This window comes from Marinovum sp. PR37, from assembly GCF_028807375.1.
Lineage (GTDB): Bacteria > Pseudomonadota > Alphaproteobacteria > Rhodobacterales > Rhodobacteraceae > Marinovum > Marinovum algicola.
Genome location: NZ_JARAML010000038.1, coordinates 1 through 41,157, shown reverse-complemented (window position 1 = coordinate 41,157; position 41,157 = coordinate 1). Strand labels below are relative to the sequence as shown.

36 protein-coding genes, 1 tRNA gene and 1 pseudogene are annotated in these 41,157 nt (G+C 66.9%); 21 read left to right on the top strand and 17 right to left on the bottom strand.

What is annotated here, in order from left to right; all coding sequences use genetic code 11:
* Nucleotides 1–151 precede the first annotated feature (151 nt).
* The 3 genes from PVW49_RS22065 to PVW49_RS22055 form a co-directional block, all read right to left on the bottom strand.
* Nucleotides 152–772, bottom strand: a complete 621-nt coding sequence (locus PVW49_RS22065) for a DUF998 domain-containing protein (protein ID WP_274591596.1) — start codon at nt 770–772, stop codon at nt 152–154.
* 124 nt (nt 773–896) lie between these two features.
* On the bottom strand, nt 897–1,781 hold the full coding sequence (locus PVW49_RS22060) for a hypothetical protein (RefSeq protein ID WP_274591595.1): 885 nt from the start codon (nt 1,779–1,781) through the stop codon (nt 897–899).
* A 133-nt stretch (nt 1,782–1,914) separates the two neighbouring features.
* Nucleotides 1,915–3,087: an acetyl-CoA C-acyltransferase gene (locus PVW49_RS22055; protein WP_274591594.1), complete on the bottom strand. Its 1,173-nt coding sequence runs from the start codon at nt 3,085–3,087 to the stop codon at nt 1,915–1,917.
* A 93-nt stretch (nt 3,088–3,180) separates the two neighbouring features.
* Between PVW49_RS22055 and PVW49_RS22050 the strand changes: the two genes are divergently transcribed.
* From PVW49_RS22050 to PVW49_RS22040, 3 genes are all read left to right on the top strand, one after another.
* Entirely contained in the window at nt 3,181–3,519 is a 339-nt protein-coding gene (locus PVW49_RS22050; RefSeq protein ID WP_048532983.1) for an STAS domain-containing protein, read from the top strand.
* A gap of 22 nt (nt 3,520–3,541) precedes the next feature.
* Nucleotides 3,542–3,994, top strand: a complete 453-nt coding sequence (locus PVW49_RS22045) for an ATP-binding protein (RefSeq protein ID WP_274591593.1) — start codon at nt 3,542–3,544, stop codon at nt 3,992–3,994.
* Nucleotides 3,995–4,240: 246 nt separating this feature from the next.
* The gene (locus PVW49_RS22040; protein ID WP_274591592.1) at nt 4,241–5,818 is read left to right on the top strand and encodes a gamma-glutamyltransferase family protein; all 1,578 of its coding nucleotides are present in this window, start codon (nt 4,241–4,243) and stop codon (nt 5,816–5,818) included.
* Between the two features lie 76 nt (nt 5,819–5,894).
* Here PVW49_RS22040 and hspQ read toward each other — a convergent pair whose 3' ends face one another.
* Entirely contained in the window at nt 5,895–6,221 is a 327-nt protein-coding gene (gene hspQ / locus PVW49_RS22035; RefSeq protein ID WP_048532986.1) for a heat shock protein HspQ, read from the bottom strand.
* A gap of 227 nt (nt 6,222–6,448) precedes the next feature.
* On the opposite strand from hspQ, the gene PVW49_RS22030 reads away from it, so the two are divergent.
* Together PVW49_RS22030 and PVW49_RS22025 are read left to right on the top strand one after the other, a co-directional pair.
* Nucleotides 6,449–7,036, top strand: coding sequence for a transglycosylase SLT domain-containing protein (locus PVW49_RS22030; RefSeq protein WP_274565396.1), 588 nt, complete (start codon nt 6,449–6,451; stop codon nt 7,034–7,036).
* A gap of 59 nt (nt 7,037–7,095) precedes the next feature.
* Complete coding sequence (locus PVW49_RS22025; protein WP_048532987.1) at nt 7,096–7,407, top strand: DUF1244 domain-containing protein; 312 nt, start codon at nt 7,096–7,098, stop codon at nt 7,405–7,407.
* A 48-nt stretch (nt 7,408–7,455) separates the two neighbouring features.
* Here the strand turns inward: PVW49_RS22025 and PVW49_RS22020 are convergent, their stop codons facing one another.
* The 6 genes from PVW49_RS22020 to dgcN all read right to left on the bottom strand — a co-directional run bounded on the left by PVW49_RS22020 (nt 7,456) and on the right by dgcN (nt 12,715).
* A complete protein-coding gene (locus PVW49_RS22020; protein ID WP_274591591.1) occupies nt 7,456–8,433 on the bottom strand; it encodes a zinc-binding dehydrogenase in 978 nt (325 codons plus the stop codon).
* 12 nt (nt 8,434–8,445) lie between these two features.
* Nucleotides 8,446–9,042: a TetR/AcrR family transcriptional regulator gene (locus PVW49_RS22015; protein WP_274591590.1), complete on the bottom strand. Its 597-nt coding sequence runs from the start codon at nt 9,040–9,042 to the stop codon at nt 8,446–8,448.
* A 136-nt stretch (nt 9,043–9,178) separates the two neighbouring features.
* Nucleotides 9,179–9,457, bottom strand: coding sequence for a hypothetical protein (locus tag PVW49_RS22010; RefSeq protein ID WP_274591589.1), 279 nt, complete (start codon nt 9,455–9,457; stop codon nt 9,179–9,181).
* Between the two features lie 338 nt (nt 9,458–9,795).
* Entirely contained in the window at nt 9,796–10,659 is an 864-nt protein-coding gene (locus PVW49_RS22005; RefSeq protein ID WP_048532994.1) for a D-amino-acid transaminase, read from the bottom strand.
* A 22-nt stretch (nt 10,660–10,681) separates the two neighbouring features.
* Nucleotides 10,682–11,644, bottom strand: a complete 963-nt coding sequence (gene dgcA, locus PVW49_RS22000) for an N-acetyl-D-Glu racemase DgcA (protein WP_274565400.1) — start codon at nt 11,642–11,644, stop codon at nt 10,682–10,684.
* A gap of 69 nt (nt 11,645–11,713) precedes the next feature.
* The gene (dgcN, locus tag PVW49_RS21995) at nt 11,714–12,715 is read right to left on the bottom strand and encodes an N-acetyltransferase DgcN (protein ID WP_274565401.1); all 1,002 of its coding nucleotides are present in this window, start codon (nt 12,713–12,715) and stop codon (nt 11,714–11,716) included.
* 331 nt (nt 12,716–13,046) lie between these two features.
* On the opposite strand from dgcN, the gene PVW49_RS21990 reads away from it, so the two are divergent.
* The 4 genes from PVW49_RS21990 to PVW49_RS21975 all read left to right on the top strand — a co-directional run bounded on the left by PVW49_RS21990 (nt 13,047) and on the right by PVW49_RS21975 (nt 16,394).
* The gene (locus tag PVW49_RS21990; protein ID WP_074839655.1) at nt 13,047–14,006 is read left to right on the top strand and encodes an L-malyl-CoA/beta-methylmalyl-CoA lyase; all 960 of its coding nucleotides are present in this window, start codon (nt 13,047–13,049) and stop codon (nt 14,004–14,006) included.
* Between the two features lie 68 nt (nt 14,007–14,074).
* Nucleotides 14,075–14,701, top strand: coding sequence for a hypothetical protein (locus PVW49_RS21985; RefSeq protein ID WP_074839652.1), 627 nt, complete (start codon nt 14,075–14,077; stop codon nt 14,699–14,701).
* 63 nt (nt 14,702–14,764) lie between these two features.
* Nucleotides 14,765–15,361 (top strand): LysE family translocator, encoded by a 597-nt coding sequence (locus PVW49_RS21980; protein ID WP_274591588.1) that lies wholly within the window; start codon nt 14,765–14,767, stop codon nt 15,359–15,361.
* Nucleotides 15,362–15,428: 67 nt separating this feature from the next.
* On the top strand, nt 15,429–16,394 hold the full coding sequence (locus tag PVW49_RS21975) for an acetyl-CoA carboxylase carboxyltransferase subunit alpha (RefSeq protein WP_274591587.1): 966 nt from the start codon (nt 15,429–15,431) through the stop codon (nt 16,392–16,394).
* Nucleotides 16,395–16,479: 85 nt separating this feature from the next.
* Here the strand turns inward: PVW49_RS21975 and PVW49_RS21970 are convergent, their stop codons facing one another.
* Together PVW49_RS21970 and PVW49_RS21965 are read right to left on the bottom strand one after the other, a co-directional pair.
* Complete coding sequence (locus PVW49_RS21970) at nt 16,480–17,127, bottom strand: GntR family transcriptional regulator (RefSeq protein WP_048533000.1); 648 nt, start codon at nt 17,125–17,127, stop codon at nt 16,480–16,482.
* Between the two features lie 41 nt (nt 17,128–17,168).
* Entirely contained in the window at nt 17,169–17,858 is a 690-nt protein-coding gene (locus tag PVW49_RS21965) for a M48 family metallopeptidase (RefSeq protein ID WP_074839649.1), read from the bottom strand.
* Nucleotides 17,859–17,974: 116 nt separating this feature from the next.
* Between PVW49_RS21965 and PVW49_RS21960 the strand changes: the two genes are divergently transcribed.
* The 6 genes from PVW49_RS21960 (at nt 17,975) to PVW49_RS21935 (ending at nt 27,546) form a co-directional block, all read left to right on the top strand.
* Nucleotides 17,975–18,298: a TIGR02300 family protein gene (locus PVW49_RS21960; protein ID WP_074839647.1), complete on the top strand. Its 324-nt coding sequence runs from the start codon at nt 17,975–17,977 to the stop codon at nt 18,296–18,298.
* Nucleotides 18,299–18,396: 98 nt separating this feature from the next.
* Nucleotides 18,397–18,472, top strand: a tRNA-Ala gene (locus PVW49_RS21955).
* A gap of 237 nt (nt 18,473–18,709) precedes the next feature.
* A complete protein-coding gene (locus PVW49_RS21950; RefSeq protein WP_274591586.1) occupies nt 18,710–20,521 on the top strand; it encodes an autotransporter assembly complex protein TamA in 1,812 nt (603 codons plus the stop codon).
* The gene (locus tag PVW49_RS21945) at nt 20,521–25,284 is read left to right on the top strand and encodes a translocation/assembly module TamB domain-containing protein (RefSeq protein WP_274591585.1); all 4,764 of its coding nucleotides are present in this window, start codon (nt 20,521–20,523) and stop codon (nt 25,282–25,284) included. Before PVW49_RS21950 ends, PVW49_RS21945 begins: the two co-directional genes overlap by 1 nt.
* Before the next feature lie 37 nt (nt 25,285–25,321).
* Nucleotides 25,322–26,464: an AMP-binding protein gene (locus PVW49_RS21940; protein ID WP_274591584.1), complete on the top strand. Its 1,143-nt coding sequence runs from the start codon at nt 25,322–25,324 to the stop codon at nt 26,462–26,464.
* Nucleotides 26,461–27,546, top strand: coding sequence for a thiolase family protein (locus PVW49_RS21935; RefSeq protein ID WP_274591583.1), 1,086 nt, complete (start codon nt 26,461–26,463; stop codon nt 27,544–27,546). The genes PVW49_RS21940 and PVW49_RS21935 overlap by 4 nt, the downstream gene beginning before the upstream one ends.
* A gap of 76 nt (nt 27,547–27,622) precedes the next feature.
* Here the strand turns inward: PVW49_RS21935 and PVW49_RS21930 are convergent, their stop codons facing one another.
* The 4 genes from PVW49_RS21930 to PVW49_RS21915 form a co-directional block, all read right to left on the bottom strand.
* Complete coding sequence (locus PVW49_RS21930; RefSeq protein WP_048533978.1) at nt 27,623–28,828, bottom strand: LL-diaminopimelate aminotransferase; 1,206 nt, start codon at nt 28,826–28,828, stop codon at nt 27,623–27,625.
* A gap of 110 nt (nt 28,829–28,938) precedes the next feature.
* Entirely contained in the window at nt 28,939–29,328 is a 390-nt protein-coding gene (locus tag PVW49_RS21925; RefSeq protein ID WP_074839594.1) for a DUF3307 domain-containing protein, read from the bottom strand.
* A complete protein-coding gene (locus PVW49_RS21920) occupies nt 29,325–30,173 on the bottom strand; it encodes a class I SAM-dependent methyltransferase (protein ID WP_274591582.1) in 849 nt (282 codons plus the stop codon). The genes PVW49_RS21925 and PVW49_RS21920 overlap by 4 nt, the downstream gene beginning before the upstream one ends.
* Nucleotides 30,170–33,457: an adenylate/guanylate cyclase domain-containing protein gene (locus PVW49_RS21915; protein ID WP_274591581.1), complete on the bottom strand. Its 3,288-nt coding sequence runs from the start codon at nt 33,455–33,457 to the stop codon at nt 30,170–30,172. The genes PVW49_RS21920 and PVW49_RS21915 overlap by 4 nt, the downstream gene beginning before the upstream one ends.
* Before the next feature lie 156 nt (nt 33,458–33,613).
* Here PVW49_RS21915 and PVW49_RS21910 point away from each other — a divergent pair, with 156 nt between their 5' ends.
* Genes PVW49_RS21910 through PVW49_RS21895 form a run of 4 tightly spaced genes read left to right on the top strand, consistent with a single transcriptional unit; the run spans nt 33,614 to nt 38,182 of the window.
* Nucleotides 33,614–35,137, top strand: a complete 1,524-nt coding sequence (locus PVW49_RS21910) for a multicopper oxidase family protein (RefSeq protein ID WP_074839587.1) — start codon at nt 33,614–33,616, stop codon at nt 35,135–35,137.
* Nucleotides 35,134–36,132 carry a phytochelatin synthase family protein gene (locus PVW49_RS21905; RefSeq protein ID WP_083416168.1) on the top strand — a complete coding sequence of 333 codons (999 nt, stop codon included), beginning with the start codon at nt 35,134–35,136 and terminating at the stop codon, nt 36,130–36,132. The genes PVW49_RS21910 and PVW49_RS21905 overlap by 4 nt, the downstream gene beginning before the upstream one ends.
* A complete protein-coding gene (locus PVW49_RS21900) occupies nt 36,132–36,578 on the top strand; it encodes a hypothetical protein (RefSeq protein ID WP_274591580.1) in 447 nt (148 codons plus the stop codon). The genes PVW49_RS21905 and PVW49_RS21900 overlap by 1 nt, the downstream gene beginning before the upstream one ends.
* Entirely contained in the window at nt 36,575–38,182 is a 1,608-nt protein-coding gene (locus tag PVW49_RS21895; RefSeq protein WP_274591579.1) for a GMC family oxidoreductase, read from the top strand. Before PVW49_RS21900 ends, PVW49_RS21895 begins: the two co-directional genes overlap by 4 nt.
* 2 nt (nt 38,183–38,184) lie before the next feature.
* Here the strand turns inward: PVW49_RS21895 and PVW49_RS21890 are convergent, their stop codons facing one another.
* Nucleotides 38,185–39,384 (bottom strand): ROK family transcriptional regulator, encoded by a 1,200-nt coding sequence (locus tag PVW49_RS21890; protein ID WP_048533018.1) that lies wholly within the window; start codon nt 39,382–39,384, stop codon nt 38,185–38,187.
* Nucleotides 39,385–39,559: 175 nt separating this feature from the next.
* Here PVW49_RS21890 and PVW49_RS21885 point away from each other — a divergent pair, with 175 nt between their 5' ends.
* Entirely contained in the window at nt 39,560–40,579 is a 1,020-nt protein-coding gene (locus PVW49_RS21885) for a sugar ABC transporter substrate-binding protein (protein ID WP_074839582.1), read from the top strand.
* A gap of 349 nt (nt 40,580–40,928) precedes the next feature.
* Nucleotides 40,929–41,157: pseudogene (locus PVW49_RS21880) on the top strand (ABC transporter permease); the annotation flags it as partial.

Genomic DNA, 41,157 nt, shown 5'->3' with positions numbered 1-41,157 from the left:
CCGCGTCAAGGACCAGCCGCTGCGGTAGAAACCGGGCGCTTACGGCGCAACGGCCGCGCGGCGCCTTATCGACGCGGCGCACCCCGTCGAGCAAGCGCGGTGCCCCCGCGCCCTGCACCACCGCCCCCTTTCGGTCAGGTGTTGGCCGGCCCTAGCGGCAGAGCCGGTGAAACAGATGCGCCAGCGTCACCACCATCGCCATGGCAATCACCCCGAGGTAGCGTTCGTACAGCCCGTCGATCCCGGTTGGCAGGAAAAAGAACACCGGCGCGGAGACCAGCCAAAGCGCCGCCAGCGCCACCAGGATGCGGCCATGCGGGCCGCCGTGCCGTCCCGCGCCCCGGGCCATGCCGAGCGGCACCAGGAATTGCAGCACGCCCAGCGCATAAACCAGATAGACATGGATGACCGCCCCGTCCTTGTCCTGATCGCCGTATTCGTTCCGCGCGCCGACCAGAAAGACGATCAAGGCCAGCACCGCCAGCCCCACCAGCCCGAAGCTCCATCCCCGGCCGCCCGGATGCAGATGCGCGGCCACAAGTGCGGCGGCGATCAGCGCGGCGGCAAAGGCATAGATGCCGATATCCACGATGTATTCGTATTTGCCGGCGCCGAGATCGCTGATCGTGTCGGCGATCCAGTCATGATCGGGCACCACGAAATCGGCGATCAGGATGCTGACGGCAAAGATCACACAGCCCAGGCAGGCAAAAAGGCTCAGCGCGGTCACAAAGCCGCGCCGGGCCTCGGGGTACAGGGTCTCGCGGGCCATCTGCATCGCCTTCTCTTTCCGGGTGCGGCACCGGAATGCGCCGCACCCGGAAAGAGGTAGACTGGGGCGGGGTGTTGTCGACCAGGGGGTCGGCGGCAATGACAAAGCCGGCTTTGCCCTGATGTCATCTCAGAATGATACGTAACTGCGGTTCTGTATAAAGTCTCGGCGCGGGCCCAGTGGACCGTAGCGTAAGTGCCTTGGCTAGTTTGCCACCGTGATGTTTGTAGGCGTAATTCGGCGACCCTTCACTTCCGATCAAAACGATATCTGTTTTCCGGGTTGGTACGGACTGAAGTATCGCTCCGTATTCCTGCAACCTGTCCGAGACCTGACCTCGAGAACCAAAAGAAAACCTGCCTGTCAGGACGACTCGACTGCCATCAAGAATGGTTTCGTCGATCTCATCGATATCGTGAATAACGGGAAGGGTCTCCGAACTTGGGATTCCGGTATCGGCGTAACTGTCGCCTACCAATGTGGTAATCAGCTGACTGATCTCGGCAGACTCCGCCTCATCTATCAAGTCGTCTTCCAAGGCATCCAGCACCACATGCCGCAACGATACGACCCTTGGATCGTCATCAAGGTCATGCGCAGCCCCCAGTCGATCATAGAGCACCCTGGCTTCTCGTCGGGTGACAATGCCATCGCAGTTGACGCCGGCACAAAAACCCAAGAGCCGGTTCGCATTGGACCGCCGACACGCGGGATCAATCTTTTCCGACCGGATCTCTGCAATTTGCGCTATCGTCTCCAATAGCACCTTTGGCGTGTCGCCATGACCCGCAGACGCTTCGGCCAAGATCTCTGCGGCATCGTCGTCGCCAACCTGCCGACAAATGGCTGCACATTCCGCCAAGAGCGGCTCAACTTCAGTCAGATCCAATCGTTCATTGGCAAGAACGCCATCAAGAAAACCAACAAAGAAGCATTCGTTTTTTGCGGTATTCGCCTTGTGATGAATTGAATCCAGAATATGCGATTCGTATGAAATACGGTCTGTCATTTAGCCAACCCAGATACAATCAAAGCATGAACAACAAGCGTGAGCCGCAGCTGTCCTAGAGTCAACAAGTTCGAACAACCCACCCGAGCGCTCGTCAGAGGGTCTCAAGCAACCGGGAACTTAGCAATTGAGCTCAGATCAGCTCCACCGCGATCGCGGTGCCTTCGCCGCCGCCGATGCAGATTGCCGCGACGCCGCGCTTCAACCCGCGTTTTTCCAGCGCATTGAGCAGCGTCACCATGATCCGTGCGCCGGAGGCGCCGATCGGGTGGCCCAGCGCGCAGGCGCCGCCGTTGACGTTGACCACGTCGCGCGGCAGGCCCAACTCCTGCATGAAGGCCATCGGGACCACGGCAAAGGCCTCGTTGACCTCCCACAGATCGACATCCGAGACCTTCCAGCCGATCCGGTCGAGCAGCTTTCTGGCCGCCGGCACCGGCGCGGTGGTGAACCAGCCCGGCGCCTGGGCGTGGCTGGCATGGCCGAGGATGCGGGCGCGCGGCGCCACGCCCTGGGCCTCGGCCACCTCCGGCGTGCCCAGCACCAGCGCCGCCGCGCCATCGGAGATCGACGAGGCATTGGCGGCGGTCACCGTGCCATCCTTGCGGAAGGCGGGTTTCAACATCGGGATCTTCTCGGGGCGGGCCTTGCCGGGCTGTTCGTCGCAGGTGATGATCTCTTCGCCATGCCGCCGGTGCAGCTTGACCGGCGCGATCTCGTCGGCAAAGGCGCCATTGCGTTCGGCGGCAAGCGCATTGTCCAGCGAGCCGATGGCATATTGATCCTGCGCCTCGCGGGTGAACTGGTAATGCGCGGCGCAATCCTCGGCGAAGGTGCCCATCAGCCGGCCCTTGTCGTAGGCGTCCTCGAGCCCGTCGAGGAACATGTGATCGACCACCTGGCCGTGGCCGATGCGGGCGCCGCCGCGCATCTTGGGCAACAGGTAAGGCGCCTCGGTCATGCTCTCCATGCCGCCGGCCAGGATGGCGCCGGCCTGGCCCAGGGCGATCCGGTCAAAGGCCATCATCGCCGCCTTCATGCCCGAGCCGCACATCTTGTTGATCGTCGTGGCGGGCACGGTTTCGCCGAGGCCGGCGGCAAACCCGGCCTGCCGTGCCGGCGCCTGGCCCTGACCGGCCGGCAGGACACAGCCCATCAGCACCTCGTCCAGCGCCGGTTTGCCGGCTTCGCGATGCGCCGCGGCGATTGCCACGCCGCCCAGCGTGCTGGCTTCGACGCCCTCGAATTCGCCCTGGAATCCGCCCATCGGCGTGCGTGCCGCGCCCAGGATCGTCACTTCGCTCATGGCCTACCTCCCCAAATCCTTACCCCTGCATACAATTTAGTAAGGATTGCCGTCTAGCGTGGGGGCGAAATCGTAACGCAAGGTGACCGAGCCATGGACATGACCAGCAGAACCGAAGGCGCATTGCAGATCGTCACGGTCAACGCCGGGCGCATCGACGCCGCGGTGGCGATCCAGTTCAAGGATGCGATGCGAGCGGAAACCGACGGCCCCTCCAGACGGGTGATCCTCGACCTCGCGCAAGTCGGTTTCATCGATTCCAGCGGGCTTGGCGCCATCGTCGCCGCGATGAAACAGCTCGGCCCCGGGCGCAGGCTCGATCTCGCAGGGCTCACCCCCGCTGTGGAAAGCGTCTTCCGGCTGACCCGGATGGACACGGTCTTTGCGCTCTTTCCGACACTGGATGCGGCGCTGATGGCTCACGCCGACTGACGGGCGAAAGGAGCACCGTCCCTTGGAACCGGTTGCCAAGCCCCGCATTGCAGCGCACCGCATCTCACTGAACACCCGCACCGGCGGATTGGCCGTGCGCAACCTTCTGGGCGAGGCGATGGTGGCACTGGCGGACTGGGGCCACCCGGCCGAGGCGCGCAGCGCGGTCGAACTGGTGCTGGCCGAAGCGCTCAACAACGTGGTCGAACATGGCTATGGGTTTCGCGAGGGCGGGCCGCTGGGTCTCGAAATGGAACTGACCGCGGAAACCCTGACCTGTACCATCACCGATCACGGCCGGCCCTTCCCGGACGAGGCCCTGCCGGAAGGCCGCCCCGCCAACCTAGAGGGCCCGACGGCGGAGCTGCCCGAGGGAGGATTCGGCTGGCATCTGATCCGCCAGATGACCTCGGATCTGCACTATCAACGCAATGACGGTCGCAGCAAGTTGACGCTTCACTTTGCGGTTGTGTGACATTGCGCACAGTTGCAATCAATTACCGCCCGTTTCGCGCCTTTGCCCCAGTTCCGCCGCAATCCCATCCCACCGACGCCTGAATGGAACGCGATACAGTACGGGTAGCTGCATATAGCTTCACCTCGGCGCCGCGTGTTAACAGCCCCCACCCAGTGCGCGGCGCCGAGGTCCCTTTCTCCGAAATCGCGATTTTCTTCTGCGCCAGGCGACGCTAGCCTCCGATCCATCACGACGGAGGTTCAGATGCGCGATTTTCATCTTCCCGGACGGTCGCCGGTGCGGGCCACCAACGGCATGGTCGCCACCTCGCATCCGCTGGCCGCGGCCGAGGCCCTGGCCTGCCTGAAAGACGGCGGCACGGCGATGGACGCGGCAATCTGCGGCGCCTTGCTGATGAGCCTCTGCGAGCCGCATATGTGCGGGCTGGCGGGCGATTGCTTTGCCCTGATCAAACCGGCAGGGGCGGAGCGCGTGCTGGGCTTCAACGGCTCGGGCCGCGCACCGGCGGCGGCCGATGCGGCACGGCTGCGCGCGGCCGGCCACGGCACGATCCCCGATGGCAGCGCGGATGCGGTCACCGTCCCTGGCGCGGTCGAGGCGTTTTGCCGAATGTCCGAGAGCCATGGCCGCCTGGGCCTCGACCGGTTGCTCCAGCCAGCGATCCGCTATGCCGAAGAGGGCGTGCCGGTGGCCGATCGCGTGGGGTTTGACTGGCCCAACAAGGCGCCTCGGCTGCAAGGCGTGGCGCGCGACTTCTACCTCCGGGACGGGCGACCGCTGAAACCGGGCGATCTGTTCCGCGCGCCGGGCCAGGCCGAGGTGATGCGCCGCATCGTCCGGCATGGTGCCCCGGCCTTCTACCAGGGCGAGGTGGCCGAGGACATGCTGGCCGCGCTGGCGGCCGCCGGCGGCCGGCACTGCGCCGAGGATTTCGCCGCCACCCGGGGCGAAGAGACCACGCCGATCACCGGACAATACCGCGCCACCGAAGTTTTCGAACATCCGCCGAACGGCCAGGGTGCGACCGCCATCCTGCTGCTCAACATCCTCGCGCGGTTCGATCTGGCCTCGATGGACCCGTTTGGCGCCGCCCGCACCCATCTCGAGACCGAGGCCGGCAAGCTGGCCTATGACAGCCGCAACCGGCTGATTGCCGATCCCGACGTTCTGGATGCCACGGCGCAGATGTGCAGCCCGGCGCTGGCCGCCGAGCTGGCCGCGCGGATCGATCCGGGCCGGGCGTTGCCGGGGCCGTCGCGGATCGCCGAATCGGTGCACCGGGACACGATCTACATCACCGCGGTCGATCGCGACGGCATGGCGGTATCGCTGATCCATTCGATTTTCCACAGCTTCGGGTCGGGCCTCGCCAGTCCGAAATTCGGCCTGCTGCTGCACAACCGCGGCTGCGGTTTTAACCTGCGCGAAGGCCATCCCAACGAGTTCGGCCCGGGCAAGCGCCCGCTGCACACCATCATTCCCGGCATGCTGGGCGCGGCCGGGCGCATCGAAATGCCGTTCGGCGTGATGGGCGGGCAGTACCAGTCCTGCGGCCATGCCCGCTTTGTCACAAACCTGCGCGACTACGGCATGGATTTGCAGACCGCCGTGGATGCCCCGCGCGCCTTTTTCGACGATGGCCGGCTTCAGCTCGAACGGGGCTACAGCCCGGAGGTGGCGGCAAAGCTGGCGGCGCTGGGGCATGATGTGGTGACCCCGACCGAGCCGATCGGCGGGGCGCAGGCAATCCGCATGCATGCCAGCGGCGTGCTCGAAGGCGCCTCGGACGCCCGCAAGGACGGCTGCGCGATCGGATATTGAGCGGGGCGTTCGGCGGCGGTGGGTTGGAAATCTACCCTACGGGGCGATTTTGGAGGGTTTGCACCCCACCGTCCCCTCAATTCAGCTGGAAGTGCAGCGGATAGGATCCATCTTCGAATTCGCCGAAGAGATCGGGGATATCCGGGTGATCCACAGGCCGTCCGGAATAATCCGCGACAAGGTTCTGCTCGGACACGTATGCCACGTAGAAGCTCTGATCGTTCTCGGCGAGCAGGTGATAGAACGGCTGTTCACGCTTGGGTCGGCTGTCCTCGGGAATGGCGTTGTACCATTCCTCGGTGTTGTTGAATTCAGGGTCGACATCGAAGACCACGCCGCGAAACGGGTGCTTCTTGTGCCGGACCACCTGTCCCAAATGATATTTTGCGCGTGCTGTGTGCATTCCGGGGCCTCTACCGCCACAGGTTAGCGTCATCAAGGGGGAAATGTCCAATTTTCCGCCGGGAAATCAAGGAAACAAACTGTGACCCATGGTCATACAGTGGCCCGGCAGCGGCCCGGGTGCAGGCCCGCTCAAAGCCCGCCGCCCGGGAAAACGTGATTTCCCTGTCAGGCGATTTTCGCTACACTGCGACAAAACAAAAGACCAAATACACGAGCGAGAGGCAAATGAGCAGAGTCCTTCGCGCCATGGTTATGGTGCTCGCCGTTGCGTCCTGTGGCGGCGGCAATCAATCGGCGCCGCGCAATCTCGATGACGCCTGTGCAATTCTTGAGGAGCGCCCGAAATATTTCCGGGCCTTCCGCGCCACGGAGCGGCGCTGGGGTGTCCCGGTGCATGTGCAGATGGCCACGATCTACCAGGAGAGCAAATTCGTCGGTAATGCCCGCACGCCGCTGCGCTACACGCTGGGGGTGATCCCGATGGGCCGGCAAAGTTCGGCCTTCGGCTATTCCCAGGCGCTCGACGCCACCTGGGACGAATACCGCGAAGAAACCGGCAATCGTCGTGCCAAGCGCGACCGGATCAACGATGCCACCGATTTCATGGGCTGGTACATGAACAAGACCCGCGCCCGCAACGGCGTGTCGCTGGTGGATGCGCGCAACCAGTATCTGGCCTATCACGAAGGCCACACTGGGTTTGCCCGCCAGTCCTACAACAGCAAGGCCTGGCTGCTGCGTGTCGCCGATGAGGTCGGCACCCGGTCGATCACCTATCAGGTGCAGCTGGCCCGGTGTCGCCACGCCCGCTGACCTTTTCCCGCGCACCGCAGCCCCCCATATTCATCCCGAACCCAAGGGAGACCCGCACCATGGACGACCAGACCCGTATCGAGCTTGAAGCCGCCGCCTTTCGCACCCTGCGCGCGCATCTGATGGACAAGCGCACCGACGTGCAGAACATCGACCTGATGAACCTGGCCGGGTTCTGTCGCAACTGCCTGTCGCGCTGGTATCAGGAGGCCGCCAACGAACGCGGCATCGAGATGGACAAGGAAGAGGCGCGCGAAATCTTTTACGGCATGCCCTATTCCGACTGGAAAGCCGCCCATCAGTCCGAGGCCAGCGACGATCAGCGCGAGGCCTTCAAGACCGCCTTTGCCGAGAACGTCGACAAGGGCTGAGCCCAGAGGCCCCCCCTGCCGACGGATCGGCGGGGAGGGGCGCAGCACTCAGCCGCGCAGCAGGATCTTGCCGGATCGGCCCGGGGTACGGGCCGCCGTGACCGCTTCGCTCACGTCGTCGAGCCCGTAAGTGCCGCCGACGTCGAGCCGCAGCGCCCCCTGTGCGGCCAGGGTCACAAGCTCGGTGATCAGCCGCTTGCGCTCTTCCGGCGCCATCTCGGCGCTGACCCGCGACCCCCAGAAGCCGCGCACGGTGATCTGCTTCATGATCAGCGCCCCGGACGACAGCGGCATCGGCGCGCCGGTCGCGGTGCCAAAGACCACCAGCTCGCCATCCGATGCCAGCAGATCGACCAGCGCGGCCGAGACCTCGCCGCCCACCGAATCGATGGCCGAAACCGCCCGGTCGCCCACCAGCGCCGCCGCCCTGTCCTGCCAGCCCTCGTCCGAAGTCGAAAGCACGTGCTCGGCGCCCAGCGCCTCGAGCTCCGCCGCCGCCTCGGGCCGGCGCACCAAATTCAGCAGGTGGATGCCGCGGGATTTCGCCAGCGCCACCATGACCTTGCCGACCGCGCCGTTGGCTGCGGTCTGGATGATCCAATCGCCTTCCTTGGCTTTCAGCGATTCGAGAAGCGACAGCGCGCTGAACGGCATGGCAATGAGCTGCGCGCCGTCCGCGTCGCTGATCGCCTCGGGAAGCGGAAGCACGCCGCCGGCCGGGGCGGTGAAATACTCGGCCCAGCTGCCGTGGACACCGGCAACGGCCACCCGCTGGCCGACAAGCGCGGCCTCGACGCCGTCGCCGATCTCGGCGATGGTGCCCAGCGCTTCCGACCCGCCGATGGCGCCGGGCAGCTCGGGCTTGTAGCCGTAGCTGCCATGCACCGTCCAGAGATCGTGGTTGTGGATCGGCGAGAAGGTCATCTTGACCAGAACCTCACCCGCCGCTGGCGCGGGTTTTTCCACCTCGGTGGATGCGAGCACCTCGACGGGCTCGCCGAATGTATCGTGCGTGGCAGCTTTCATTGCAATTTTCCTTCAGGATGTGCGTGAGAGTTGGTCTGTCGTCTCTGCAAGCGCCTGTTGCAGCGGCGCCTGAGAGCGGGCGAGCTTGGCGAGAATGGCGGCCCCCAGCCATTTCGCATAGAGCATCCGGGCCACGGCCTCGGGGGCATCGAACCGGCGGATCGAGCCCTCTTCTGCCCCGGCCCGCAGCAGGTCGGCAATGCGCCCCACCAGCTCTGATATGCCGGTGTCGAGGATCAGGCGCATGTCGTCGGACAGGTCGGCCACCTCGGCCCCCAGCTTGACGACAAGGCATTGGCTGGCAATGCCCTCGGCCCCGGCCTGCGCCAGCCAGGCCTGCCAGAAGCGATCGAGCTTGTCGCGCGCCGCTCCGGGGCCGGCGATCAGCGTATCGAAGCGCGCCAGATAGGTTTCGACATAATGGTCGAGCAGCGCCTTGCCGAATTCCTCCTTGGACTCGAAGTAGTAGTAGAACGACCCCTTGGGGATGCCGCATTCCTTGAGGATGCGGGCGATGCCGACCCCGCCGAAACCGTGCCGGACCACCAGGGCGCGGCCGGTTTCAAGGATGTGCAGCCGTTTGAGATCGGATTTGCTGTGCTCTGTCATGCTGGTCACCTAAGTAATAATAGACCGGTCGTCTAGCATTCCTCACGCGCTTGTGTGCCACGCCAAACCACGACCCCGCAAACGACAATCGCGCCCCGGAGGGCGCGATTGGAAAAACGGGCAAGACGGGGTGGCCTCAACCGAACTGGCGCCTGGCCAATTGGCTGCCGCGGCGTTCCTGCTCGAAGCGGACATAGCCGGTGCGCTCGGCCTCGAGATCGGCCTCCAAAGTCGCAATACGGGCGTCCTTGTCGGCCTGAAGGCCGATGGCGGTGCGCAGCTCGGCCCGCAGCGCCTCGATCTCGGCCACATGCGGCGGCCGCACCATCAGCGCGGAGCGCAACCGCCATCCGAGAGCAACGCCCGCCAAAGCTCCACACAGAGCCGCGGCCAAAACGATCAAGCCTTCCAGCATAATTGCCCCCCAATTACCCTCACAATCCGGTCACGCGGCGTCAGGGTCGGCTCCGGGCACATCGCCAGGGATCGGGCTGGCAGGCCCTCGGCCCTCGGCCAGACGCAGCGCTCACCAAGCGGTGAGAGCTGCCATGACCGCGCCGGAAAAACCGGGCGGCGGCGCCCCTGATGCAGCCCGGACGCATCTCTCCGGCCTCGCTTTGCCACAGACACCACGCCGCATGCCCGGCCTCAAGTGCCAAGCCTGTGAGCCGCAGATATCGGCAGGAAAGCGTGGCTTTTGCGTCCCGCCTCGGCCGATCCTTGCCACCTGTTGCCGCGGTGCCGCAGCTGGGCTCAGAGGGCGGCCTTGCGACTTTCCTCGATGTAGATCTGGCGCAGCCGTTTCGCCACCGGGCCCGGCGCCCCCGCGCCCAGCGCCACGCCGTCAATCTGCACCACCGGGGTGACAAAGCTCGAGGCCGAGGTGATGAAAGCCTCTTCCGCCGCCTGCGCCTCGTCGATGCTGAAACTGCGCTCTTCGACCTTCATCTGCGCCTCTTCGGCAAAGCGCAGCACGGCGGCGCGGGTGATGCCGTGCAGGATGTCGTTCGACAGCGCCCGGGTGATGATCCGCCCGTCCTTGACGATATAGGCGTTGTTCGAGGTGCCTTCGGTCACCAGGCCCTGCTCGACCATCCAGGCGTCATCGGCGCCGGCGGCCTTGGCCATCATCTTGCCCATCGAGGGATAGAGCAGCTGCACCGTCTTGATGTCACGCCGGCCCCAGCGGATGTCGTCGATCGAGATCACCTTGAGCCCCCGCTCGGCCTCGGCGCTCTCGGCCAGGTTCGGCTTGGCCTGGGTAAAGAGCACCACGGTCAGCGGCGTGGTTTCGGGATCGGGAAAGATGAAGTCGCGGTCGCCCGGTGCCCCCCGGGTGACTTGCAGATAGATCAGCCCGTCGTCGAGCGCGTTGCGCGCCACCAGCTCGCGGTGAATTTCCAGCAGCGCCGCCTCGGTGAGCGGCACCGCCATGTCCAGCGCCTCGAGCGAGCGGGTCAGCCGCCGGGCATGGCCGGGAAAATCCACCAGCTTGCCGCCCAGCACCGAGGTCACCTCATAGACGCCATCGGCCATCAGGAAGCCGCGATCAAAGATCGAGACCCGGGCCTCGTCCTCGGGCAGATAGTCTCCGTTGAGATAGACGGTGCGGGCCATGGGCTGTCTCTCCTGTCAGCGGTCAGCCCCAGAGGGCCGGGTCAGAGGGGTGCACACCCCTTTCATCGAAATGCAGCGGTGCGGCGCGGTCTTCGGCCAGAAGCAGCGGCCCGTCAAGATCGGTCACTGCCGCGCCCTGGGCCACCAGCACGGCGGGCGCCATCGCCAGCGAGGAGCCGACCATGCAGCCCACCATGATGTCATGGCCCGCCGCCCGGGCCGCATCGCGCAGCGCCAGCGCCTCTGTCAGACCGCCGGTCTTGTCGAGCTTGATGTTGACCATGTCGTATTTGCCCGCCAGTCCGGCCAGCGAGGCCCGGTCATGGCAGCTCTCGTCGGCACAGATCGGCACCAGCCGCTCCAGCCCGCGCAGCGCCTCGTCCTCGCCGGCGGGCAGCGGCTGCTCCACCAGTGCCACGCCCAGCCGCCGCAGATGCGGCGCCAGATCGGCATAGACCTCGGCGCTCCAGCCCTCGTTGGCATCGACGATGATCCGCGCATCCGGCGCGCCTGCGCGCACCGCCTCGAGCCGGGGCATGTCATCCGGGGTGCCCAGCTTGATCTTGAGCAGCGGCCGATGCGCATGTTTGGTGGCCTGCGCCCGCATCTTCTCGGGCGTGTCGAGCGACAGGGTAAAAGCGGTGATCTCGGGCCCCGGCGCCGGCAGTCCGGCCAGCTCCCAGACCCGCCGCCCGCTGCGTTTCGCCTCAAGATCCCAGAGCGCGGAATCCACCGCATTGCGCGCCGCGCCGGCCGGCAGCGCTTCTTGCAGCTCGGCGCGGGTGATCGCCTCGGGCAGCCCGGCAATCTGCGCCGCCACCGAGTCCAGCGTTTCGTCGTAGCGGGCATAGGGCACACATTCGCCCCGGCCGGTCGCCCCCGCGCGGGTGACGGACACGGTGAGCACCTGCGCCTCGCTGCGCGAGCCGCGCGAAATGGTAAAGACTTCCGCCAGACGGAAGGTATCGCGGCGCGTTTCGATCACATCCCGCTCCTTCTTCGCTTTCCAATAATTCGCCACGCCGTCGCGCTTCGGGGCATCGCGGCCCGGGGCTCAGAGCGCGTCCAGCGCCTCGGCCAGACGTTCGGCACCCTGACGGAACGGATCGACCGTGGGAAGCCCCATGCGCGCCTCGATTTCCGACAGGCAGGCCAGCGCCTCATCCTCGGACATCGCGGCGGTGTTGACCGAAATCCCCACGATCCGGCAATCCGGGTTGGCCACCCGGGCCAGCGGCAGCGCCATGTCGCGCAGCGCCTCGAGCGACGGCAGAGGATAATCCGGTAATCCGCGCATGTGACTTCGCGTCGGCTCGTGGCTGAGGATCAGCGCATCGGGCTGGCCGCCATGGATCAGCGCCAGCGTCACCCCGGAAAACGACACGTGGAACAGGCTGCCCTGCCCCTCGATGATATCCCAGTGATCGGCGTCATTGTCGGGCGTCAGCCATTCCACCGCACCGGCCATGAAATCCGCCACCACCGCGTCAAGCGGGATGCCCTCGCCGGTGATCAGGATACCGGTCTGCCCGGTGGGGCGGAACGTGCTCTTGCGGCCCGCCGCCTTCATTGAACGGTCCAGCGCCAGCCCGGTGTACATCTTGCCGACCGAGCAATCGGTGCCCACCGCCAGCACCCGCTTGCCGCTGCGCTTGACGCCATTGGCGATCGGATAGTCCACATCGGGCACCCGCACATCGTGCAGTTCGCGGCCGCAGGCCTTGGCCACCGCCGCCAAATCCGCTTCGTCGCGCAGCAGGTTGTGCAAGCCCGAGGCCAGGTCGAAGCCCTCTTCCAGCGCCGCCACAAGCACCTTTTTCCACGCCGGGCTGATCACGCCGCCCCGGTTGGCAACGCCGATCACCAGCGTCTGCGCACCGGCGGCGCGGGCCTCGGCCAGCCCCATGTCGGGCAGTCCCAGGTCGGCCTTGCAGCCTTCCATGCGGAACTGGCCCACGGCATTCTCGGGCCGCCAGTCCTTGATCCCCTGCGCCACCTTGGCCGCCAGAGCATCGGGCGCGTCACCGAGAAACAGCAGATAGGGCGTCTTGATCACGGCGAAGGCCTCCTGAGTCGTCTTGTTCGGCGAGAGATATAGCGCGGAATCGTCATCAGTGCCTCCTGAATTCGTGTGTCTTTCGGCAGTTCTTTGCAAGATAACGCGAAAACTCTTCCCAAATTCCGAATAATCGTGCGCCTGGTTGGGCCACCACGCAGAAACCCGCCTTGGCAGCCTGCCGATACCTTGGCAGGCCGTCCAGCGGCGTGGCAACACCAGTCGGCCGGGCGCAGGAATGCTGCGACTGCAAAATACACTTGCATGGCGCAGCGCAATTTAATATCGCTGAGCGCAATAATCACGTAATTTCCTTACCGAGAGGCGCGACATGTCCTTCCGTATCCAGCCCCAGCCCCCGGCCCGCCCAAATCGCTGCCAGCTCTTCGGCCCCGGCTCTCGCCCGGCGATCTTTGAAAAGATGGCGGGCTCGGCGGCAGATGTGATCAACCTCGATCTCGAGGATTCGGTCGCGCCGTCGGACAAGGACAGCGCACGCGGCAATATCATCGAGGCGATCAACGATATCGACTGGGGCAACAAGACACTGTCGGTGCGGATCAACGGGCTCGACACACCTTGGTGGTATCGCGATGTCGTCGACCTGCTGGAACAGGCCGGCGAGCGGCTTGACCAGATCATGATCCCCAAGGTTGGTTGCGCCGGCGATCTCTATGCCGTCGATGCGCTGGTGACGGCGGTCGAGGCGGCCAAGTCCCGGCAGAAGAAGATCGCCTTCGAGGTGATCATCGAAAGCGCCGCCGGCATCGCCCATGTCGAGGAGATCGCCGCCGCCTCGCCCCGGCTCGAGGCGATGAGCCTCGGCGCCGCCGATTTCGCCGCCTCCATGGGCATGGCCACCACCGGCATCGGCGGCACCCAGGAAAACTACTACATGATCCACGAAGGCCAGAAACACTGGTCGGACCCCTGGCACTGGGCCCAGGCCGCCATCGTCGCCGCCTGTCGCACCCATGGCGTATTGCCGGTCGACGGGCCGTTCGGCGATTTCTCGGATGACGAGGGCTTTCGCGCGCAGGCGCTGCGCTCGGCCACGCTGGGCATGGTCGGCAAGTGGGCGATCCACCCGAAACAGGTGGCGCTGGCCAACGAGGTCTTTACCCCTTCGGACAAGGCGGTGACCGAGGCGCGCGAGATCCTGAGCGCCATGGAAGAGGCCAAGGCCAAGGGCGAAGGCGCCACCGTCTACAAGGGGCGGCTGGTCGATATCGCCTCGATCAAACAGGCCGAGGTGATCGTGCGGCAATCGGAGATGATCGCCGGTAACTGAACCTTAGCGGTTTGGCGGTATGACGGCAGAGCCCCGCTGACCGGGGCCCTGCCGACCCGGACCCTGCCATGACCCTGCCGCTCACGCTTTTGCATTCCACCCAGCTTCATTGCCGGATCTTCGATCGACTGCGCGACCGGATCGCGCCGCCGCTGCGGCTCGAACACAGGGTGCGCGCCGACTGGCTGGCACGGGTGCGCAGCGACGGCATGACCCGCCAGCTCGCCGCCGAGATGCGCAAGGCGGTCGAGACCGCGCCGGGCCGGGTGCTCTGCACCTGCACCTCGCTGGGCGAAGCGGCGGACGAAGCCGGGGCGATCCGCATCGACCGGCCGATGATGGCGGCGGCGGCGCAATCCGACGGGCCGATCCTGCTGGTCTGTGCGCTCGGTAGCGCCGCCGGCCCCAGCCGGGCCCTGCTGCAATCCTGCCTCGAAGAGACAGGCCGCGCCCCGCCGGTCACCACCCTGGTGGTCGAAGAATTCTGGCCGCTGTTCGAGGCCGGGCAAGTGGCCAATTTCTGCGCCGCCGTCGCGGCGGCGGCGCTCGAGGCGGTGCAGGTGCGGCCGGATTTTCGCACTGTCGTGTTGGCGCAGGCCTCGATGGCCGATGCGGCGCATCTTCTCGGCGGGCTCGGGCCGGATGTGCTGGCCGCGCCGGAACTGGCACTGCGCTGCGCGCTGGACCTTGCGTAAGACCGAGGACGGCACGCAACAATTGCCGTTTCCCGCCGCCGCGAAGGCGGGTATCCCTGCGGCATGACCTTTGATCTCTTTTCCGCGCTGGCGGTCTTTGCTCTTGTCGGCACGTTGACCCCCGGGCCCAACAACCTGATGCTGCTGGCCTCGGGCGCCAATTTCGGCCTGCACCGGTCGCTGCCGCATATGCTGGGAATCATTCTCGGCTTTCCGGCGATGATCTTTCTGGTCGGGCTGGGCGCGCTGCGGCTGTTCGACCGCTGGCCGGCACTGCATAACGTGCTGCTGGCCGCCTCGGTGGCCTACATGATCTGGCTGGCGTGGAAGATCGCCCATGCCAGCCCGCCCGCAGAGGCACGGCAGCAGGGACGGCCGCTGACCTTTCTGCAATCGGCCGGTTTCCAATGGATCAATCCCAAGGCCTGGACCATGGCGCTGGGGGCGATCACGCTTTATGCCGCCAGCCGCGATCTGGCGTCGCTGCTCTGGGTGGTGGGCACCTATGTGGCCGCCGGCGTGCTCTCTACCACGGTCTGGACGACACTCGGCCGGCAGTTGCGCCGGCTGTTGCGCGCGCCGGGCCAGTTGCGGCTGTTCAACCGGGTGATGGCGGTTTTGCTGCTGGCCTCGCTGGTGCCGGCGCTACTGCCGGGCTGAGACACGCCAAAGATTGCATCCGGCTGCACATCGCGCCATATACCCGGTGAAGAAAAGGAGTTGTCGCATGGCGCATTATCTCGATTTTGAGAAACCGCTGGCCGAGATCGAGGGCAAGGCAGAGGAGCTGCGGGCCATTGCCCGGCAGAGCGACGATCCGATGGATGTGGACGAAGAGGCCAATGCGCTCGACCGCAAGGCATCGGCGATGCTCAAGGACCTCTACCGCGAGCTGACACCCTGGCGCAAATGCCAGGTGGCGCGGCATCCGCAGCGGCCGCATTGCAAGGATTACATCGAGGCGCTCTTTACCGAATTCACCCCGCTGGCCGGCGACCGGCAGTTCGGCGAGGATCTGGCGGTGATGGGCGGGCTGGCGCGGATCAATGACCGGCCGGTGATGGTGATCGGCCATGAAAAGGGCCATGACACCCAGTCGCGGCTCGACCGCAACTTCGGCATGGCCCGGCCCGAGGGCTATCGCAAGGCGGCGCGGCTGCTGAACATGGCCGACCGTTTCGGCCTGCCGGTGATCACCCTGGTCGACACCGCCGGCGCCTATCCCGGCAAGGGCGCCGAGGAACGCGGCCAGTCCGAGGCCATCGCGCGGTCGACCGAGGCCTGCCTGTCGGTCGGCGTGCCGCTGATTTCGGTGATCATCGGCGAGGGCGGCTCGGGCGGGGCGGTGGCCTTTGCCACGGCCAACCGCGTCGCGATGCTGGAACATTCGGTCTATTCGGTGATCTCGCCCGAGGGCTGCGCCTCGATCCTGTGGAAAGATGCCGAGAAGATGCGCGAAGCGGCGCAGGCGCTGCGGCTGACGGCGGAGGATCTCTACAAGCTGGGGGTCTGCGACCGGATCATCCCCGAACCGATGGGCGGCGCCCAGCGTGACCGCACCGGCACGATCAAGACCGTGGGCCGGGCGATCGAGCAGATGCTGGCCGACCTGTCGGAGAAGGACGGCGAGACCCTGTGCAAGGAACGGCGGCAGAAGTTCCTCGACCTTGGATCGAAGGGACTGGCGGCCTGAGGGCGGATTTGGGGGCTCTGCCCCCGTCGCCAGGGGCGACCCCCCCGAGGGTATTTTCGGCAAGAGGAAGCAGGGGGTGCCGGGCTCAGTTGGCTAGCATCCTCAGCCCCTGGGTGACGTCGGAACGCACCGCGAGGCGCAGGCCGGGTTCGTCACCGGCCTTGAGCGCGGCGATGATCAGCCGGTGGAAATGCGGCGCCTCGGTGCGCCGCAGCCGGCCGTAGAGCGCCCGCATCGTCGGCCCCAGTTGCAGCCAGACGGTTTCCGCCATCGCCAGCATCGCCGGCGCCTGGGCGCGCAGGTAGAGGGTGCGGTGGAACTCGAGATTGGCGCGGATGTAACCCACCGCATCGCGGTTCGAGATCACATCGGCAATTGTCAGGTTGATACTGTGCAGCCGCTCGATCAGCGCGATATGCGCCCGCGGCAGCGCCCGGCTGGCCAGCTCCACCTCGATCAGCGAGCGCAGCGCCGCCAGCTCCTCGATGCGGTCGTTCGACAGCTCGGGCGTGGCCACCCGGCCCGACGACGACAGCGACAGCGCGCCTTCGGCCACCAGCCGTCGCACCGCCTCGCGGGCCGGGGTCATCGAGACGCCGTATTCGGCGCCGATACCGCGCAGGGTGAGCGCCGCGCCGGGGGCAATCTCGCCATACATGATCTGCGAGCGCAGCCCGCGATAGACCTTGTCATGGGTCGACACCGCGCTGTCGGGCTTGGGGTTGATCAACATGGCGCAACTGTGATCACAAATCTCGCCGTCCGCAACAGGCTTTACGTGAACCGGATGCGGTGAAGCGCCGCGCCTTCCCGGTGCAGCCACCGGCGTTGCGCCTGATAGGGCCCGTAAAGCTGCGTCACCAGCGCCCAGAAAGCGGCGGAATGGTTCATTTCCTGCAAATGCGCCACCTCATGTGCGGCGACATATTCCAGCACCTCGGGCGGGGCGAGGATCAGCCGCCAGGAATACATCAGCCCGCCATCCGCCGTGCAGCTGCCCCAACGCGAGCGGGTGTCGCGCAGGGTGAGCCGCGCATAGCCGCGCCCGAGACGGGCGGAATATCGGTCCGAGGCTTCGGCCAGCCGGCTGCGGGCATGGGTCTTGAGAAACCCCAGCAGCCGCGCCGCGACCCGCTCTTCCGGCCCTGGCACCAGCACCCGGTCGCCGTCGAGCCGCACCCGCCGCCCCTGCCCGGCCTCCACCCGCCGCGCCAGACCCTCGATCGGCAATCGGACGCCGAGGCCCACCGATACCGCGTCCTCCTGATTTGCCAGATGTCCGCGCAGCCAGGCTTCCTTGTCGCGGGCAAAGTCCAGCGCCGCGCGTTCCGACACGCCGCGCGGGCGGGTCAATGTCACGGTGCCGTCGAGCGACGAGATCCTGAGGGTGATCCGGCGCGCCCGCGCCGATGTGCGCATCTGTAGCGGCACCGGGGGGTTGCCGGGAAGCGAATGTTGGCCCATATGGGGTCCTTGAACTGCCGATCCGGTGCCTTTTGCCAAAGGCTTTGACACGGGCACTGGTCTTATGGCAGGGGACCGCAATTGCCCGCAAGACTGAAAGTGTAAGAGGGACCCAGATGCCCAAGGAAGAATGGGGAACGAAACGCCTTTGCCCGACCACCGGCAAGCGATTCTATGACCTGAACGCCAACCCGATCGTCAGCCCCTATACGGGCGAAGTGCTGGAATTCGACCAGTCCAAGAACCGCATGATCGAAGCCGACGCGGAAGATGCCGCTTCGGCCAAGAAAGCCAAGACCAATGACGAGGTCGTGCTGGACGACGAGGATGCGGAAGTCGATGTCGACCTCGGCGACGACATTCTCGAGGACGAGGATGACGATGACAACGTGCCGCTCGAAGAGATCGCGGACGTCGCATCGGAAGACGACGACTCCTGATCGAAAAAAGTGGCCCAGGGGGGAAGATTTTCGCTTGAACCTCCCTGCGCCTTTGCCTAATACGCCCGTCACGAGGACGGACGATGCGTCATCGGCAAGGGGCCTTAGCTCAGTTGGGAGAGCGCTACAATGGCATTGTAGAGGTCAGGGGTTCGACTCCCCTAGGCTCCACCAAATCCCGCCAGCATCGGCGTGCAGAAAAGACCGGGGCCCGGCCCGGTCTTTTGCGTTTCCGGCCACTGTTCCGGCCGACCTGTCGAAGCTCAGGCCAGGAGGTGGTTGCGGCGCGCGCCGGGCCGATGCCCGCCGCGCCACTGGGCAGCAAAACCTGATCCGACCCTTGCCTTTGGCCATGGAGACTTATCCTCCTCTGTCATAAGCTGCGGTAAAACCGCAGAGCAGGGAGTGAGCATGTTCAAATTCGGCCGGTTTTTGGCAGTGGGGGCGGCCCTGGCCAGCCTGACCCTCGAAGCGCGGGCGCTCGAACGGGTGCAACTTCGGCTCGTCGGCCTCGAGTCGGAAGCGGATACCGCCGCGCTGGGTGAGAGCCTGCAATCTGCTTCGGTACTGAATACGCTGGAGAAATCCCCGGACACCGTGCCGCGCGACGTGGTTGCGGCGGCGCGGGCCGATTACACCCGGCTGGTCGAAACGCTTTATGCCCAGGGCTATTACTCGGCCGTCGTCCGCATTGGAATCGACGGACGCGAAGCGGCGCTGATCGACCCGTTCCAGGAACCGGCGACGATTGACGAGGTGATCGTCTTTGTCGATCCCGGCCCCCGCTTCCGGCTGGGTCAGGCGCAGATCGCGCCCCTGGGTGGCGACAATCCGCCGGTCGAGGAATTTCGCAGCGGCGCACCGGCGCTGGCCACCGTTGTGCGCAATGCCGCACAGACCGCCGTGGGCGATTGGCGTGAGCGCGGTTTTCCCAAGGCCGAGATCGTCGATCAATCAATCGCCGCGCGCCATCCGACGGCCCGGATTGACGTGGATGTGCGTATCGCGCCGGGCCGCCGGGCCCGTTTCGGCGACACCACCGTCACCGGCCAGACCACGGTGCGCGAGCCCCGGGTGCGCCAGATCGCCGGGCTGCCCAAGGGCGAGCGCTATGCCACCAGCGAGGTCGAGCGCGCCGCCGGGCGGCTGCGCAAGACCGGCACCTTCCGCTCGGTGCAGATCGATCAGGCCGAGGCGGTCGAGCCGGATGGCACGATCGACATGGAAATCACCGTCATCGATCGCAAGCCGCGCCGCATCGGCGGCGGCGTCGAGGTATCGACCTTTAGCGGGCTCAACCTCACCGGCTATTGGCTGCACCGCAATTTCCTCGGCGGGGCCGAGCGGTTTCGCGTCGAGGGCGAGATCAGCCAGATCGGACTTCAGGCAGAGGGAATCGATTACGCGCTGTCGTTCCGGTTTGAACGGCCGGCGGTCTACGGCCCCGACACGCTGTTTTTTGCCGAGGCCGGTCTCGCATATGAGGACGAGCCCGATTACCTCGAGCGCCGGGCCGAGCTGACGGTCGGTGTCTCGCGGCAGTTCAACGAATTTCTCACCGGTGAGCTGGGTCTCGGCCTCAGCTATTCCGAAGTGACCGACCGGTTTGCCACACCGGAGACCACGCGCACGCTGCAAATCGTGTCGTTGCCCACGGCGCTGACCTATGACAAGCGCGACGATCCACTCGACGCCACCAGCGGCTTTTTCCTGCGCGGCGCCGCCACACCGTTTTATGAAACCGTCGATGGAGCTCCGGGCGCGCATCTCACCTTTGATGGCCGGGCCTATCGCGCCTATGGCCAAGAGGAACGCTTTGTCACCGCCACCCGGCTGCAACTGGGGGCGCTGGTCGGCCCCGAGGCCGAGGATGCGCCGCCGGGCATGCTGTTTTATTCCGGTGGCGGCGGCACCGTGCGGGGCCAGCCTTATCAATCGCTCGAGGCCGATTACGACGGGGTTTCGCTGGGCGGCCGCTCCTTTGCCGCCGCCTCGGGCGAGCTGCGCTATGGCGTGACCGACACCATCGGCGTGGTGGCTTTTGCCGACGCCGGTTACGTCGGCGCCGAGCTGTTCGAAGACGGCGAATGGCACGCCGGCGCGGGGCTCGGCCTGCGGTACAAGACGCCGGTCGGGCCGATCCGGCTTGACGTCGCGGGCCCGGTGGCCGGCGACACCGGCGATGGCGTACAAATTTATATTGGGATTGGTCAGGCCTTCTGATGCGGATTTTCCTGCTTTGTCTTTTGTTTCTCGCCCCTGCCGCCGCCGTCGCCCAGACCAGTGAAAGCGACCGTGGCTTCATCCAAGGCATTCTCGAAGACGCGCTTTCGGCGCCCGGGCGCGAGGTGCGCCTGGAAGGGTTTGCCGGTGCGCTGAGCTCGCGCGCGACGATCGACCAGATCACCGTCACCGATCCCGATGGCGTCTGGTTCACCGCCAGGGGCGTCGGCTTGTCGTGGAATCGCAGCGCCCTGCTGCGCGGCCGGGTCGAGATCGAGGAGATCTCGGTCGAGGAGATCGCCCTGCCCCGCCTGCCCTTGCCCAGCGAAGGCGAGATGCCTGCCCCCGAGGCCAGCGGCGGCGGCGCCTTTTCGCTGCCCGAACTGCCGGTTTCGGTCCAGATCGACGAAATGCGGATCGATCGGGCCATCCTCGGCGAGCCGCTGTTCGGCGAGGCCGCCGAAATGGCGTTCACCGGCAGCGCGCAGCTGGCCGGCGGCGCCGGCGAAACCCGGCTCGAGGTGCGGCGCCTTGACCGCGAGGGCTCTTTCACCGTCGATGCCGCTTTTGACAACGCCAGCCGCGAACTGGCGCTCGATCTCGATCTGAGCGAGCCGGAAAACGGCATTGCCGCCAATTTGCTCGAGCTTCCCGACCGGCCCTCGGTGGCGCTGAGCGTCGAAGGCAACGACCCGATCAGCAATTTCACCGCCGACATCCTGCTGGCCACCGCCGGCGAAGAGCGGCTGTCCGGCCAGGTCCGGCTGGGCAGCAGCGAGGATGGCGCCGCCTCCTTTGCCGCCGATCTGTCCGGCGACATCGCGCCGGTCTTTGCGCCGCAGTTCCGCGAGTTCCTGGGGAGAGACGTGGCGCTCGTGGCCAGCGGCCAGCGGCGTGCCAGCGGAGCGATGAGCCTCGATGCCCTGCGCGTCCAGGCCGCCGCCATGACGATCGAGGGTGAGGCCCGCATCGCCGCCGACGGCTGGCCGGAAAGCTTCAACCTCGACGCCGAGATCACCCCGCCGCAGGGCGACACGGTGATCCTGCCGCTGCCGGGGGATCTGACTTCTGTCGCCGGCGCCTCGCTGACCGCGACCTTCGACGCCTCGGCCGGCGATGTCTGGTCGCTCAACGGCGCGGCGCGCGGCTATCAGCAGGCCAGCCTGAGCATCGAGCGGGTCGCCTTTGACGGCACCGGCACCATCAAGCGCGACGATCAGAGCGTGACCGGCGGCGTGTCGGTCAACGCCGAGGGCATCGCCCCCGCCGACGCCGCCCTGGCCCGCGCGATCGGGGCGCAGGTGCGCGGCGCGCTCAACTTCGGATGGGCCAACGGCGCGCCGCTGCGGCTGCGCGACATCGCCCTGACCGGGGCCGACTATGGCCTCACCGGCTCGACCGTGATCAGCGGCCTGCAAGCCGAGGCGCCGCTGACCATTGCGCCGGATGTGACGCTGGCGGCAGAAAACCTCGGTCGGTTCGCCGATCTCGCGGGCGTCGCGCTGACCGGGGCCGCCGAACTGGCGATCACCGGGCGGATCGAGCCGCTGACCGGCGTGATCGACCTGGTGCTCGACGGCGCGACCGACGATCTCGGCGCCGGCATCGCCCAGCTCGATCCGTTGCTGGAAGGCGAGGGCATCCTGCGTCTCGGGGTGTTGCGCAACGAAGACGGGCTGCGCGCCGATCCGCTGACCATCCGCACCGATCACGCCAGCATCACCGGCATGGCCAACCTGCGAACCGGCACCTCGTCGGCCGAGCTCACCGCCCGCGTGCCCGATCTGTCGCGCGCTGTCGAAGGCTTTGAGGGCGCGGCGGAAATCACGGCGCAACTGGCACAGGATGGCGACGTCTGGAGCATTACGGCCGATGCCCTGCTGCCGGGTGAGACGACCGCTAGCTATCGCGGCTCGGTCACTGGCGATGGCCAGTCCTCGCTGGTGGTCGCCGGTGAGGCCGCGGCGGTGGTGCAACGACTGTCGGCCTACACGCCGCTGGCCGGGCGCACGCTTTCCGGGGCAGCCAATCTGACGCTCGAAGGCCAGGCCGACGTGCTGGCGCAGAGCTTTGACCTGACCGTCGAAGGCGCCCTGCGCGATCCGCGTTTCGGCGTGCCCCAGGCCGAGGCCCTGCTGCCCGGGCTGACCCGGATCGATCTTTCGGCCGAGGGCGCCGTCGGCGGCACGATCACCATCCGCGAGGCGGTCATCGACGGCCAGGAGATCGACGCCCGGGTGACCGGCGGCTTCGGGCCCGAGACCGGCGACGTCGCCTTCGATCTCACGATTGCCGATCTGGGCCTGGCCCTGCCCGACCTCTCGGGCCCGGCCGAACTGACCGGCACGGCGCAACGCCGCGACGCAGTCTGGCAGATCGACACCGAGGCCAGCCTGCCCGGCGGCACCGGCGCCAGCTATTCCGGTACGATCTCCGGCGATGGCGAAACCTCGCTGCTGATCACCGGCCGCGCCGAGGCGCGGGTCGCCGAGCTTGGGGCCTTTTCCGGGCTCGCCGGGCGCGATCTCGGGGGCGCGGCTTCGGTCACGCTCGAGGGCCGCGGCGATATCGTGCGGCAGAGCTTCGACCTGACAGCCAGCGGCAACCTGCAAAGCCCGCGCTTTGGCGTGCCGGTGGCCGAAGGGCTGCTGCGCGGCACAACGGCGTTCGATCTTTCGGCGGCCGGGGAGATCGGCGACGAGATCACCATTCGCCGTGCCGTGATCGTCGGCGATCAGCTTCAGGCCAATGTCAGCGGCGCCTTCGGCCCGAGGACCGGCGATCTGACCTATCGCATCGCGGTGGCCGATCTCGGTGTCGCCCTGCCCGATCTGCCCGGTCCGGCCAGCGTGACCGGCACGGCGCAACGCGACGACGCGGTCTGGCAGGTTGCGGCCGAGGCCAATCTGCCGGGTGACACCGGCGCACGCTTTGACGGCACGATCACCGGCGACGGCCAGACCGAACTGCGCGCCGACGGCCGTCTCGAGGCCCGCATCGCAAGGCTCGACGCCTTTTCGCCGCTCGCCGGCCGCGCCTTGGGGGGCGCGATCTCGGTGACGGCGCAAGGTTCGGTTGATGCCCTGGCCGGCAGTTTCGACATCGCGGCCGATGGCACCGTCACCAGCCCGGTCTTTGGCGTGCCGACGGTGGAGCCGCTGCTGCGCGGCACGTCGCGTTTCGACGTCAACGTCGCCCGCGGTGCCAGCGGCGCGCTGACCTTCCGCAACCTGGTGTTCGACGGCCAGGCCCTCGACCTCCGTCTCGACGGCGGTTTCGGCGGCGGCAGCAGCAGTCTGAGCTATCGCGTCGCGGTGGCCGACCTGGGCATTCTGGTGCCCGATCTGCCGGGCCCTGCAACGCTCTCGGGCACCGCCGATCAGCAGGGCGACCGCTGGCGCATCGACGCCTCGGGCACCGGCCCGGGCGGCATCCAGCTGGCGGCGCGCGGCAGCGTGGCCCAGGATTTCTCGCGCCTCGATGTCTCGACCGAGGGCCGGGTGCCTCTGGCGCTGGCCAATCGGCGGCTTCAGGGACAGGCGCTGAGCGGCTTTGTCAGCTTCAATCTCGCGGTCAACGGCCCGCCGGCGCTGAGCTCGGTCTCGGGCCGGCTGAGCCTGGCCAACGCGCGACTGGCGCTGCCGGCCCAGAATATCGCGGTGACCGGCATCACCGGGCAGGCCGACCTGGCCGGTGCACAGGCGCGGCTGGCGCTGACCGGCAATATCTCGAGCGGCGGCCAGCTGCGGATTTCCGGGCCGATCGCGCTCGAGGCGCCTTATACCGCCGATCTCGTGGCCGAGCTGGCCAATGTCACCCTGCGCGATGCCGCGCTCTACGAGGCCCAGCTTGGCGGCCGCGTCACCCTGAGCGGGCCGCTGGCAGGCGGCGCGCGGATTGGCGGCGCGATCGACATCGCCACCGCCGAGCTGCGCATCCCCGACATCGGGCCCTCCTATTCGGCGCTTGACGGGCTGCGCCACATCAACCCGCCCGCCGATGTCCGCCAGACCCTGCGGTTCGCCGGGCTCGAACCGGTGGACGAGACGGCAAATGCCATCGGCCCGGATTATCCGCTCGATCTGCTGGTGCGGGCCCCCAACCGCATCTTTGTGCGCGGCCGGGGCCTCGACGCCGAACTCGGCGGCAGCCTGCGGCTCACCGGATCGACCAATGATATCGTCCCGATCGGCAGCTTCTCGTTGATCCGTGGCCGGCTCGACCTGCTGGGCAACCGGCTGACGCTGACCCAGGGCGATGTGCAGATACGCGGCAGCTTTGACCCTGTGGTCGCCTTCGCGGCGACAACCCAGGTCGGCGAGGTCGATGTCACGCTGCGGCTCGACGGGCTGGCTTCGGCGCCCGACCTGACGGTGACCGCAGACCCGGATTTGCCCGAGGAAGAGGCGCTGTCGCTCCTGCTCTTCGGCCAGGACGTGACCTCGATTTCGGCCTTCCAGGCAGTTCAGCTTGCCTCGGCGATCCGCACGCTCTCGGGGCAAGGCGGCCTCGGCCTCACCGGCACGCTGCGCGAGGGCCTGGGGGTCGACGATCTGGATATCGCCACCGATGCCGAAGGCAACACCGAAGCCAGCGTCGGAACCTATATCTCGGAGCGGGTCTATACCGATGTCACGGTGTCGAGCGACGGCACCAGCGAAATCAACCTGAACCTCGACCTGACCGATGACGTCACCGTGCGCGGACGGCTGGGCAACGATGGCGACACCGGGCTCGGCATCTTTTACGAGCGCGATTACTGACGTCGCCTTGACCGGCGGGATGTGCCAGAACGGGGCGATGCAAGAGAGCTTTGTCATATCGCCGCAGAGCGCCCTGCTGACGCCAGAGGCGCGCGGGCTCGCTGCGCTGGTCCAAGCCCTCCGGCACGGCGGCGCGCTGCATCTGTCACAGGCAGCGGGGCCGCTGGCCATGGACGGTCCGCCGATGCTGTTCTGCGAGACCTCCGGGTCCTCGGGCGCGCCCAAGGTGATCCGGCGACGGCCCGAAAGCTGGCAGCGCTCGTTCGAGGTGACCGCGGGGCTCTTTGGCCTCGGCCCCGCCGCGCGCTATGCCTGCTTTGGCGATCTTGGCCATTCGCTCACGCTCTACGCCCTGCTCGAAGCGTTTCATCTCGGCGCCGATGTGGCGGCGCTGGCCGGAATGCGGCCCCGCGCGCAGGCGCAATATCTGGCCACGGGGCGGATCAGCGTGATCTATGCGACACCGACACAGCTGCGGCTGCTGCTGCGCGGCGCCGCGACGGCGGGGATCGCGGAATTCCCCGCGCTGCGCCATATCTTCTGCGGCGGCGGCGCGCTCGACCGCGCGTTGCAGGGCCAGCTTCGGGCGCGGTTCGAGACGGCCGATCTGCGGGTTTTCTTTGGCGCCAGCGAGACCAGTTTCATCACCATGAGCGAGGCCGCCACGCCCGCCGGATCGGTCGGCCGCGCCTATCCCGGCGTTGACCTGCGGATCGATGCGCCCGCGGGCGAAACCGGCGAGATCTGGGTCGCCAGCCCCTATCTCTTCGACGGCTACGCCAGCGGCGCCGCTGCCGAAACCCGGCGCGCGGGCCACTGGCTGAGCATCGGCGAGATGGGCTATCTCGACGCGGCCGGCCATCTGTTCCTGCGCGGGCGCAGAAGCCGGATGGTCACCGTCGCCGATCACAATGTCTTTCCCGAGGAAATCGAGGCGGTGGTGGCGCAGGTGCCGGGCGTGGCGGCCTGTGCCGTGGTGCCGCGCCTCGATGCGGCGCGCGGCCACCGGATGGTCTGTTTCCTGCAAGGCCCCGCCGAAGAGGCGGCCCTGCGCGCCGCCTGCCGCGCCGCCCTGCCGCCGCAGGCCGTGCCGCAGCGCTTCATCCGCATTGATGCCCTGCCCCTCCTGCCGGCCGGCAAGCCCGACCTCGCGGCCTTGGCCAGAAGGGCCGAGGCATGAGCCACATCCTCGCCGCCCGCCGCAGCGCCGTGGCGCCGCGCAACGGCGCCTTCGCCACGCTGGAGCCGCACGACATTGCCACACCGGTGATCGACGCCCTGCTGGCTGATGCCGGCCTTGCCCCCGAGGACATAGGCGAGGTGATCCTGTCAAACGCCCTTGGCGCCGGCGGCAATCCGGCGCGCGTCACCGCCTTGGCGGCGGGCCTGCCGCAGCGCGTCGCCGGGCTCACCATCGACCGGCAATGCGCCGGCGGCCTCGACGCGCTGCTGCTCGCCTCTTCCATGGTGCAAAGCGGCCTGCATGAGGTGGTGATCGCCGGCGGCGCCGAAAGCTATTCCCGCCGCCCGCAGCGCTTGCGCAGCTTCGCCGACGGCCGCCCGCCCGAACCCTACGACCAGGCCCGCTTCACCCCCTGGCCGGAATGTGACCCCGGCATGGCAGAAGCCGCCGACCGCCTGGCACGAGACCAGGGGATCAGCCGCGAGACACAGGACACCTGGGCCATCGAAAGCCACCGCAAGGCGCTCGCCGCCACAGCTCCCGGCATCGTCGAGATCGCCGGCCTCACCAGAGATCCCTTCACCCGCGCCCTCACCTCCCGGCTCTGCGCCCGCGCACCACAGGTCCATGGCACGATCACCGCCGCCAACATGGCCGTGGCCGCCGATGCCGCGGCCTTCGTTCTGGTGGTGTCAGAGCGTGTGGCCCAGGGCCGCCAAAGCGCCGGGATCATCGCCGGCAGAACCCTCGGCGGCCCCCCGGACATGCCCGGCCTCGCCCCGGTGGCCGCCATAGAAGCTGTCCTGGAGGGCACCCCGGCTAACACGCTGATAAGCGCCGAGATCATGGAAGCCTTTGCCGTCCAGGCCATCGCCTGCCAACAGGGCGCGCAGCTCCCCCGAGAGATCGTCAACCGCGATGGCGGCGCCCTGGCCCGTGGGCATCCCATAGGCGCCAGCGGCACGATTCTCGCGGTCGACCTGTTTCACCAGCTGCGCAAGACGCCCGGCACCGGCCTCGCCGCCATCGCCTCCGCCGGCGGCCTCGGCACCGCCCTGCTTCTGCGCACCCAGGGCTGATCCAAGTCCCCTGCTCTTCTTCTCTTTGAAAATACCGCCGGGGGGTCCGGGGGGCTGGCCCCCCGGGTCTCGGGTCTCAGTCCCCCTGCGCCGGGGTGTTGATCCCCATCTTCTGGAAGTAGCGCTTGATGTTGCGCGCCGCCTGGCGGATGCGCTGCTCGTTCTCGACCATGGCGATGCGCACATAGCCCTCGCCGCGCGGGCCATAGCCGATGCCCGCCGCCACCGCGACATTGGCATTGGTCAGCAACTCCTTGGAAAACTCGAGCGATCCCATATGCGCCAGCGCCGGCGGCAGCGGCGCCCAGGCGAACATCGAGGCGGCCGGCGCAGGAATGTCCCACCCGGCGCGGGCAAAGCTTTCGACCATCACGTCGCGGCGCTTCTGATAGCGCGCGCGATTCTCGGCCACGATGTCCTGCGGCCCGTTCAGCGCGGCGCAGGCGGCGGCCTGGATCGGGGTAAAGGCGCCATAATCGAGATAGGATTTCACCCGCGTCATCGCCGCGATCAGCTTGGGGTTGCCGACGGCAAAGCCCATGCGCCAGCCGGCCATGGAATAGCTCTTCGACAGCGAGGTGAATTCCACCGCCACATCCTTGCCGCCCGGCACCTCGAGGATCGAGCGTGTCGGCTTGCCGTCATAGTAGAGCTCGGAATAGGCCAGGTCGGAGATCACATAGAGATTGTTGTCCTTGGCAAAGGCCACGAGGCGTTCGTAGAATGCCAGGTCCACCGTCTCGGCCGTGGGGTTCGACGGGTAGTTGACCACCAGCACCTTGGGCTTGGGCCGACAATCGGCGACGGCTTTCTCGAGGCTCTCGAAATAGAACTCGTCCGGTGTCGTCGGCACCGCGTGGATCGTGGCGCCGGCCATGATGAAGCCGAAGGTATGGATCGGATACGACGGATCGGGCGCCAGCACCACGTCGCCCGGCGCGGTGATCGCGGTGGCGAGCGAGGCCAGCCCCTCTTTCGAACCCATGGTCACCACCACTTCGGTCTCGGGGTCGAGTTCGACATTGAAGCGGGTGCCGTAGTAATTGGCCTGCGCCCGGCGCAGGCCGGGGATGCCCTTGGATTGGGAATAGCCGTGGGCGTCGGGCTTCGAAGCCACTTCGATTAGCTTGTCGATGACGTGCTGCGGCGGCGGAAGATCGGGGTTGCCCATGCCGAGATCGATCACATCCTCACCCTTGCGCCGCGCCGCCGCGCGCATCGCGTTGATCTCGGCGATGACATAGGGCGGCAGAAGGCTCAGGCGGTAGAATTCATCGGACATGGCAGTATTTCGGTTGTTGTAGGGATGATGCGCCATGGCTTACCCGCCGTCGCCGCCGGTTGATAGCCCGATTCAGGGCCAGAGCCGCCGGAAAAGGCGAATATTTTTCGTCAGGTCAGCGTGACCACCACCAGGGCCGCCATGCCGAGGTAAGTCAGATGGTGCAGGAACTGGTCCAGACCCAGCGCCAGCCAGAAGCGCGGATCGGCGGTGGTCAATGCCTGCCGGCGCAGCCAGCGTTCCTTGGCCCAGTCGAGATGGTAGTGCAGCACCGTCTCGGCCAGGGCGAGCCCGGCCAGAACGCCGGCCCCCACCCCGGTCAGCGCCAGAAGCCCGAAGCTCAGCGCGCCATGGATGCCGGCATGCACCAAGCCGCCGGGGTGGCCGTAGCGGCCCTTGCCGCTCAGCATGAAGGGGGTCTGCAACAGGTAGTCGCCGGCCAGATGCTTGACCTGGAAACCGAGGAGAAGGAGCAGAAGCCATTGCGCCTCGGCGCTCATGGCGCAACCGCGCGATAAAACGCCATGGTGCCCGGCATGTCGATGCCGCCGCCGGCATCGACAAAGGCGGAGAACGCCTCGCGGATCTCGCCGGCGATATGGGCCTTTTGCGCCGCACCGGGTTGTTTCAGGCGATAGAGCGTCGAAATCGGGCCGACGTAAGCCAGTGTCTGCATCAGCGCGTCCAGTCCTCCGGGATGGCGGATTGCGATGGTCTCTTGCCATCCTTCCACCTGACGATAGCCCGCCTGACGCAACAGGCCTGTTACATAGGTCACATCGGCGAAGGCCAGCGGGCCGGGCGGCGGTGTTTCGCCGAGCGGCGGGGACGGCAGCGGGCCAAGGTGCCGTTCGGCAATGCCGAGGGGCAGGGAAAACCACGGGTTGTCCCGCGCCGCCCAGCCGTTGAAGGCGATCACCCCGCCCGAGGTCAGCCGCCGGCGCAGGCGTGTCAGCGCCACTACCGGATCGGAAAAGAACATCATGCCGACATGGGCGGCGCAGATGTCAAAGCCGGCGACATCGAGCGCATCGGTCTGGATGTCGCATTTGGCAAAGGCGAGGTTGCCCCGGCCTTCGGCGCGGGCCCGCGCCAGGCGCAGCAGCGGCTCCGAGACATCGAGGCCAAGCACCCGCCCGCCGGGGGCAACCGCATGGGCCAGCGCCAGGCTGAAACTGCCGGCACCGCTGCCGATCTCGAGCACCTGGCGGCCCGGCGCCAGCGGCAGCAGCGCCGCCAGCCGCCGCATCGACTGCCCCAGAAAGAGATCGAGATCGGGCTGGTGTTCGGCCCAATCGGCGCCGGACTGGCCGTTCCAGACGTCATGCGTGGCCCGGTTGCTCACCCGGCCCGTTCCCGGATTGCCGCCAGAGCCGCGCGGGCGTCGGCAAGGTCTGCGGTGGTCATCTCTGCCGGAAACCGCGCCAGGGCCGCGGCCAGCGCCCCGGCCCGGCCCGGATTGATCCGGCTGGCCGAGACATGCGCGCGCAGGGCGCAGAACACCGAGGCCTGTTCTTCCGCCACCGCCAAGGCCTGATCGATGTGCCAGAGCCCCTCGGGCACCTGCCCGCGCTGGGCCAGCAACTCGCCATGCACCCGCAGCACCTCGGGGCGGACAAGGTTTTCCTGGCTGCGTTCGAGCGCGGCCAGAGATTTCTGGGACATTTCCCAGGCCTCGTCCGGCAGGGCGCAATCTTGCGCCAGCCCGGCGCGCAGGGTGAGATAGAGCGGTTGCAGCATGTGGCTGCCCGAGGCGTTGTAGCAGTCAAAGCCGGCGTCGATCTGGCTGCGGCCATGGTCATGATCGCCCAGCCGACAAAGCCCCCAGCCCAACAGAATCCGCCCCACCCCTTCGTGGAACGGAAACTCGAAACGTTCGGCCAGCGCGGCCGCCTCCTGCGCGGTGGGCAGCAGCCGGTCGAAATCCTGCATCAGGTGATAGGTAAAGGCCGAAAAGGTCAGCGACCGGGCGAGCGAGAACGGGTGTTCGATCCGCCGGGCGATCGAGAGCATCTCGTCACAGCAGCGCAGCGCAGCTTCGGGTTCGCCGAGATACCACAGCCCGCTGCTCAAATAGGCCATGCAGCCCAGCCCCGGATCATCGCCGTAGAGTGCGATATTGCCGGCGCCGTCGCCCTTGGCATAGCCGGCGATGGCCTCTTCCAGGTGGCCCCGCGCCGCGCGCAGGTTGCCCAGCATGAAGGCGGTGGCGCCTAGCGCGCGCCGGGCCTCGAGCGACAGCGCGGCATCGGGCGCGGCATCGCCGGTCAGCGCCATCATCTCCTGCGCCACCTTTTCGGCGGCGATGTATTGCGCGCTCATCTGGCGGTACATCCAAAGCCCGCGGCGCACGGCAAAGCGGTCGGAGGGATGCCCGACACTATCGGCCAGCGCGGCCGCCTCGGCATAAAGCGCGCCGACCGTTTCGGCGCCATACCCGTCGTGCGACGACAGCACCGGCCCCAGTGCCAACAGCATCGCCAGCCGGCGAGCGTCGCGGTCGCGCCCGGCGGGCAGCTTGTCTAGCAGGCTCAGGCCCCGGCGGAAATGCTCGATCGCCTCGCCCTGGGCCGACCGCCGCGCGGCGCGGATGCCGGCGCCCTTCCAGCGTTCCACCGCCTCGGAATAGCGCTCGGCCGCGGTCAGGTGGTTGGCCAGCACACGGTCATCCGCGGTCGGGCTGAGCGCCAGGGTATCGGCCACCGCACCGTGGATCGCGCGCCGCCGCGACTTCGGCTGCGACTGATACGCCGCCTCTTGAATGAGCGCGTGGCGAAAGATGTAGCGGGTGTCGCCGGCCTCGATCGGCTCGATCAGCGCGAGGGCTTCCAGCGTGTCCAGCAAGGCCGCCAGATCGACCGAGTCCCGGCCGGTCACCCGGGCCAGAACTCCGGGATCGAAGATCCGCCCGATGCAGCTTGCCACCTGCGCCACCGGCCGCGCATCGCCCGCCGATTCAAGCCGCGCCGCCAGCACCCCCTGCAAGGTCGCGGGGATGGTCAGCGTGGCGGCGTCACCACTGCCGTCGCCGGCGCGCTTGATCACGTCGCGGGTCAGCTCCGAAACGAACAGCGGCACCCCGTCAGAGGCCTCGACGATCCGATCGCGCACCTCCGGCGCCAGCCCGGCCGAAAGCTGCGCCACCATGCGTTCGGCCGCGCCCCGGCCCAGCCGCGACAGCTCGATCCGGCGCACCGGCCCGTGATGTGCCCAGCCCGGCGCATATTGCGGCCGCGCGCTGGCGAGGATGACCAGAGGCAGATCGGCGGCGGATTCGGCCAGATGGCCGAGCAGCTGATCGCTCAGCGGATCGGTCCAATGCATGTCTTCGAAGACCAGAACCATCGGCGCATGGGCGCAATCGGCGCGCAGGATCTGCGCGATGGCCTCGAACCAGGCCGAACGGCGCAGCTCGGCTGATTGCACCAGTGGCGCAGGATCGAGATCGAGCAGATCGCCGAGACCGCTCAGATAGACCTCGGACGGCAGCCCCTGGTGCGCTGCCAGCGCGGCAAAGCCGTCGCGCCGCTGACCGACCGGGGCATCGGGCAGCACGCCCGCCCGCTCGTAGAGCCACGCCACCATCGGGTAGAGCGTGGCATTGTCGTTGTAGGGCCAGCACTGAAGCTCGTGCCCCTGCCCGCCGCTGCTGCGGCAGGCGCGCAGGAAATGCGCACTCAGGTGGCTCTTGCCGATACCGGCCTCGCCTTCGAGCAGCACGATGCGCAGACCGGCGCCTTCGACCACCTCCTGCCACCAACCGGCAAGCCGGCTGAGCGGCCGGGCGCGGCCCTCGATCGGCGCCTCGCCGAGCCGCGCATTGCGCGCCCGGCCCGGCATCGACTGGATCGAGGCTCCGTCAAGCCGCACCACGCCGACCTCCGAGGTGAAACCCTTGACCAGATGCGGCCCCAGATCGGTCATCGCAAAGCGCGGCTCGGGCAAAAGCGCCGCCGTCGCGCTGTCGATCAGCACTTCGCCGGGAGCGGCCAGCGCCTCGAGCCGCGCGGCCAGGTTCGGTGTCTTGCCGAACACGGTATCGAGCCGGAGCGACCCGGATTCGACCTTGCGCCCGGCCAGTACCAGCCCGGTGGCCATGCCGACCCGCACCCGCAGCGGCAGGCCCGAGGGGGCCAGCAGCTTGGCCGCCGCGCCGATCAGCGCCAACGAAGCATGGGCGGCGCGCTGCGGCGCATCCTCATGGGCCTGCGGCCAGCCGAAGTAGATCAGCAGCCCGTCGCCGAGGTAATTGCCCACATGCCCGCCCCAGCGCGCCACTTCGATTCGGCAGGTTTCGACAAACCGGGCGATCAGCGCCTCGAGGTCTTCGGGATCCATCGCCGTGGCCAGCCCGGTGAAATCCACCAGATCGCAGAACAACACGGTGATCTGTCGCCGCTCGCCCGAATCCGGCCGGGCCGACGGCAGGGTCCGGGCCAGGCCGTCGCCAGCCTCGCGGAACTCTGCAATCGCCTTGAGCACCCGTTTGCGCGCGCCCAGCGGCAGGCCGATTTCGCGCAGATCAGCACCGGTCAGCGTCTCGAGAATATCGAGGCCGATTTCGTGCTCTGCAAAGCGCGCCACGTATTTTTCGAGCCCATGGCTGCGAAGCCAGTCTTCAACCTGCAATCGGACCACCTGCCGATCTCAAACGAGATTTCCAAGTAAAGGTATTTAAAGTGATATTCATCACACTTATAACTGGTTACGCCGGATAACGGTATATAGGTAAGTCGCTTTTTTAAATCGATGGTGACAAAATGGGCGGCAACAGGGGGCAGGCCCATGCACAATCGCAGGCAGATATTGGCACTTGGCGCCGGCGGCGCGGCGCTGGGCGCTGTGGCCGCCGTCGGCTGGTCGGGGGATGCGCTGGCGGGCTTTGGCCTTGGCGGGCCCGGCGATCTGGCCAATCCGGCCGAGATCCGCAGTGAGGCCGGCGTCTTGCGGGCGACCCTGCGCCCGACGCTCTCTCAGGCGCTGGTTGACGACAAACCCCGTAAATTGCGGCGCTATAACCGAGGGTTGCCCGGCCCGACGCTGCGCGTCCACCCCGGCGACGTAATGGAAATCCGGCTTGAAAACGGGCTTCCGCAGAACCCGCTTGCGTTGCCCGAGCTTGCCGATTCGCCGTTCCTGAGCGCCGCGGATCTTTGCGGTCCACAGGGTATGGGCCATGTCGCACCACATGATCTCAACACCACCAATCTTCACTTTCACGGCATGCACGTAAGCCCCAAGGGCGCCAGCGACAATGTTTTTCTCACTGTCGAGCCGGGCGGAGCATTCAACTACCGCGTGCAAATCCCCCAAAACCACCCTGTCGGTAGTTTCTGGTATCACCCGCATTGGCATGGCTCTGTCGCGGCACAGATCGGCAGTGGAATGGCGGGGCTGATTCTCGTCGAACCCGAAGATTATCTGCCCGCCGGACTGCCCGAACGGCAGATCGTGATCCAGACCGTGATCGGCAGCGACGCGGCAGCGTTTGACGACCCGAGGCAATTCATGTCGCTCGGCGCGCCGCGGATCTTCACCCTGAACGGCCAATACCGCCCCACCCTGCGGCTGCGCCAGGGCGAGCGTCAGTTCTGGCGCATGCTCCTGGCCAATGATTTCCAGTTTTGCCCACTGAATTTCAAGGCTATGGGCCTCGGGGCCATTCTGGTCGGCCGGGATGGCATACCCCTGCATGAACCGAAACCGGTGAACAGCCTGCTCCTGTCACCCGGCAACCGGTTCGATGTGGTGGTCGAGGGGCTGGCGCCCGGTCTGCATGACATGGAGCGCCAGCCCTATCGCCACGGACTTGTCGATCTTGACGCGCGGACCATCGCCCAGGTGCATGTGGAGCCCGGCGGCGCGTCCTCGGGCCTGATGCCCGCGCCGGCGGCCACTCCGCCCGACATCACCGACGCCGAGATCAGCCGCAAGCGGCGGGTGGTTCTGGGCGAGCGCAAGGATCCGCGCGCCATCTTCGATACCGCCTTCACCATCGACGGCCAGTCCTATGACCCCGACACTTGGCACCTGACCCCGAAACTGGACACCGCCGAGGAATGGACCTTCGTCAACACCACCGCCTATCCGCATCCGATGCACATCCACATCAACCCGTTCCAGGTGGTGGCAATCAACGGGAAGCCGGTGGCAGAGCGGCCCTGGCATGACACCTTCGTGGTGCCGGCGGCCGGGACACTGACGATCCGGTCACGGTTCGAGGATTTCGACGGCGATTTCGTCACCCATTGCCACATCCTGCCGCATGAGGACGCGGGCATGATGATGAATGTAAGGATTTTGCCATGAGCCTTCCGCGCCCGACCCTGCCGGCCCTCGCCCTTGTCGTGCTTGGCGCCTCGCCGGCGCTTGCCGCGCCCCAAGTCGATGCCCAGACCTGCCTGAGCTGTCATTCCGTCGACGGCGTTGCCCAAATCGATCACATCCCGATCATCCACGGCCAGTCGCAGACCTATTTGCGCAACGCCCTGCACGCCTACAAATCCGGTCAGCGCAGCGGCGGCACGGCGGATGTGATGCAGGCCATCGCGCAACAGCTCTCGGATGCCGAGATCGACCGATTGGCCGAGTTCTTCGGCACCGAAGCCTCGGTGGTCAGCGCCGCGCCGGTGACGCATCTGGTCAAGGCCTCGGCCGAGGGCGCCGACGACCGCCTTGTCTACCTCACCACCGAAGAGGGCGGCGCCCGTGTGGTGCAGAGCCGGTTCAACCACGATTATTTCCGCGTGGCGCCCTATCTGGAGAGCGAGAAATTCCTGACTTTCTGTTCGATCGCCAGCATGGCGGCGGTGCTCAATTCCTACGAGGACGCGGTGCAGCGGCCCATCGATCCCAAGCGCTATCCCTACCCCTATTTCACCCAGGAAAACCTGTTCAACGCGGCCAACCAACAGGTCAAGAGCTTTGAAGGCGTGGTGACCGACGGGCTGACGCTCGACGAGATCGGCCAGTACCTGACCCATCTTGATGTGCAGCCGACCACGGTCTTTGCCGATGAAAATGACGAGGCGCAGATGCGCAGCGTCATCCTCGACGGCCTGTCGGACCCGAACAGCCGGGTGATCCTGAACTACAATCGCGGCATCGTCGGCCAGGATGGCGAGGGCCATGTCTCGCCCATTGCCGCCTATCACGAACCAAGCGATTCGGTGCTGGTTCTCGACGTGGCGGGGTACAAGTATCCGCCGGCCTGGATTCCGATGCCGCTGCTCTACAAGGCAATGCTCGACAAGGATAGCGCCTCGAACCGCTCGCGCGGGCTGGCGCTTGTGAGGACTTTCTGATGCAGCGCCTGGCCCGCCGCGACGTGATCCGCATCCTTGGCGCCGCCATGGCGCTGGCCCCGGCCGGCGCCAGGGCGCGGCTGGGGGTCGAGGACGATCTGGCGGTGTTTCGCGAAATCATCCGCGCCATCGGCGGCACGACCTATATGCCGCCGCTGCTGCTCGAGGCCTGCGAGACCGAGTTCGCCCGCGCCTTTGGCACCGAGGCGATATTCGGCCTGGTGGCGCTGGCGCGGCGGCGCCCCGATCTCGAGGCGATGAGCCAGGCGGCCAGCCTGCGCGCCGGCGACCAGATGCGCTGGATCGCCACCTTTCTCTTTACCGGCGAGGTCGATGGCAAGGTGACGTACTACGACTATTGCCTCGGCTGGCAGGCGCTGACATTCGCCACCGCGCCGGGGCTTTGTGGCGGGCCCTTCGGCCATTGGCAGGAGCCCGAGCGATGACGACGCCCGTGCCGGAAACCGTCGATGTTCTGGTGGTGGGCGCCGGCATGGCCGGGTCGCATCTGGCGCTGGAACTGGCACAGGCCGGGCGGCAGGTCACGGTGCTCGAGGCCGGGCCGAAAAAGCCGCGTCATGACTGGATGTCGATCTTCACCAGAAACCCGGTCAAGGGCCCGCAGGCGCCTTATCCGTCGAACCCCTGGGCGCCGCATCCCGAGGATGGCGGCTATGCCGGCTTCTATGACCAGGCCGGGCCGATGGAGTTTGTCGGCGCCTACCTGCGGATCTACGGCGGCTCGACCTGGCATTGGACCGGCTTTGCCGACCGGCTGCGCCCGGCCGATTTCCGCATGAAGAGCACCTATGGCGTCGGCCTCGACTGGCCGGTCGGCTACGAGGAGCTGACACCCTATTACGCCCGCGCCGAGAAGATCTGGGGGGTCGCCGGCAGCATGGAACACACCTGGGGCGCCCCCCGGAGCGAGCCCTATCCGATGCCGCCGATCCCGGCCTCCTACATGGACAGCCGCGTCGATATCGCGCTGAAACAAATGGGCCTGCATTCCGGCATCTTCAGCCACGCCCGCAACTCGGTGCAATTCGACGGTCGCCCGCCCTGCTGCGGCAACAACACCTGCGTGCCGATCTGTCCTGTCGGCGCCAAGCTCGACGGCTCGGTGATCGCCGACAAGGCCGAGGCGGCAGGGGCGCAGATCATCACCGAGGCGGTGGTGACGATGATCCACGTCGCGCCCGACGGTCGCGTCAGCGGCGTCGACGTGCGCCGCCCCGACGGCAGCGAAGCCCGCGTCACCGCCAATGTCTATGCGCTCTGCTGCCATGCGATCGAGAACCCTCGGCTGCTGCTGATGTCGGCGCAGGAAAACGCGCCCAGGGGCGTGGCCAACGGCTCTGACGCGGTGGGGCGCTATCTGATCACCCAGGCCAACCAGGACACCAAGGGCGTGACCCGCGACCCGGTCTTTCCCTATCGCGGGCCGCAACAGACCTCGGGGCTGATAGAGCTGCGCGACGGCGATTTCCGGTCGTCACATGCGGCCATCGGCACCAGTTTCATGAACTCCGGCCATTCCGGCAATTCCGACGGCACCGATGTGGCACGGGAGCTGATCCGCAAGGGATACATGGGCCAGGCGCTGGTCCGCGAACTCAATCGCATCGTGTCGCGGCATTTGCGGCTCAATTCCAGCGGCGAGATCCTGCCCGACCCCGAAAACCGGCTGACGCTCTCGGACGAGGTTGACAGCGCCGGCCTGCCGAAGGCGCGCATTGCCTACAACATCGATGCGTACACCCGCGCCGGCATGGAAATTTCCCGGAAGATCAACACCGAGGTGCTGCAACGGCTGGGTTCGTCCGAGATCACCTCGAACGAGGTGTATCTTTCGAACGCGATCATCGGCGGCACGGCGCGCATGGGCGACGATCCGAAGACCTCGGTGGTCACCGCGCATCAGCAGGCGCACCAGCACCCCAATCTCTACATCCTGGGGTCGTCGGCGCATGTGACCATGCCGGTCAACGCCCCGACGCTGACCATCGCCGCGCTGGCGATGCGCACGGCAGAGCATATTCTGGGATAGGTTCAGACGCTGGAGTTCAACATGCCCGAGCCGAGGAAATACTGCGAGGCGATCGGGCGATAGGCGGCGCCCAGCACGCGGGCATTGGCGCCGACCTCGCCCTCGGCGAACTCCGGCCGGTAAAGGCCGATGGTCTCGATGTCCTGTGCCAGGGCGGCCACGCGCCGGACCAGCCGGGCGCGCACCGCCGCCGGAAAGGCTCCGTCGATCAGCACCGCCTCGAAGTCGATCACCGCGCAGCAGGACAGCGCCGCCATCGCCAGCTCCTGCGCCGCCATCTCGATCCAGGGGCCGAGCTGATGTTCGAAATCGGCCCAGTCGGCGCCCTGGGTCCAGAGCAGGCTGGGGTCGCCGCCGGCCTCGCGGATCGCGGCCTCGAGCCAGAAGATCGACGCCCGGTCCATCAGCTGCGCCGGCCGGCCCTTGGCATCGCGGGTGATCAGCGACCCGAGCGCGCCGGCGTTTTCCCGGTGGCCCTCGAAGACCGCGCCGTTCATCACCACCCCACCGCCGGCAAAGGCGCCGATGAAGAAATAGGCGTAATCGCGGAACTTTCGACCCTGGCCAAAGGTGTTCTCGGCATAACAGGCCGAGGTGGCATCATTGACCAGCGAAATCGGCAGCTCGGTGAAAGCCGCCATTTCCTTGACGATGTCCCGACCATGCCAGGAGTCGTAAGAGCGGTCGTCGGCGCCGATGATCTCGTGCCGTTTCCAGAGCTCGAACGGCGCCGCGATGCCGATGCCACAGATCAGCGCGCGCTGCTCCGGCGCAAGATCGGCCGACATCGCGGCGATCCCGTCCTGAAGAAAGGCAAGCAAGGCATCCGGGTCGGGGAAATGATACTGCACCTGGGTCTGCGCCCGCACCGCGCCCATCAGATCCATCAACGCCAGGTCGGCCGAGCGGCGGCCGATCTTGAGCCCGAAGGAAAAGCTGCCGGCGGGATTGAGCGCCATCGGAATGCGCGGCTTGCCGACCCGGCCGCGCTGCGGCGCGCCTTTGATCAGCAGCCCATCCGCCTCGAGCGAGCGCAGGATCACCGACACTGTCTGCGCCGAGAGGTTGGATTGCCGCGCCATGTCGCTGCCCGGCATCGGCCCCAGACGCTGGATCATCGACAGCAACAGCCGTTCATTATAGTCGCGTACACCGCTCTGGTTCACACCACTGCTGAAGCTTCGACTGTTTTCCTGCGTCATGAATCACCCCTCCCAACTCTCTAAACTTTACACGCGTCAATTAATAAATCAAAATGATTTATTAATTGACGCTGCGTCGCGAATCAGGTTGTATTGCCTTGTTCTCGCTCAGCATGGGCGAGACGGGAGGGCCGGTCCAGTGACCGGCACGAGATTATGTCTTTGGGAGGACACCATGAAAAAGCTTCTTCTCGGTACTGCCGTGACCTGCGCCGGATTTGCCGGTGCGGCCCAGGCGGGCAGCCATTCGGTTTCGGCCTGCCTGATCACCAAAACCGACACCAACCCGTTTTTCGTCAAGATGCGCGAAGGCGCGACCGCCAAGGCGGAAGAGCTCGGCGTCGCGCTGAACTCTTATGCTGGCAAGGTCGATGGCGACAACGAAACCCAGGTTCAGGCGGTCGAAACCTGCATCGCCAATGGCGCCAAGGGCATTCTGATCACCGCCTCCGACACCTCGGGCATCGTGCCCTCGCTGGAGCAGGCCCGCAACGCCGGGCTGCTGGTGATCGCGCTCGACACGCCGCTCGATCCGATCGACGCCGCCGACATGACCTTTGCCACCGACAATTTTCTCGCCGGTGAGCTGATCGGCCAATGGGCCGCAGCCAAGCTGGGCGACGAGGCGGCCAATGCCCGCATCGCCATGCTCGACCTCGCCATCAGCCAGCCCACCGTCGGCGTACTGCGCGACCAGGGCTTCCTTCAGGGCTTCGGCATCGAACTGGGCGACCCCAACAAATGGGGAGACGAAGAGGATGACCGCATCGTCGGCCACGACGTGACCCAGGGCAACGAGGAAGGCGGCCGCCGCGCGATGGAGAACCTGTTGGCCACCGATCCAATGATCAACGTGGTCTACACGATCAACGAACCCGCCGCCGCCGGCGCCTATGAGGCGCTGAAGGCCATCGGCCGCGAGAACGACGTGCTGATCGTCTCGGTCGACGGCGGCTGCCCCGGCGTCGACAATATCGAGGCCGGCGTGATCGGCGCCACCTCGCAGCAGTACCCGCTGAAGATGGCGTCGCTGGGCATCGAGGCAATTGCCGCATGGGCCAAGGACGGCACCAAGCCGGAAGCCTCCGAGGGCAAGGACTTCTTCGATACCGGCGTGGCGCTTGTCACCGATCAGCCGGTCGAAGGCGTCGAGTCGATCTCGGTGGCGGAAGGCAAGGACCTCTGCTGGGGCTGAGACAAACGGCCGGGCCGTCTCTGGGCGGTCCGGCCCCACTCCGCAGCCCGCTCTCTGGGCCTGATCCGGGTGCCTGCCCCGGGATCTGATCCGGGTGCCTGCCCCGGGATCTGATCCGGGCGCCTGCCCCGGGATCTGATCCGGGGCCTGGGGTTGGCCAGGAGGTCCCGGATCAGGTCCGGGACGCGGAGGGCGTCAAGCCAGGACCGGAGCCGTTGCAGGCGCGGTGATTGACGGAACGCCCCGACGACACGCAAGCTGAAACATCGCCGGGCGCGGGCCACCTGCCTGCCCCGTTCCCATTCCTGAACGCCGGGCGGCGTTCGCACTCACATTCCGGGAGGCACCCATGTCCAACGCGGACAATTACGAATCGGCCACCGAGGGAGCGTCGGGCGACGTAGCTTCCTTCGACGCGCCGCACAAGGGCTTCGTGGGCCGGTTCCACGACCTGCTGCATTCCACCCCCGCGCTCGTTCCGCTGATCGTGCTGCTCGCGGCGCTCGTGATCTTTGGCCTTGTGCTGGGCAACAAGTTCTTCTCGCCCTTCGCCATGACGCTGATCCTGCAACAGGTGC

Excerpts from the sequence above, each read along its gene's own strand:
- PVW49_RS22065 (WP_274591596.1), bottom strand. The coding sequence starts at position 772 with ATGGCCCGCGAGACCCTGTACCCCGAGGCCCGGCGCGGCTTTGTGACC.
- PVW49_RS22060 (WP_274591595.1), bottom strand. The coding sequence starts at position 1,781 with ATGACAGACCGTATTTCATACGAATCGCATATTCTGGATTCAATTCAT.
- PVW49_RS22055 (WP_274591594.1), bottom strand. The coding sequence starts at position 3,087 with ATGAGCGAAGTGACGATCCTGGGCGCGGCACGCACGCCGATGGGCGGA.
- PVW49_RS22050 (WP_048532983.1), top strand. The coding sequence starts at position 3,181 with ATGGACATGACCAGCAGAACCGAAGGCGCATTGCAGATCGTCACGGTC.
- PVW49_RS22040 (WP_274591592.1), top strand. The coding sequence starts at position 4,241 with ATGCGCGATTTTCATCTTCCCGGACGGTCGCCGGTGCGGGCCACCAAC.
- hspQ (WP_048532986.1), bottom strand. The coding sequence starts at position 6,221 with ATGCACACAGCACGCGCAAAATATCATTTGGGACAGGTGGTCCGGCAC.
- PVW49_RS22030 (WP_274565396.1), top strand. The coding sequence starts at position 6,449 with ATGAGCAGAGTCCTTCGCGCCATGGTTATGGTGCTCGCCGTTGCGTCC.
- PVW49_RS22025 (WP_048532987.1), top strand. The coding sequence starts at position 7,096 with ATGGACGACCAGACCCGTATCGAGCTTGAAGCCGCCGCCTTTCGCACC.
- PVW49_RS22020 (WP_274591591.1), bottom strand. The coding sequence starts at position 8,433 with ATGAAAGCTGCCACGCACGATACATTCGGCGAGCCCGTCGAGGTGCTC.
- PVW49_RS22015 (WP_274591590.1), bottom strand. The coding sequence starts at position 9,042 with ATGACAGAGCACAGCAAATCCGATCTCAAACGGCTGCACATCCTTGAA.
- PVW49_RS22010 (WP_274591589.1), bottom strand. The coding sequence starts at position 9,457 with ATGCTGGAAGGCTTGATCGTTTTGGCCGCGGCTCTGTGTGGAGCTTTG.
- PVW49_RS22005 (WP_048532994.1), bottom strand. The coding sequence starts at position 10,659 with ATGGCCCGCACCGTCTATCTCAACGGAGACTATCTGCCCGAGGACGAG.
- PVW49_RS21990 (WP_074839655.1), top strand. The coding sequence starts at position 13,047 with ATGTCCTTCCGTATCCAGCCCCAGCCCCCGGCCCGCCCAAATCGCTGC.
- PVW49_RS21985 (WP_074839652.1), top strand. The coding sequence starts at position 14,075 with ATGACCCTGCCGCTCACGCTTTTGCATTCCACCCAGCTTCATTGCCGG.
- PVW49_RS21980 (WP_274591588.1), top strand. The coding sequence starts at position 14,765 with ATGACCTTTGATCTCTTTTCCGCGCTGGCGGTCTTTGCTCTTGTCGGC.
- PVW49_RS21975 (WP_274591587.1), top strand. The coding sequence starts at position 15,429 with ATGGCGCATTATCTCGATTTTGAGAAACCGCTGGCCGAGATCGAGGGC.
- PVW49_RS21970 (WP_048533000.1), bottom strand. The coding sequence starts at position 17,127 with ATGTTGATCAACCCCAAGCCCGACAGCGCGGTGTCGACCCATGACAAG.
- PVW49_RS21965 (WP_074839649.1), bottom strand. The coding sequence starts at position 17,858 with ATGGGCCAACATTCGCTTCCCGGCAACCCCCCGGTGCCGCTACAGATG.
- PVW49_RS21960 (WP_074839647.1), top strand. The coding sequence starts at position 17,975 with ATGCCCAAGGAAGAATGGGGAACGAAACGCCTTTGCCCGACCACCGGC.
- PVW49_RS21950 (WP_274591586.1), top strand. The coding sequence starts at position 18,710 with ATGTTCAAATTCGGCCGGTTTTTGGCAGTGGGGGCGGCCCTGGCCAGC.
- PVW49_RS21945 (WP_274591585.1), top strand. The coding sequence starts at position 20,521 with ATGCGGATTTTCCTGCTTTGTCTTTTGTTTCTCGCCCCTGCCGCCGCC.
- PVW49_RS21940 (WP_274591584.1), top strand. The coding sequence starts at position 25,322 with ATGCAAGAGAGCTTTGTCATATCGCCGCAGAGCGCCCTGCTGACGCCA.
- PVW49_RS21935 (WP_274591583.1), top strand. The coding sequence starts at position 26,461 with ATGAGCCACATCCTCGCCGCCCGCCGCAGCGCCGTGGCGCCGCGCAAC.
- PVW49_RS21930 (WP_048533978.1), bottom strand. The coding sequence starts at position 28,828 with ATGTCCGATGAATTCTACCGCCTGAGCCTTCTGCCGCCCTATGTCATC.
- PVW49_RS21925 (WP_074839594.1), bottom strand. The coding sequence starts at position 29,328 with ATGAGCGCCGAGGCGCAATGGCTTCTGCTCCTTCTCCTCGGTTTCCAG.
- PVW49_RS21910 (WP_074839587.1), top strand. The coding sequence starts at position 33,614 with ATGCACAATCGCAGGCAGATATTGGCACTTGGCGCCGGCGGCGCGGCG.
- PVW49_RS21905 (WP_083416168.1), top strand. The coding sequence starts at position 35,134 with ATGAGCCTTCCGCGCCCGACCCTGCCGGCCCTCGCCCTTGTCGTGCTT.
- PVW49_RS21900 (WP_274591580.1), top strand. The coding sequence starts at position 36,132 with ATGCAGCGCCTGGCCCGCCGCGACGTGATCCGCATCCTTGGCGCCGCC.
- PVW49_RS21895 (WP_274591579.1), top strand. The coding sequence starts at position 36,575 with ATGACGACGCCCGTGCCGGAAACCGTCGATGTTCTGGTGGTGGGCGCC.
- PVW49_RS21890 (WP_048533018.1), bottom strand. The coding sequence starts at position 39,384 with ATGACGCAGGAAAACAGTCGAAGCTTCAGCAGTGGTGTGAACCAGAGC.
- PVW49_RS21885 (WP_074839582.1), top strand. The coding sequence starts at position 39,560 with ATGAAAAAGCTTCTTCTCGGTACTGCCGTGACCTGCGCCGGATTTGCC.